52 protein-coding genes and 5 tRNA genes (1 of these 57 running past the window's edge) are annotated in these 57,671 nt (G+C 54.8%); 43 read left to right on the top strand and 14 right to left on the bottom strand.

Annotation, left to right across the window (positions count from 1 at the left end):
- The 12 genes from rffA to KCR01S_RS16185 form a co-directional block, all read left to right on the top strand.
- Nucleotides 1-668 carry the 3' portion of a dTDP-4-amino-4,6-dideoxygalactose transaminase gene (gene rffA / locus KCR01S_RS16240; protein ID WP_061283910.1) on the top strand. 463 nt of this gene lie to the left of the window's left edge, so 668 of the gene's 1,131 nt are visible here — the last part of the coding sequence; its start codon lies off the left edge, out of view; its stop codon occupies nucleotides 666-668.
- Nucleotide 669: 1 nt separating this feature from the next.
- The gene (gene wzxE / locus KCR01S_RS16235; RefSeq protein ID WP_061283908.1) at nucleotides 670-1,920 is read left to right on the top strand and encodes a lipid III flippase WzxE; all 1,251 of its coding nucleotides are present in this window, start codon (nucleotides 670-672) and stop codon (nucleotides 1,918-1,920) included.
- Nucleotides 1,917-2,996, top strand: a complete 1,080-nt coding sequence (locus tag KCR01S_RS16230; RefSeq protein ID WP_061283906.1) for a TDP-N-acetylfucosamine:lipid II N-acetylfucosaminyltransferase — start codon at nucleotides 1,917-1,919, stop codon at nucleotides 2,994-2,996. Before wzxE ends, KCR01S_RS16230 begins: the two co-directional genes overlap by 4 nt.
- Nucleotides 2,993-4,342, top strand: a complete 1,350-nt coding sequence (gene wzyE / locus KCR01S_RS16225) for an ECA oligosaccharide polymerase (RefSeq protein ID WP_061283903.1) — start codon at nucleotides 2,993-2,995, stop codon at nucleotides 4,340-4,342. Before KCR01S_RS16230 ends, wzyE begins: the two co-directional genes overlap by 4 nt.
- Before the next feature lies 1 nt (nucleotide 4,343).
- Nucleotides 4,344-5,084 (top strand): lipopolysaccharide N-acetylmannosaminouronosyltransferase, encoded by a 741-nt coding sequence (gene wecG, locus KCR01S_RS16220; protein WP_061283901.1) that lies wholly within the window; start codon nucleotides 4,344-4,346, stop codon nucleotides 5,082-5,084.
- 230 nt (nucleotides 5,085-5,314) lie between these two features.
- Nucleotides 5,315-6,700, top strand: coding sequence for a bifunctional threonine/serine APC transporter ThrP (thrP, locus tag KCR01S_RS16215; protein ID WP_061283899.1), 1,386 nt, complete (start codon nucleotides 5,315-5,317; stop codon nucleotides 6,698-6,700).
- 102 nt (nucleotides 6,701-6,802) lie between these two features.
- Nucleotides 6,803-6,879: transfer RNA gene (locus tag KCR01S_RS16210), tRNA-Arg, on the top strand.
- A 57-nt stretch (nucleotides 6,880-6,936) separates the two neighbouring features.
- Nucleotides 6,937-7,012 (top strand) — tRNA-His (locus KCR01S_RS16205).
- A 23-nt stretch (nucleotides 7,013-7,035) separates the two neighbouring features.
- A tRNA-Leu gene (locus tag KCR01S_RS16200) sits at nucleotides 7,036-7,122 on the top strand.
- A 45-nt stretch (nucleotides 7,123-7,167) separates the two neighbouring features.
- Nucleotides 7,168-7,244 (top strand) — tRNA-Pro (locus KCR01S_RS16195).
- Nucleotides 7,245-7,342: 98 nt separating this feature from the next.
- A tRNA-Pro gene (locus KCR01S_RS16190) sits at nucleotides 7,343-7,419 on the top strand.
- A 142-nt stretch (nucleotides 7,420-7,561) separates the two neighbouring features.
- Complete coding sequence (locus KCR01S_RS16185) at nucleotides 7,562-8,797, top strand: anaerobic sulfatase maturase (RefSeq protein ID WP_061283898.1); 1,236 nt, start codon at nucleotides 7,562-7,564, stop codon at nucleotides 8,795-8,797.
- 37 nt (nucleotides 8,798-8,834) lie between these two features.
- On the opposite strand, the gene KCR01S_RS16180 is transcribed toward KCR01S_RS16185, so the two are convergent.
- From KCR01S_RS16180 to hemC, 5 genes are all read right to left on the bottom strand, one after another.
- A complete protein-coding gene (locus KCR01S_RS16180) occupies nucleotides 8,835-10,487 on the bottom strand; it encodes a sulfatase-like hydrolase/transferase (RefSeq protein WP_061283896.1) in 1,653 nt (550 codons plus the stop codon).
- Between the two features lie 696 nt (nucleotides 10,488-11,183).
- On the bottom strand, nucleotides 11,184-12,380 hold the full coding sequence (gene hemY / locus KCR01S_RS16175; RefSeq protein WP_052285512.1) for a protoheme IX biogenesis protein HemY: 1,197 nt from the start codon (nucleotides 12,378-12,380) through the stop codon (nucleotides 11,184-11,186).
- A 3-nt stretch (nucleotides 12,381-12,383) separates the two neighbouring features.
- On the bottom strand, nucleotides 12,384-13,592 hold the full coding sequence (hemX, locus tag KCR01S_RS16170; protein ID WP_061283894.1) for a uroporphyrinogen-III C-methyltransferase: 1,209 nt from the start codon (nucleotides 13,590-13,592) through the stop codon (nucleotides 12,384-12,386).
- A gap of 21 nt (nucleotides 13,593-13,613) precedes the next feature.
- On the bottom strand, nucleotides 13,614-14,354 hold the full coding sequence (gene hemD, locus KCR01S_RS16165) for a uroporphyrinogen-III synthase (protein ID WP_061283892.1): 741 nt from the start codon (nucleotides 14,352-14,354) through the stop codon (nucleotides 13,614-13,616).
- The gene (gene hemC / locus KCR01S_RS16160; RefSeq protein WP_061283890.1) at nucleotides 14,351-15,292 is read right to left on the bottom strand and encodes a hydroxymethylbilane synthase; all 942 of its coding nucleotides are present in this window, start codon (nucleotides 15,290-15,292) and stop codon (nucleotides 14,351-14,353) included. The genes hemD and hemC overlap by 4 nt, the downstream gene beginning before the upstream one ends.
- Nucleotides 15,293-15,700: 408 nt before the next feature.
- Between hemC and cyaA the strand changes: the two genes are divergently transcribed.
- Entirely contained in the window at nucleotides 15,701-18,247 is a 2,547-nt protein-coding gene (cyaA, locus tag KCR01S_RS16155; RefSeq protein ID WP_061283888.1) for a class I adenylate cyclase, read from the top strand.
- A 44-nt stretch (nucleotides 18,248-18,291) separates the two neighbouring features.
- Here the strand turns inward: cyaA and cyaY are convergent, their stop codons facing one another.
- Entirely contained in the window at nucleotides 18,292-18,612 is a 321-nt protein-coding gene (gene cyaY / locus KCR01S_RS16150) for an iron donor protein CyaY (protein WP_052285507.1), read from the bottom strand.
- 138 nt (nucleotides 18,613-18,750) lie between these two features.
- On the opposite strand from cyaY, the gene lptM reads away from it, so the two are divergent.
- From lptM to corA, 8 genes are all read left to right on the top strand, one after another.
- Nucleotides 18,751-18,954: an LPS translocon maturation chaperone LptM gene (lptM, locus tag KCR01S_RS16145; RefSeq protein WP_061283886.1), complete on the top strand. Its 204-nt coding sequence runs from the start codon at nucleotides 18,751-18,753 to the stop codon at nucleotides 18,952-18,954.
- 35 nt (nucleotides 18,955-18,989) lie between these two features.
- Nucleotides 18,990-19,814, top strand: coding sequence for a diaminopimelate epimerase (dapF, locus tag KCR01S_RS16140; protein ID WP_061283884.1), 825 nt, complete (start codon nucleotides 18,990-18,992; stop codon nucleotides 19,812-19,814).
- A complete protein-coding gene (locus KCR01S_RS16135; protein ID WP_061283882.1) occupies nucleotides 19,811-20,518 on the top strand; it encodes a DUF484 domain-containing protein in 708 nt (235 codons plus the stop codon). The genes dapF and KCR01S_RS16135 overlap by 4 nt, the downstream gene beginning before the upstream one ends.
- A complete protein-coding gene (xerC, locus tag KCR01S_RS16130) occupies nucleotides 20,515-21,417 on the top strand; it encodes a tyrosine recombinase XerC (RefSeq protein WP_061283880.1) in 903 nt (300 codons plus the stop codon). The genes KCR01S_RS16135 and xerC overlap by 4 nt, the downstream gene beginning before the upstream one ends.
- Nucleotides 21,417-22,133, top strand: a complete 717-nt coding sequence (gene yigB / locus KCR01S_RS16125) for a 5-amino-6-(5-phospho-D-ribitylamino)uracil phosphatase YigB (RefSeq protein WP_061283878.1) — start codon at nucleotides 21,417-21,419, stop codon at nucleotides 22,131-22,133. Before xerC ends, yigB begins: the two co-directional genes overlap by 1 nt.
- 64 nt (nucleotides 22,134-22,197) lie before the next feature.
- Nucleotides 22,198-24,360 carry a DNA helicase II gene (gene uvrD / locus KCR01S_RS16120; RefSeq protein ID WP_061283876.1) on the top strand — a complete coding sequence of 721 codons (2,163 nt, stop codon included), beginning with the start codon at nucleotides 22,198-22,200 and terminating at the stop codon, nucleotides 24,358-24,360.
- A 147-nt stretch (nucleotides 24,361-24,507) separates the two neighbouring features.
- A complete protein-coding gene (gene ysgD, locus KCR01S_RS25480) occupies nucleotides 24,508-24,564 on the top strand; it encodes a YsgD/CorL family protein (protein WP_218007475.1) in 57 nt (18 codons plus the stop codon).
- Between the two features lie 151 nt (nucleotides 24,565-24,715).
- The gene (gene corA / locus KCR01S_RS16115; protein WP_061283874.1) at nucleotides 24,716-25,666 is read left to right on the top strand and encodes a magnesium/cobalt transporter CorA; all 951 of its coding nucleotides are present in this window, start codon (nucleotides 24,716-24,718) and stop codon (nucleotides 25,664-25,666) included.
- Between the two features lie 75 nt (nucleotides 25,667-25,741).
- On the opposite strand, the gene rarD is transcribed toward corA, so the two are convergent.
- The gene (gene rarD, locus KCR01S_RS16110; protein ID WP_061283872.1) at nucleotides 25,742-26,635 is read right to left on the bottom strand and encodes an EamA family transporter RarD; all 894 of its coding nucleotides are present in this window, start codon (nucleotides 26,633-26,635) and stop codon (nucleotides 25,742-25,744) included.
- Between the two features lie 50 nt (nucleotides 26,636-26,685).
- Entirely contained in the window at nucleotides 26,686-27,153 is a 468-nt protein-coding gene (yigI, locus tag KCR01S_RS16105; RefSeq protein WP_052285498.1) for an acyl-CoA thioesterase YigI, read from the bottom strand.
- 159 nt (nucleotides 27,154-27,312) lie between these two features.
- On the opposite strand from yigI, the gene pldA reads away from it, so the two are divergent.
- From pldA to rhtC, 3 genes are all read left to right on the top strand, one after another.
- Entirely contained in the window at nucleotides 27,313-28,179 is an 867-nt protein-coding gene (gene pldA / locus KCR01S_RS16100; RefSeq protein WP_061283871.1) for a phospholipase A, read from the top strand.
- 118 nt (nucleotides 28,180-28,297) lie between these two features.
- On the top strand, nucleotides 28,298-30,127 hold the full coding sequence (recQ, locus tag KCR01S_RS16095) for an ATP-dependent DNA helicase RecQ (protein ID WP_061283869.1): 1,830 nt from the start codon (nucleotides 28,298-28,300) through the stop codon (nucleotides 30,125-30,127).
- A 207-nt stretch (nucleotides 30,128-30,334) separates the two neighbouring features.
- Entirely contained in the window at nucleotides 30,335-30,958 is a 624-nt protein-coding gene (gene rhtC / locus KCR01S_RS16090; RefSeq protein ID WP_061283988.1) for a threonine export protein RhtC, read from the top strand.
- A 48-nt stretch (nucleotides 30,959-31,006) separates the two neighbouring features.
- Here the strand turns inward: rhtC and rhtB are convergent, their stop codons facing one another.
- On the bottom strand, nucleotides 31,007-31,627 hold the full coding sequence (rhtB, locus tag KCR01S_RS16085) for a homoserine/homoserine lactone efflux protein (protein ID WP_061283867.1): 621 nt from the start codon (nucleotides 31,625-31,627) through the stop codon (nucleotides 31,007-31,009).
- Between the two features lie 109 nt (nucleotides 31,628-31,736).
- Here rhtB and pldB point away from each other — a divergent pair, with 109 nt between their 5' ends.
- From pldB to KCR01S_RS24330, 3 genes are all read left to right on the top strand, one after another.
- Entirely contained in the window at nucleotides 31,737-32,729 is a 993-nt protein-coding gene (pldB, locus tag KCR01S_RS16080; RefSeq protein WP_061283865.1) for a lysophospholipase L2, read from the top strand.
- 41 nt (nucleotides 32,730-32,770) lie between these two features.
- Nucleotides 32,771-33,571 (top strand): sugar/pyridoxal phosphate phosphatase YigL, encoded by an 801-nt coding sequence (yigL, locus tag KCR01S_RS16075; protein WP_061283863.1) that lies wholly within the window; start codon nucleotides 32,771-32,773, stop codon nucleotides 33,569-33,571.
- A gap of 85 nt (nucleotides 33,572-33,656) precedes the next feature.
- Nucleotides 33,657-34,556, top strand: coding sequence for a carboxylate/amino acid/amine transporter (locus KCR01S_RS24330; RefSeq protein WP_072277167.1), 900 nt, complete (start codon nucleotides 33,657-33,659; stop codon nucleotides 34,554-34,556).
- On the opposite strand, the gene metR is transcribed toward KCR01S_RS24330, so the two are convergent.
- Nucleotides 34,444-35,397: an HTH-type transcriptional regulator MetR gene (metR, locus tag KCR01S_RS16065; RefSeq protein WP_061283861.1), complete on the bottom strand. Its 954-nt coding sequence runs from the start codon at nucleotides 35,395-35,397 to the stop codon at nucleotides 34,444-34,446. The two genes, KCR01S_RS24330 and metR, sit on opposite strands and share 113 nt — an antisense overlap.
- 234 nt (nucleotides 35,398-35,631) lie before the next feature.
- Here metR and metE point away from each other — a divergent pair, with 234 nt between their 5' ends.
- Nucleotides 35,632-37,893, top strand: coding sequence for a 5-methyltetrahydropteroyltriglutamate--homocysteine S-methyltransferase (gene metE, locus KCR01S_RS16060; RefSeq protein ID WP_061283859.1), 2,262 nt, complete (start codon nucleotides 35,632-35,634; stop codon nucleotides 37,891-37,893).
- 41 nt (nucleotides 37,894-37,934) lie between these two features.
- Here metE and KCR01S_RS16055 read toward each other — a convergent pair whose 3' ends face one another.
- A complete protein-coding gene (locus KCR01S_RS16055) occupies nucleotides 37,935-38,747 on the bottom strand; it encodes a dienelactone hydrolase family protein (RefSeq protein ID WP_061283857.1) in 813 nt (270 codons plus the stop codon).
- A 237-nt stretch (nucleotides 38,748-38,984) separates the two neighbouring features.
- Between KCR01S_RS16055 and udp the strand changes: the two genes are divergently transcribed.
- From udp to tatD, 9 genes are all read left to right on the top strand, one after another.
- A complete protein-coding gene (udp, locus tag KCR01S_RS16050) occupies nucleotides 38,985-39,746 on the top strand; it encodes a uridine phosphorylase (protein ID WP_052283963.1) in 762 nt (253 codons plus the stop codon).
- A gap of 141 nt (nucleotides 39,747-39,887) precedes the next feature.
- Nucleotides 39,888-41,297, top strand: coding sequence for a DNA recombination protein RmuC (gene rmuC / locus KCR01S_RS16045; protein ID WP_061283856.1), 1,410 nt, complete (start codon nucleotides 39,888-39,890; stop codon nucleotides 41,295-41,297).
- A gap of 100 nt (nucleotides 41,298-41,397) precedes the next feature.
- Entirely contained in the window at nucleotides 41,398-42,153 is a 756-nt protein-coding gene (gene ubiE / locus KCR01S_RS16040; RefSeq protein ID WP_061283854.1) for a bifunctional demethylmenaquinone methyltransferase/2-methoxy-6-polyprenyl-1,4-benzoquinol methylase UbiE, read from the top strand.
- Between the two features lie 13 nt (nucleotides 42,154-42,166).
- Complete coding sequence (gene ubiJ, locus KCR01S_RS16035) at nucleotides 42,167-42,772, top strand: ubiquinone biosynthesis protein UbiJ (RefSeq protein ID WP_061283852.1); 606 nt, start codon at nucleotides 42,167-42,169, stop codon at nucleotides 42,770-42,772.
- On the top strand, nucleotides 42,769-44,409 hold the full coding sequence (gene ubiB / locus KCR01S_RS16030; protein WP_061283849.1) for a ubiquinone biosynthesis regulatory protein kinase UbiB: 1,641 nt from the start codon (nucleotides 42,769-42,771) through the stop codon (nucleotides 44,407-44,409). The genes ubiJ and ubiB overlap by 4 nt, the downstream gene beginning before the upstream one ends.
- 76 nt (nucleotides 44,410-44,485) lie before the next feature.
- Nucleotides 44,486-44,740 (top strand): Sec-independent protein translocase subunit TatA, encoded by a 255-nt coding sequence (gene tatA, locus KCR01S_RS16025; RefSeq protein WP_061283847.1) that lies wholly within the window; start codon nucleotides 44,486-44,488, stop codon nucleotides 44,738-44,740.
- A 3-nt stretch (nucleotides 44,741-44,743) separates the two neighbouring features.
- The gene (gene tatB, locus KCR01S_RS16020) at nucleotides 44,744-45,280 is read left to right on the top strand and encodes a Sec-independent protein translocase protein TatB (RefSeq protein ID WP_061283845.1); all 537 of its coding nucleotides are present in this window, start codon (nucleotides 44,744-44,746) and stop codon (nucleotides 45,278-45,280) included.
- A complete protein-coding gene (gene tatC / locus KCR01S_RS16015) occupies nucleotides 45,277-46,041 on the top strand; it encodes a Sec-independent protein translocase subunit TatC (protein WP_061283843.1) in 765 nt (254 codons plus the stop codon). The genes tatB and tatC overlap by 4 nt, the downstream gene beginning before the upstream one ends.
- Before the next feature lie 27 nt (nucleotides 46,042-46,068).
- Nucleotides 46,069-46,863 (top strand): 3'-5' ssDNA/RNA exonuclease TatD, encoded by a 795-nt coding sequence (gene tatD / locus KCR01S_RS16010; RefSeq protein WP_167348834.1) that lies wholly within the window; start codon nucleotides 46,069-46,071, stop codon nucleotides 46,861-46,863.
- 1 nt (nucleotide 46,864) lies between these two features.
- Here the strand turns inward: tatD and rfaH are convergent, their stop codons facing one another.
- Nucleotides 46,865-47,353, bottom strand: coding sequence for a transcription/translation regulatory transformer protein RfaH (gene rfaH / locus KCR01S_RS16005; protein WP_061283838.1), 489 nt, complete (start codon nucleotides 47,351-47,353; stop codon nucleotides 46,865-46,867).
- Between the two features lie 163 nt (nucleotides 47,354-47,516).
- Here rfaH and ubiD point away from each other — a divergent pair, with 163 nt between their 5' ends.
- Entirely contained in the window at nucleotides 47,517-48,995 is a 1,479-nt protein-coding gene (gene ubiD / locus KCR01S_RS16000) for a 4-hydroxy-3-polyprenylbenzoate decarboxylase (protein ID WP_061283836.1), read from the top strand.
- Nucleotides 48,996-49,093: 98 nt separating this feature from the next.
- Complete coding sequence (gene fre / locus KCR01S_RS15995; RefSeq protein ID WP_061283834.1) at nucleotides 49,094-49,795, top strand: NAD(P)H-flavin reductase; 702 nt, start codon at nucleotides 49,094-49,096, stop codon at nucleotides 49,793-49,795.
- Between the two features lie 155 nt (nucleotides 49,796-49,950).
- Here the strand turns inward: fre and fadA are convergent, their stop codons facing one another.
- On the bottom strand, nucleotides 49,951-51,114 hold the full coding sequence (fadA, locus tag KCR01S_RS15990) for an acetyl-CoA C-acyltransferase FadA (RefSeq protein WP_061283832.1): 1,164 nt from the start codon (nucleotides 51,112-51,114) through the stop codon (nucleotides 49,951-49,953).
- 9 nt (nucleotides 51,115-51,123) lie between these two features.
- On the bottom strand, nucleotides 51,124-53,313 hold the full coding sequence (gene fadB, locus KCR01S_RS15985) for a fatty acid oxidation complex subunit alpha FadB (protein ID WP_061283831.1): 2,190 nt from the start codon (nucleotides 53,311-53,313) through the stop codon (nucleotides 51,124-51,126).
- 191 nt (nucleotides 53,314-53,504) lie between these two features.
- On the opposite strand from fadB, the gene pepQ reads away from it, so the two are divergent.
- The 4 genes from pepQ to hemG are packed head-to-tail and all read left to right on the top strand — an operon-like array spanning nucleotide 53,505 to nucleotide 57,490.
- Nucleotides 53,505-54,836, top strand: a complete 1,332-nt coding sequence (gene pepQ / locus KCR01S_RS15980) for a Xaa-Pro dipeptidase (protein WP_061283829.1) — start codon at nucleotides 53,505-53,507, stop codon at nucleotides 54,834-54,836.
- Entirely contained in the window at nucleotides 54,836-55,450 is a 615-nt protein-coding gene (locus tag KCR01S_RS15975; RefSeq protein WP_061283828.1) for an IMPACT family protein, read from the top strand. Before pepQ ends, KCR01S_RS15975 begins: the two co-directional genes overlap by 1 nt.
- A 42-nt stretch (nucleotides 55,451-55,492) precedes the next feature.
- Nucleotides 55,493-56,944 (top strand): Trk system potassium transporter TrkH, encoded by a 1,452-nt coding sequence (gene trkH, locus KCR01S_RS15970; RefSeq protein WP_052283979.1) that lies wholly within the window; start codon nucleotides 55,493-55,495, stop codon nucleotides 56,942-56,944.
- A gap of 12 nt (nucleotides 56,945-56,956) precedes the next feature.
- Nucleotides 56,957-57,490: a menaquinone-dependent protoporphyrinogen IX dehydrogenase gene (gene hemG, locus KCR01S_RS15965; protein WP_061283826.1), complete on the top strand. Its 534-nt coding sequence runs from the start codon at nucleotides 56,957-56,959 to the stop codon at nucleotides 57,488-57,490.
- The last annotated feature ends 181 nt before the right edge of the window (nucleotides 57,491-57,671 follow it).

The raw sequence follows: 57,671 nt of genomic DNA, 5'->3' as shown, positions 1-57,671 counted from the left end.
AGGGCGTGATGTCGACCTACAAAGGCCGTGCGCTGGGCTCGATTGGGCATATTGGCTGCTTTAGTTTCCATGAAACCAAAAATTATACCGCCGGCGGTGAAGGTGGCGCCACGCTGATTAACGATCGTGCGCTGGTTGAGCGGGCGGAAATTATCCGTGAAAAGGGCACTAACCGTAGCCAGTTCTTCCGTGGACTGGTGGACAAATACACCTGGCGCGATATTGGCTCCAGCTACCTGATGTCCGATCTGCAGGCGGCTTATCTGTGGGCACAGCTGGAAGCGGCGGAACGCATCAATAAACAGCGTCTGTCGCTGTGGCAGAGCTACTATGATGCCCTGCTGCCGCTGGCAAACGCCGGACGCATCGACCTGCCGGTGATCCCGGAAGGCTGCGGGCACAACGCGCATATGTTTTACATTAAACTGCGCGATGTTGAAGACCGGAGCGCCCTGATTAGCTGGCTGAAAGAGGCCGAAATTTTGGCAGTGTTCCACTATATCCCGCTGCATTCTTGCCCAGCAGGCGAGAAGTTTGGCGAATTCCGCGGCGAAGATCGTCACACTACTAAAGAAAGTGAGCGTTTACTTCGTCTGCCGCTGTTCTACAATTTATCGACGGTCGATCAGCGTACGGTTATCAATACGCTGTTGAGCTACTTCGCCTGATATGTCACTGGCTAAAGCTTCAGTGTGGACCGCCGCGTCCACGCTGGTAAAAATTGGCGTTGGGCTGCTGGTGGTTAAACTGCTGGCCGTCTCTTTTGGCCCCTCGGGCGTCGGCCAGGCGGGAAACTTCCGCCAGTTGGTGACGGTACTCGGTGTTTTGGCCGGGGCAGGTATCTTTAACGGAGTAACCAAGCTGGTTGCTCAGCACCACGACGACCCCGCGCATCTGCGTCAGGTTGTGGGCACCTCTTCGGCGATGGTGTTGGGTTTCTCGACGCTGCTGGCAGCGATTTTCCTGCTGGCGGCTGCCCCAATCAGCCAGGGGCTGTTTGGTCATACCCATTATCAGGGGCTGGTGCGTTTGGTGGCGCTGGTGCAAATGGGGATCGCCTGGGCGAACCTGCTGCTGGCGCTGATGAAAGGTTTCCGCGATGCGGCAGGCAATGCGCTGTCGCTGATTGCCGGTAGCTTGATTGGCGTGGTGGCCTATTACGCCTGTTACCTACTGGGCGGCTATGAAGGTGCGCTGCTTGGGCTGGCCTTAGTCCCCGCGCTGATTGTGATCCCGGCTGCGGTGATGCTTTCCCGCCGCGGCATGATCCCGTGGGCGTACCTGAAGCCGCGCTGGGATGCGGCGCTGGCGAGCCAGCTTGGCAAGTTCACGCTGATGGCGCTTATCACCTCTGTCACCATGCCGGTGGCTTACGTGATGATGCGAAATCTGATGGCCGCACACTACAGTTGGGATGAGGTGGGGATTTGGCAGGGCGTGAGCAGTATTTCCGACGCCTACCTACAGTTTATCACCGCCTCGTTTAGCGTCTATTTGCTGCCAACGCTGTCGCGGCTGACGGCGAAGCAGGATGTTTCCCGTGAGATTGGCCGCTCGCTGAAGTTTGTATTGCCAGCAGTAGCCGCCGCTAGCTTGACCGTCTGGCTGCTGCGCGACTTTGCTATCTGGCTGCTGTTTTCAGCGAAATTTACCGCCATGCGCGACCTGTTTGCTTGGCAGTTGGTGGGCGATGTACTGAAAGTAGGCGCTTACGTATTTGGTTATTTAGTGATTGCCAGAGCGTCGCTGCGTTTTTATATTCTGGCCGAGTTGAGCCAGTTTACGCTGCTGACGGCGTTTTCTCACTGGCTGATCCCGGCGCACGGCGCACTGGGCGCAGCGCAGGCCTATATGGCAACCTATATTGTTTATTTCACGCTGTGCTGCGGCGTTTTTTTCATTTGGCGTAAACGGCAATGACCGAACTGATACACATCCTGGGATCGGATATCCCTCATCATAACCAGACGGTGCTGCGGTTTTTTGCCGATGAGCTTGCCGTAGAGCATGCGCACGCCCGTCAGTTTATGGTGGTGAGCAAAGAAGACGGCCTGGCGGCAGCGTTTCCTGCGCTGGCAATTGACCGCTATACGGATAAATCGGCGCTGGCGAAAGCTGTCGTCACCAGGGCGAAAGCAAATCGCCAGCAGCGCTTCTTCTTCCACGGTCAGTTTAATACCGGGATTTGGCTGGCTCTGCTCAGCGGCGGCCTGAAACCTGCACAGGTGAGCTGGCATATCTGGGGCGCCGATCTGTATGAAGTTTCGCGAGGCCTCAAGTTCCGTCTGTTTTACCCGCTACGCCGTATGGCGCAAGGGCGCGTCGGGCGTGTGTTTGCCACTCGCGGCGATCTCAATTATTTTGCCGCCCTGCATCGTCAGGTGCCGGGCGAGCTGCTCTATTTTCCAACGCGCATGGATCCCGCGCTGAATGGGTTGGCGGATACCGCGCCGCGCGACGGTAAGCTAACCATCCTGGTGGGCAACTCCGGCGATCGCAGCAACGAACACGTCGCCGCGCTGAAGGCGGTACATCAGCAGTTTGGTAATACGGTCAATGTTATCGTCCCGATGGGGTATCCAGCGAATAATGACGCCTATATTGCTGAGGTCAGTCGTGCTGCACAGGCCCTATTCAGCGACGATAATGTGCAAATCCTGCGAGAAAAAATGGAGTTTGATGCCTATCTTGCATTATTGCGCCGCTGCGATCTGGGCTATTTTATTTTTGCCCGCCAGCAGGGGATTGGCACGCTCTGTTTATTGATTCAGGCGGGGATACCCTGTGTCCTGAATCGGCACAATCCGTTCTGGCAGGACATGGCCGAACAGCATATCCCGGTTCTGTTTACCGATGATGAACTGACCGTTCCGGTGGTACGTGAAGCGCAGCGACAGTTGGCGCTGGTCGATAAAAACGATATCGCCTTTTTCAAACCTAATTATCTGGTGCCATGGTATCGGGCGCTGGAACTGGCGGCGGGAGAGGCGGTATGAGCGAGATGCAATTTACCGGACTGTTCGTCGTCTGGCTGTTGTCGACGCTGTTCATCGGCACCTTAACGTGGTTTGAATTCCGCCGCGTGCGCTTTAACTTCAACGTTTTCTTCTCGCTGCTGTTTTTGCTGACCTTCTTCTTTGGTTTCCCGCTGACTTGCACGCTGGTCTTTCGCTTTGGCGTCGGCGTGTCGCCGCCGGATGTGTTGCTGCAAACGTTGCTGATCTCGGTCTGCTTCTACGCGGTGTACTACGTGACTTATAAAACCCGGTTACGCCCGGCGACCGCCAGCGCGCCGCGCCGTCCGCTGTTCACCATGAACCGGGTTGAAACGCACATTACCTGGATCCTGTTGATGGGCCTGGCGCTGTTTACCGTCGGCACCTTCTTCCTGCATAACGGTTTCCTGCTGTTTAAGCTGCATTCGTATAGCCAGATTTTCTCCAGCGAAGTGTCCGGAGTCGCACTGAAGCGCTTCTTCTACTTCTTTATTCCGGCCATGCTGGTGGTCTATTTCTTAAAGCCCAACTGGAAGGCGTGGATAGGTTTCCTGATTGCCACCGTCGCATTTGGTTTGCTGACCTACGCCATCGTTGGCGGTACGCGTGCGAATATCATTATTGCCTTCGCCATCTTCTTGTTTATCGGCATCATTCGCGGTTGGATTTCGCTGTGGATGCTGGTAGCAGCTGGCGTGATGGGGATTGTGGGCATGTTCTGGCTTGCGCTGAAGCGCTACGGTATGGATGTGAGCGGTGATGAAGCGTTTTATACCTTCCTTTATCTGACCCGCGATACCTTCTCGCCGTGGGAAAACCTGGCGCTGCTGCTGCAAAACTACGACAAGATTGAGTTCCAGGGGCTGGCACCGATGGTGCGCGACTTCTACGTCTTTATTCCCAGCTGGCTGTGGCCTTCGCGGCCAAGTATTGTGCTGAATACCGCCAACTATTTTACCTGGGAAGTCCTGAACAACCATTCTGGTCTGGCTATTTCTCCGACGCTGATTGGCTCGCTGGTCGTCATGGGCGGTATGTGGTTTGTGCCACTCGGTGCCGTCGCAGTAGGGCTGATTATTAAGTGGTTTGACTGGCTGTATATGCTGGGCAATCAAGAACCCAACCGCTATAAATCAGCGATTTTGCACAGTTTTTGTTTTGGCGCGATCTTTAACATGATTGTGTTAGCCCGCGAGGGGCTGGATTCCTTTGGCTCTCGCGTGGTCTTCTTTATGGTTATCTTTGGGGTCTGCTTGCTGGTGGCAAAATTGTTGTACTGGTTGTTTGAAAGTGCGGGGCTGATACATCAGCGGCTAAAACGCCCTACGCACGTAGGAGAAGTTTAACATGGCTGATTCACTGACCGCGCCAACCTACACTTTGCGTGGCCTACAGCTGATTGGCTGGCGCAACATGCAGCATGCGCTGGACTACCTGTACGCGGGCGGCAATCTCAAGCAGGGGACGCTGGTGGCGATTAACGCTGAGAAGATGCTGACGCTGGAAGACAATACCGAGGTCAGAACGCTGATTAACGCGGCAGAATTTAAATATGCCGACGGCATTAGCGTGGTGCGTTCGGTACGCAAAAAATACCCTGAGGCTAACGTTGCACGCGTGGCGGGAGCCGATTTGTGGGAAGCGCTGATGGCGCGGGCCGGCGCGGAAGGCACACCGGTATTTCTGATTGGCGGCAAGCCTGAAGTACTGGCCGAGACGGCTGCGAAACTGCGCCAGCAGTGGAACGTGAACCTGGTGGGGACGCAGGATGGCTATTTTACGGCGGATGAACGTCCCGCGCTGTTCGAGCGCATCCGCGACAGTGGGGCAAAAATTGTCACCGTCGCGATGGGCTCGCCAAAGCAAGAGATTCTGATGCGCGACTGCCGACAGATCCACCCTGATGCACTGTATATGGGCGTAGGCGGCACTTATGATGTCTTCACCGGGCATGTTAAGCGCGCGCCGAAAGTGTGGCAAAACCTGGGGCTCGAGTGGTTGTATCGTCTGCTTTCTCAGCCAAGCCGCATTACGCGCCAACTGCGCCTGCTGCGCTATTTACGCTGGCATTACACCAATAACCTCTGAATATCCTGCGCATTAGCCTGAATGTATCGCGCATTTTCTGCGTGATACATCCACATGTCCGATACTTTATTCCTCATTTATATTTGCCATTTATTCGAAATTGTTAAACCATTCGCATGCCCTGATGACTTATCCGTATTTTTACGGAGAGGTCCACATCCGACAGACATCTATTTTTCTATAAAAATAAAACCGGCAATGACCGGGAATACGCAAACACAAGAGGATTTATGGCAGAGAAAAAACCGGAGCTCCAGCGCGGTCTGGAAGCCCGACATATCGAACTAATTGCCCTTGGCGGCACCATCGGCGTTGGCCTGTTTATGGGGTCGGCAAGTACCCTGAAATGGGCCGGACCGTCGGTGCTGCTGGCCTATATCCTGGCGGGCATTTTTGTCTTCTTCATTATGCGTTCGATGGGCGAAATGCTCTTCATCGAACCGGTGACGGGGTCGTTCGCCGTCTACGCGCACCGTTATATGAGTCCGTTTTTCGGCTACCTCACCGCCTGGTCATACTGGTTTATGTGGATGGCGGTAGGCATCTCCGAAATCACCGCCATCGGAGTCTACGTTCAGTTCTGGTTCCCGGAAATGGCACAGTGGATACCCGCGTTGATTGCCGTTGGGCTGGTCGCGCTGGCGAACCTGGCCGCGGTACGTCTGTATGGTGAAATCGAATTCTGGTTCGCCATGATTAAAGTCACCACGATTATCGTGATGATTGTCATCGGCCTTGGGGTGATCTTCTTCGGCTTTGGCAACGGCGGCACATCGATTGGTTTTAGTAATTTGACCGAACATGGCGGCTTCTTTGCCGGCGGCTGGAAGGGCTTCCTGACGGCGCTGTGTATTGTTGTGGCATCCTATCAGGGCGTAGAGCTTATCGGTATGACCGCCGGTGAGGCAAAGAATCCACAAGTCACGCTGCGTAGCGCGGTCGGTAAAGTGCTGTGGCGTATCCTGATTTTTTATGTGGGGGCGATTTTCGTTATCGTCACTATCTTCCCGTGGAATGAGATTGGCACGAACGGCAGCCCATTTGTTCTTACCTTTGCCAAAATCGGTATCACCGCCGCGGCAGGAATTATCAACTTTGTGGTGCTGACGGCGGCGCTTTCTGGCTGTAACAGCGGCATGTACAGCTGCGGGCGTATGCTCTATGCGCTGGCGAAAAACCGTCAGCTTCCGGCAGCGATGGCCAAAGTGACGAAAAGCGGTGTACCGGCGGCAGGGGTCAGCGTATCGATTGTGATCCTGTTGATTGGCTCGTGCCTGAACTACATCATTCCGAATCCGCAGCGCGTGTTTGTCTATGTCTATAGCGCGAGCGTATTGCCGGGCATGGTGCCGTGGTTTGTTATCCTGATTAGCCAACTGCGTTTCCGTCGTGCGCATAAAGAAGCGATTGCCAGCCATCCGTTCCGCTCAATTTTGTTCCCATGGGCCAACTATGTGACCATGGCGTTCCTGGTATGCGTGTTGGTGGGGATGGGTTTCAATGACGATACCCGTATGTCGTTGTTTGTGGGTGCGCTCTTTTTAGCCATCGTGACGGTAGTCTATAAGGTCTTTGGCATGAGCCAGGGCCCAGAAGTGCGAAAAGTGCAGAAATAAGCGACAAAACGCGCAAAGCATGAGCAAACGATAATTTTCTTTAAAAAGGCACTAGACAGCGGGGTAGGAAGTCCGTAATATCCGACCCCGCAACGGCGCTAAGCGCCCGTAGCTCAGCTGGATAGAGCGCTGCCCTCCGGAGGCAGAGGTCTCAGGTTCGAATCCTGTCGGGCGCACCATTAACCCGGTGCTGGAGCTGCGGTGGTTTTGATAACCGCGTAGGTAGATTTGCAGTGGTGGCTATAGCTCAGTTGGTAGAGCCCTGGATTGTGATTCCAGTTGTCGTGGGTTCGAATCCCATTAGCCACCCCATTATTTGATAGAGTTGTGAACATGCGATGGTGGCGGAATTGGTAGACGCGCTAGCTTCAGGTGTTAGTGTTCTTACGGACGTGAGGGTTCAAGTCCCTCCCTTCGCACCACGACTTTAACGAATTGAACGAAAGTTCGCAGCAGTAACAGAATTTCGGCGAGTAGCGCAGCTTGGTAGCGCAACTGGTTTGGGACCAGTGGGTCGGAGGTTCGAATCCTCTCTCGCCGACCAATTTTGAGTCCTGCTTAGGCAGGGTTTTTTGTTTACGGGCATCCCGTTTACAAAAAAACGAATTGAACTAAAAATTCAAAAAGCAGTATGCAGTATTTCGGCGAGTAGCGCAGCTTGGTAGCGCAACTGGTTTGGGACCAGTGGGTCGGAGGTTCGAATCCTCTCTCGCCGACCAATTTTGAACCCCGCTTCGGCGGGGTTTTTTGTTTTCTATAATCCAGTCCATATTCCGCCGCAACAAACGCCCCTTTCGTTTTTCGTCATCGCAGTACTATCTTCTTCCCAATGGATATCGCTTTACTCAGGAAGGAGTGAACATGCTGCAACAGGTTCCGACGCGTGCGTTTCACGCGATGGCAAAACCGAGCGGTTCAGATTGCAATCTGAACTGTGACTACTGCTTTTATCTCGAGAAGCACGCCTTATACCCCTCTCAGTCTTTGCCGCGTATGGATGATGCGACGCTTGAGGCCTATGTTCGTCATTACATTGCCGCGAGCGAGCCGCAGAATGAAGTCGCTTTTACCTGGCAGGGAGGAGAGCCCACGCTGTTGGGGCTCGATTTTTATCGCCGGGCTATAGCACTACAGCAGCAATATGGCGCAGGGCGCACAATCAGCAATAGCTTTCAGACTAACGGCGTACTGCTGGATGAGGAATGGTGCCAGTTTCTGGCGCAGCATCACTTTCTGGTGGGATTATCGCTTGATGGCCCGGCAGCGATCCACAACCAGTATCGAGTGACGAAAGGCGGTCGCCCAACGCATAAGCTAGTGATGCGTGCGCTGGGGCTGCTACAAAAACATCGTGTGAACTACAACGTGTTGGCCTGCGTTAACCATACCAGCGTCCGTGAACCATTGCAGGTCTATGATTTCTTGTGCGAGGCGGGCGTAGAGTACATTCAGTTCATACCTGTCGTAGAGCGAATGGCCGATGAAACTGCCATGAAGACAGGGCTGACGCTTCATGCGCCGGGAGAAATGAAAGGCTCGCTGACGGCGTGGTCGGTTCCTCCAGAAGAATACGGTGATTTTCTGATCGCCGTGTTTAACCGCTGGATCCAACGCGATGTTGGGCGCGTTTTTGTGATGAATATCGAGTGGGCTCTTGCCAGCTTTGTTGGTGCGCCGGGCACGGTTTGTCATCACCAGCCGACCTGCGGGCGGTCACTGGCCGTAGAACATAATGGTGATATTTATGCCTGCGATCACTTTGTCTACCCGGAATTTCGGCTCGGTAATCTGCATAGCGATACCTTCGCGAGCATGGTGGACTCCTCCGCGCAGGAGCAGTTTGGTAAAGATAAATACACCCGTTTACCCACACAGTGTCGTGAATGCAAGGTGCTGAAAGCCTGTTGGGGCGGTTGTCCGAAACACCGCTTTTCACTGACGGAAACAGGTGAGCCTGGATTGAACTACCTGTGTGCTGGTTATCAGCGCTATTTTCGCCATTTGCCACCGTATCTGAAAGCAATGGCGGAGCTGCTGGCAAATGGTCGACCCGCCAGCGATATCATGCGAGCGAATCTGATTAAAGTGGGTCAATAAAAGAGGCCCACCTCCGGTAAGGAAGTGGGCCTATGATTTACGACTTAATTTGCGTTTTCGGTGGGTATTTCTGCAGGATTTTCTTATATTCTTCGATTTCAACGGTTAGCGGTACGCCCATCGGGGTGTGACGGATACCAATAGAATCGGTTTCCTGTGGATCAGCATACAGGTTAAAGAGCATTGCTCCCGCTGCTGGCATTACCGTTCCGGTGAAGCCGCCCTGATACCCGCTCTGGGTAAAGGCAAATGGCTGTTGAAGTAATGTATAGAATTTGAACTCATCAATACGTACGGCTGAAAGCTGTCCGTTCAGGAAGTAGTGCTCCGCTTTACGGTTCGATTGACCATCGGTTCCAATGAAGAATGAGGACTGATCAACGCCATCGATAAAGGTGGTACTTGGCACCAGCTTGGAAACTTCGGCACCTGGCTTACCGGCCAGCGCCAGCGCTGTTGGGAATAGATCCGCCAGATCGACAATACCTTCTGATTTACGCGGTTGGACCATGCCTTTCCAGTAAACAAATGTCGGGACACGTACGCCACCTTCCCAGGTGGATCCTTTCGCGCCGCGGAACGGCGTACGGCCATGCGGTGGAAGCTCAGCTTCTGGGCCGTTATCGGAAGTAAAGACAATAAGCGTATTATCAAGCTGGCCATTTTTCTCCAGCGTTTTATAGAGATTGGCGAAGATATCGTTCATCTCCACAATACAGTCGCTGTAGGTTGTGCGCGCCGGTGAGCTGCCCGCGTATTTCGCATTAGGGTAGTTATCGAAATGGCAGCCGCGAGTCCCGTAGTAGAGGAAGAATGGCTTATCGCTTTTGGTCATTTTATTGAGGAAGTCGACGCCGTACTGCATCCAGCGCTGATCGAGGTCCTCCATATATTTTGGCGTTATATCGGCAATGGCTTCTTCCTTACCACCGCGTACCGCGTGCACGTCATCTTTGCTGAACGGCATATTTTTCATGAACTCGGTGCGAGATGGGCTGAGGGCCACTTCCGGGTTCATATGAACATCGCGCCATTCGGTATACATATCGGAAACCGAGTTGAAGCCACGGAAGTCATCAAAACCCACGTTCTGCGGCTGTGAACCTTCGTTATCCCCCATATGCCATTTACCGATGGCCTGAGTCACATAGCCCTGATCGTGCAGCAGTTCTGGCAACGTCGTTAACCCTTCCAGGCCACCGGGCTGACCATACATTGGTGGGACCAGAATGCCATGGTGGACGGAGTACTGTCCGGTCATGATCGTGGCACGGGTAGGGGAGGAGCTTGGCTGGGAATAGGCGGAGGTGAGGATCAGGCCCTGGTTAGCAACGGCGTCAATATCTGGGGTTGGGTTACCGACCGCAACGCCACCACCATTGAAACCGACGTCCATCCAGCCCACGTCATCCAGAAGGAAGATAACAATGTTGGGTTTCTTGCCGGTTTTTTTCAATATCTCGGCCAGTTTAGCCTGAGTCTCTTTATTCTGTTCCGGATGCATCATCACCGGCATCATATTGTCGGCGATCGTGGTGGCTGTTTTGCCTAAATACTGGTTAGGGTGATCGTACCCTGGTGCACCTTGTTTTGCCGTCGCTGCTGCGGGGGTATCAGCGGCATGGGCAAGCACGGGCAATGCAGCAATCACCGTAATGGCGAATAGCTTTTTAGGAAATGATAAATCCATTATAGAGTCTCCATAATAAATATATATATTTCAATAAATAATGGCGTTTTTATTATTAAGGCTGCTCAATGATGAATGTTTTTTATAACACCATAGTATTTATGAATATATATGAAATGAGCAGCACCACGAAATCGTCGTAGTGGGGATCTTATACTCTCTATTTCCGTACTGTAAATATATGGAGGGTGGAGATGCGGATAGGGACATAATATAAATTGTTACTTGTTTTTTAAATATAAAAATAATAGATGTGCAATTCTAAAATATCTATTGTGATTATTTTATTCACTTTCTTTATTTAGCGAAGAGGAAATCGCTATAGCAGCAATCATTTCCCAGGGGAAACGTAATATTTTTATGTAACAGAAGGTTTTATCCCCCCGGATCCTGTGACATAATGCGCCGCGTAGATGCTCATTCCATCTCTTATGCTCGCCATATGGCTTCATAAACCCAGGAATGACGCAGAGCCGTTTACGGTGCTTATCGTCCACTGACAGATGTCGCTTTAGCCTCATCAGACACCATGGACATAACGTTGAGTGAAGCACCCATTATGTTGTCGAATTAAACCTGTTTAACGCCTGCTCCTCATACGAGCAGGCGTTTTTTTATGGGGCAAAGCGCGCCGCTAGCGCGACTCGCGGGCAACAAAAAGGGGACCTTTCGGTCCCCTTCGCGTATCGCATCGGTTTATGCTGGCGGGTTGTTTTGCAGCGTTAGCATTAGCCCGTCACGGCGCATGGTCGCGGCTTCCTCCGGCTGTTTCAGTCGGTCGAGCACATCGGCCAGCCAGGCGTAATCGAACGCGTCCGGGCGCTGTTTGAGCGCGGCGCGGAAGGCCAGGCTTGCCTCCTGCCACTCACCGTGTTTCATCAGTGACTGGCCCAGCGTACTCCACAGCAGAGGACGATCGCCCACCGTTTTAATCTGCTGGCGCAACAGTTTTTCCATCTGCTCCGGATTGTTGGTGTGCAGACGCGGGATCAACATCACCAGACGGTCGTCATACTGCCGCTTCAAACCATCAATAATGATCTGCTGGGCGGTGTCATGATCATCACATTCAATCAAGTGATCGGCCATGGCAACCTGCAGAGCGACCTGATGGCGCGTTTTACGGCTCTGATTTTTCCACCAGTTACGTAACCCTTCGCTGCCCTGATCGGCGCGAGCCTGATCCATCAGGCCAATCCACGCCTGTTGCTCCAGTGCGGCGCGATGAGCATCGTCGCCAACGTGGGCTTTGGCCATCGATGGGATGATGTCCAGCAGCGAACTCCATGCACCGGTCTGAATATAAGCCTGCTCGGCCAGACGCAATACTTCAGGGTGACGTGGCGCGATCTCCAGCAGTTTATCGACACCGTGGCGTGCGGCGTGGGTTTCGCCACGCGCAAGCTGCAGGCGAACGCGGGTGATTTCAACTGGGATAAGATCGTTGCCAGCGTTTTCCGCCGCGCGCTGTAGATGCTGATTGGCACGCGCTTCGTCACCGCGCTGCTGCGCAGCTTCCGCTGCCAGCAAATAGTTCACTACCGGCTGTTCCGCGTGATCGGCATTTTTCGACATCAGCTTTTCAACCTGCTGATAATCGCCTTCCGCCAGCTTCAGAAGCGCCTGTTCCGTTTGCTTACGCGCGCGGCGGCGTTTACGCCCGACAAACCAGCCACGGGTATGGGCGCCCGTGCGGAATATGCGTCGCAGTATCCACTCCAGCGCAAACAGCACGACCATCACCAGAATCATGATGATGACCAGCCCGGTCACGCTAGTCTCAATGTTGTAATTGTCCGTCTGAATCAGTACGTAACCCTGATGGCCAGCGATCATCGGACCAACAACAATGCCCGCAATCAACAGGGCGAAGAGTAAGAGAACTTTCAGCATCGATTATTCTCCTTGCGGCGCGGCGGCGGCTGGCTGCGCGGGTGCAGGCTCCGTCACGGCAGGTTGTTGGTCAGCAGGCTGCGCAGCGGATGGTTGGGCCATCAGGTTACGTACGCGGGTCTGCATCAGTTTTTCCAGTATCGGCTGGCTTTGCAGGGTTTCCGGCACATCCATGCTGATGCTCTGCTGGCTGAGTTTTTCGATATCATCGAGGAACGCTTTGGTGGTGGCGTCATCGGTATCGTAGTAGGCGCGAACCCAGGTTGATACATTATCCAGCGCCTGTTTGTAAGTCTCATCCTGATGACGAGGGACCGCTTGTACGGCGGCTAGCAGCTGAGAGCGGATGTTTTCGCGTAGGTAAATATCCTGATTTGGCGCCAGCAGAGGAACGGCGGTTTCATCGCGGCGGCGGACAGTGATAAAACTGTCCATAAAGCTCTGCCAGCTTTTCTGTAGGTTCACTCGCCATTCGCTGAGCGATGCCGACAGCTCGCCATCGTCGTTGTCCATCGGGGAATCATCGTTGTTGTTATCAGCCAGACGCAGGTTATCGACCTGGTTGGCCAGCTGATTCACCTTCAGAATGATACCGTCGTAGTCGACCTGAGAAACCGCAGCCAGACTGGCGATATCTTCAGTAAGCGCCCGGCGAGCGGTAATTAAGCTCGGATCGTTCATGTCGGCAAGGCTGGCGTCAGCGCTTTTTAACAGCGCCGCCGCGGTGGTCACGTCCTGGTCACTCCAGAGTTTGCGACCGGCCAGCTTAACGAGGAAGTCGGATTGGGAAAGCAGCCAGGTTTTGGCATCGGTGCCGGAAATTGCCGCCACTTTTTGCTGCACTTCATCCAGCTGTTTGGCCATTTCGCCCTGTTGGGCTTTCGCCTCATCCAACTGAGCTGCCTGCTGTTTGATGGTTGTTTCCAGCGCCTCTTTTTGTGCATCCTGCGCTTTTTGCAGCGCAATGAGCTGATTGGCGAGGGTATCGCTGGTGGTGGTTTGGTTGACGGCCTGCTGTTTGCCCCAGCCGTATAGGCCAACGCCTGCTGCTAGCGCGATGGCAATGGCGACCGCGCTCAGAACGAGGCTGGTTTTTCCGCTGTTATTTTTTTTCTCAGCGGTTGCGGGCTGATTAGATTCGGGCTGCGGCGTGATGTTCACGGCTTCCCCGGACTCTTCAACCACGGCGGAGTTCTCTTTTTGTTCCGTCATTATGGCTTCCAATTTTGAGAGTTATTGTAGTGCGCGCAGCAGCGCATCGTTGTCTGCGCTATCGGCAACCTGAATATCCTGCCAGCCCATCTCCTGGGCCAGTTTTGCAATACGCTCACTCACGACCAGCAATCGGCACTGAAGCAGCCAGCGCTCCCGGTACCAGAGGGGAATAAGCGTCCAAAGTTGTTGCAGCATCTCGCCGCTGGTGACGACAAGCGTGGTGACTTCCCGCGTTTGCCAGCGCATGGCCTCTTCGGCGCCATCGTAGTGCACAGGGCAGCGTTGATAGCATTCACACAGCGTCACTATCGCCCCGCGCTCGGTGAGCGTCTCGGCCAGCAGTTCCCGGCCGCCGTTACCGCGAAGAATGAGCGCTTTCTTACCGGCAATAGTTTGCAATTCAGGTAATTGTAGCAACACTTCGCTGATTTCCCGATCTAATGGATAGCGAACGTCAAACCCGCTGACCTGATGCAGTGCTAATGCCGTGGTGCGGCCAATAGCAAAATAGCGTGGCGTGGTCGGCCAGAGAAGGTGTTGCTGTTGGAGCTGAGCGTGGGCGAAGCTCACGGCGTGCTGCGATAGCGCAAAGACCAAATCGCCATCACCTAATGCGTTAAGTGAGCGACTGAGCGTGCTCAGTTCCCGCCCGGGGGAAAACTCAATGAGCGGGAAACTCCAGGCAACCTGCCCCAGCGCGCGCAAACGGCTGACTAATTCTTCACCTTGCGGAGAGGGGCGGGTTACCAGAATGGTCATAAGGAGGCATCTCCATCGTAAACGGCCGCGAGGATTTCACGAGCGCCGTTATCGAGCAGTTCATCGGCCAATTCAATGCCCATCTTTTCCGCATCTTCCGGCTTACCGCGGCGTTCGCCGCGAACCGTTTCGCGCCCATCCGGCGAGCCGACCAGCGCACGCAGCCAGAGTTCGCCATCGACCAGTTCAGCGTAGCTGCCGATAGGGACCTGGCAGCCACCTTCCAGACGCGTGTTCATAGCGCGCTCAGCGCAAACGCGGATGGCGGTTTCATCGTGATTCAGCGGTGCAAGCAGCGCACGCGTTTGTTCATCGTCCAGGCGGCATTCAATGCCGACGGCGCCCTGACCGACGGCCGGAAGTGACTCTTCGGGTGGCATCGGCTGGCGGATACGCGCATCCAGCTCAAGGCGTTTTAAGCCGGCGACGGCCAGGATAATGGCATCGTAATCGCCATTATCGAGTTTGCCGAGGCGCGTGCCGACGTTGCCGCGCAGCGAGCGGATCACCAGATCCGGGCGGCGCTGGGCAATCTGGCACTGGCGACGCAGGCTGGAGGTGCCGACGATGCTGCCTGCCGGGAGGTCATCCATGCAGGCGTAATGATTGGATACGAAGGCGTCGCGCGGATCATCACGCTCGCAGATAGTGACGAGGCCGAGCCCCTGTGGGAACTCAACTGGAACGTCTTTCATGGAGTGCACGGCGATATCGGCACGGCCCTCAAGTAATGCCAGCTCAAGCTCTTTGACAAAAAGCCCTTTGCCGCCCACTTTAGCCAGCGGAGTATCAAGGATAATATCGCCGCGGGTCACCATCGGCACGAGCGTCACCGTCAGCCCTGGATGGCAGGCCATCAGGCGTTCTTTTACATAGTGCGCTTGCCAGAGAGCGAGCGGACTTTGGCGTGTGGCAATTCTCAAAACTTTGTCTAACATGCTTGTTACCGTCATTATCGTCCGTTGTTCATCCTAACATTGTTGCCTTAATGATGTTAGTTTTCAGGGTTTCATACTCGGAACAAATCGCAATGCAGGAAACGTGCCTGTAGCGTAAATGATGGCAGGTATAAACGGGTTGTGTTTACCGTTTATTACTGGCACTGTCTTGATCGTATGCCGGGGTTTACAGCAGCATTCAATGCTACACTTGTTGTAGTGCAACATTCTTTACGGTCAACCGGCAAGGTGTTAAATTGATCACGTTTTAAACCGATTTTTACCCGAATTTTGATAATCACAACGGCGGGCGAGAAACGGTAACGGTTCTTCTTGTTGAAATATTAAAAATCTCCGTATCCGCACTTTTCACGATACGTCGAGGTTTTGAACATCAGGCGATATGTCTTGTACCTCTATATTGAGACGCTAAAACAGAGACTGGATGCCATCAACCAACTGCGCGTGGATCGCGCGCTTGCAGCCATGGGCCCTGCTTTCCAGCAGGTATACAGTCTACTGCCGACATTATTACATTATCATCATCCGCTGATGCCGGGTTACCTCGACGGTAACGTTCCCAAGGGCATCTGCCTCTACACGCCTGATGAAACCCAACGTCATTATCTCGATGAACTCGAGCTGCATCGCGGCATGCCGCCGCAGACCTCTGCGAAGGGCGAACTGCCGATCACCGGCATCTATTCGATGGGCAGTACTTCGTCCGTCGGCCAGAGCTGTTCTTCCGATCTCGATATCTGGGTCTGCCACCAGTCGTGGCTCGATAATGACGAACGCCAATTACTGCAGCGTAAATGCAGCCTGCTGGAAAGCTGGGCGGCATCGCTGGGTGTTGAAGTCAGCTTCTTCCTTATTGATGAAAACCGCTTCCGTCATAACGAAAGCGGCAGCCTCGGTGGGGAAGACTGTGGTTCAACGCAGCATATTTTACTGCTTGATGAATTTTACCGTACTGCGGTACGCCTGGCGGGCAAACGTATTCTGTGGAATATGGTGCCTTGCGAGGAAGAAGAGCATTACGACGATTACGTCATGACGCTCTACGCGCAGGGTGTACTGACGCCAAACGAATGGCTCGACCTCGGTGGATTGAGCTCGCTCTCCGCCGAAGAGTACTTTGGCGCCAGCCTGTGGCAGCTCTATAAGAGTATCGACTCACCGTACAAAGCGGTGTTGAAAACCCTGCTGCTGGAAGCCTACTCCTGGGAATACCCCAACACGCATCTGTTGGCGAAAGACATTAAACAGCGCCTGCATGACGGCGAGATCGTCTCCTTTGGTCTCGATGCTTACTGCATGATGCTGGAGCGCGTCACCGAATATCTCAAAGCGATTGAAGACGAAACGCGCCTCGATCTGGTTCGCCGCTGCTTCTACCTGAAAGTGTGCGAAAAGCTCAGCCGTGAGCGCGCCTGCGTTGGCTGGCGTCGTGAAGTGGTGGGGCAATTGGTGAAAGAGTGGGGCTGGAGCGAAGAGCGTCTGGCGATGCTCGACAATCGCGCTAACTGGAAAATCGATCAGGTGCGCGAAGCGCATAACGAACTGCTCGATGCGATGATGCAGAGCTATCGTAACCTGATCCGTTTCGTGCGTCGCAACAACCTGAGCGTTTCGGCCAGCCCGCAGGATATCGGCGTGCTGACGCGTAAACTGTACGCGGCGTTTGAAGCGCTGCCGGGCAAGGTGACGCTGGTTAACCCGCAAATTTCCCCGGATCTTTCCGAACCGAATCTGACCTTTATCTATGTTCCGCCGGGACGTGCCAACCGTACGGGTTGGTATCTCTACAACCGCGCACCGAACATGGAATCCATCATCAGCCATCAGCCGCTGGAATATAACCGCTATCTCAATAAGCTGGTGGCCTGGGCGTGGTTCAACGGCCTGCTGACGTCACGTACGCGCCTGTTTATTAAAGGCAATGAGATTGTTGACCTGGCGAAGCTGCAGGAGATGGTGGCCGATGTGTCGCACCACTTCCCGCTGCGCTTGCCGGCACCGACGCCGAAAGCCTTGTACAGCCCATGTGAAATTCGCCATCTGGCGATTATCGTCAACCTGGAATACGACCCGACGGCGGCCTTCCGCAATCAGGTGGTGCATTTTGATTTCCGTAAGCTGGACACGTTCAGCTTCGGCGAAGATCAGAAATGCCTGGTGGGCAGCGTTGACCTGCTGTATCGCAACTCGTGGAACGAGGTGCGTACGCTGCACTTCAACGGCGAGCAGGCGATGATCGAAGCGTTAAAAACTATTCTTGGCAAAATGCACCAGGATGCGGCGCCGCCGGACAGCGTCGAAGTGTTCTGTTATAGCCAGCATCTGCGCGGTTTAATCCGTACCCGCGTACAGCAACTGGTTTCTGAGTGCATTGAGCTGCGTCTTTCGAGTACTCGTCAGGAGACCGGTCGCTTCAAAGCGCTGCGCGTTTCCGGGCAAACGTGGGGGCTGTTCTTTGAACGCCTGAACGTTTCGGTGCAGAAGCTGGAAAACGCCATTGAATTCTACGGCGCTATCTCGCACAACAAGCTGCACGGCCTGTCCGTGCAGGTTGAGACCAACCATGTTGAATTGCCGCAGGTAGTTGATGGCTTTGCCAGCGAAGGGATTATCCAGTTCTTCTTTGAAGAGTCCGGTGAAGAGCAGGGCTTTAATATCTATATTCTGGATGAGAGCAACCGCGCGGAGGTGTATCACCACTGTGAAGGCAGCAAAGAAGAGCTGGTGCGCGATGTCAGCCGGTTCTACTCGTCATCACACGATCGTTTCACCTACGGCTCCAGCTTTATCAACTTCAACCTGCCGCAGTTCTATCAGATTGTGAAGGTTGATGGCCGTGCGCAGGTGATTCCATTCCGCAGCCAGGCGCTGACGCCGCCGCCGTCTCATCACGACAACGATAATACGCCGCTGCTACAGCAATATTTCTCGTAAATAAAGCCGGATACGGTACATAAACCGTTCTCCGGCCTTCCATCTTAACGGAAGCTGACCGTTTCGCCCGACTGCTGCGTCGCCGCCTGTTCCAGCAAATCCCAGAAGCTTTCGCCGCTGCGGTCGCAGATCCACTCATCGCCTTTCAGGTCAAAGTGATAGCCGCCCTGTTTTGTCGCCAGCCACACCTGGTGCAGTGGCTCCTGACGGTTAATAATAATTTTGCTGCCGTTTTCAAAGCTAATGGTCAGTACGCCACCGTTGATTTCGCAGTCGATATCGCTGTCGCCGTCCCAGTCATCCAGGCGTTCTTCAATGGTGAGCCAAAGGGTGTCGGCCAGGCGATGAAATTCACTGTCGTTCATTGTCGTTTCCCGTTTTTTAGTGATTCGGCAGTATAGCGTGAAACAAATCACGTTGCAGTCAGGCGCTTAACGCTTGCTTTTGCGCCTCCTCCTGCGATGATAGAAAATAGAAAGCATTGAACTACAGGCATCCTGAGAATGAATAAGATTTTCCGACCGCTGGCGGTGTTACTTGCATTGTTTAGCCTTGCTGGCTGTGGCCTGAAAGGCCCACTCTATTTTCCTCCGGCTGATAAAACGGCGCCAACGCCGACCAAATCCGTCACACCTCCGGTGCAAAGCGATACTCCGGATCGCAATGACCGTGGTGATAACGGCGGCCCGACGCAGGTTAATTACTAATTAATACGTTCTGTTCCGCGCAACTGGAGTAGATGATGCAGTTTTCTAAAATGCATGGCCTCGGCAACGATTTCATGGTTGTCGACGCGGTAACGCAGAATGTTTTTTTCTCGCCAGAGCTGATTCGTCGCCTGGCGGATAGGCATCAGGGCGTGGGTTTTGACCAGCTATTGGTCGTCGAACCGCCTTACGATCCCGATCTGGATTTTCACTACCGCATCTTCAACGCCGATGGCAGCGAAGTCTCGCAGTGTGGCAACGGCGCGCGCTGCTTCGCGCGTTTTGTACGCCTGAAAGGTTTAACGAATAAACGTGAGATCCGCGTCAGTACGGCGAATGGCCGTATGGTATTAACCGTCACGGATGATGAACTGGTCCGGGTGAACATGGGGGAGCCCAATTTTGAGCCCTCGCAGGTCCCGTTTCGCGCTAACAAAGCGGAAAAGACCTATATTATGCGTGTAGCCGAACAGACAGTATTGTGCGGCGTGGTCTCCATGGGGAACCCGCACTGCGTGATTCAGGTTGATGACGTCGACACGGCGGCGGTAGAAACGCTGGGCCCGTTGATGGAAAGCCATGAACGTTTCCCTGAGCGCGCCAATATTGGTTTTATGCAGATTGTGAAGCGCGAACACATCCGCCTGCGCGTTTATGAACGCGGTGCGGGCGAAACGCAGGCCTGCGGAAGCGGAGCCTGTGCGGCGGTCGCCGTCGGTATTCAGCAAGGTTTGCTGGCGGAAGAGGTGCGCGTGGAATTACCGGGCGGACGTCTTGATATCGCCTGGAAGGGCCCGGGCCAACCGTTGTTTATGACTGGCCCGGCGGCACATGTCTATGACGGATTTATTCACCTATGAAACAAGTCGGGGAAGAACAACAGGATGCAGCCACTGCGCTAAATGACCGCGCGGTGGCGGACTATCTGTTGCAACATCCTGAATTTTTTATTCGTAATGCCGCCGTTGTTGAGCAAATGCGTGTCCCGCATCCGGTGCGGGGCATGGTGTCACTGGTTGAGTGGCATATGGCGCGTTCGCGCAACTACATCGCGATGCTGGAAGAGAACATGGATCAGCTGGTGGATCAGGCGGCGGCTAACGAAGGGCTGTTTTACCGTCTGCTGCATCTGCAAAATCGGCTGGCCTGTGCTGAAAGTCTTGACGATCTGCTGCTGCGTTTCCACCGCTGGGCTCGTGAACTGGGGCTCGCGGGCGCATCGCTGCGTCTGTTTTCCGATCGCTGGCGACTCGGTGCGCCTTCAAAATATACCCATCTCGTCCTCTCTCGGCAGGCTTTTGAACCGCTGCGGATACAGCGCCTGGGTCAGGAAAACCACTACCTTGGCACGCTGAATGGCCCTGAACTCCTGCTGCTGCTACCTGAAGCGAAAGCGGTGGGTTCGGTGGCGGTATCGATGATGGGCAGCGAGGGCGATCTGGGGGTCATTTTGTTCAGCAGTCGCGATCCGCACCACTATCAAGCCGGGCAGGGAACGCAGCTGCTACAGGAAATTGCCCTGATGCTACCAGGCCTGCTGGAACGATGGATTGAACGCGTATGACCGATACCTCGCTGACGCCCGCCGTGACGCGTTTCTTACGATATCTCGGCGTGGAGCGGCAGCTTAGCCCGATTACCTTATTGAATTATCAGCGTCAGCTTGATGCCGTTATTGAAATGGCCTGTGCGATGGGTCTGCAGAATTGGCAACAATGTGATGCTGCGATGGTGCGCAGTTTTTCCACCCGCAGCCGCCGTAAGGGGCTAGGGGCGGCAAGCCTGGCGCTACGACTTTCCGCGCTGCGCAGTTTCTTTGACTGGATGGTGAGTCAGGGCGAACTACCGGCAAACCCGGCGAAAGGCGTTGCGGCGCCGAAAGCCCCGCGCCATCTGCCAAAGAATATCGACGTTGATGATGTGAACCGGCTGCTGGATATCGATCTCAACGATCCGCTGGCGGTACGCGATCGCGCGATGCTGGAAGTGATGTACGGGGCCGGCCTGCGTTTGTCTGAACTGGTTGGGCTGGATATCAAACATCTGGATCTCGATACCGGTGAAGTGTGGGTGCTCGGCAAAGGGAGCAAAGAGCGCCGTCTGCCGATTGGCCGCAACGCCGTGTTGTGGATTGAACATTGGCTCGATCTGCGCGGTCTGTTCGGCGGCGATGATGACGCGCTGTTTTTGTCCAAACTGGGCAAGCGTATTTCAGCGCGCAACGTCCAAAAGCGCTTTGCCGAATGGGGCATCAAGCAGGGGCTGAACAGTCACGTCAATCCGCACAAGCTGCGCCACTCTTTTGCCACCCATATGCTGGAGTCGAGCGGCGATTTGCGCGGCGTACAGGAACTGCTGGGCCACGCCAATCTATCGACCACCCAAATCTATACCCATCTTGATTTTCAACACCTTGCTACGGTGTACGATGCGGCGCATCCACGCGCCAAACGGGAGAAATAATGCGTTTTTATCGACCGCTGGGCACCATTGCCGCGTTGACGTTTGACCTTGACGATACCCTTTATGATAACCGCCCGGTGATTGACCGGACGATGCAGGAGTCGCTGAATTTTGTGCGCGGCTACCATCCGGCGCTGGCAAACTTTGATGCACAAATGCTGCAACGCTGGCGTGATGAATTGTTGCAAAATGAACCGGAAATCTACCACGACGTCACCGAATGGCGCTGGCGGGCGCTGGAGCACGGCCTGCGTAAAGCGGGGCTGACGGCGCAAGAGGCGACGGCGGGCGCGGATGCGGCGATGGCCAATTTTGCCCAGTGGCGCAGCCGAATTGATGTGCCACAGGAAACCCACGATACCCTAACCAAGCTGGCACAGAAATGGCCGCTGGTGGCGATCACCAACGGTAACGCCCAGCCGGAGCTGTTTGGGCTAAGCGGCTATTTCGAGTTTGTGCTGCGCGCGGGCCCGGATGGGCGTTCGAAACCGTATGCTGATATGTATCATCTGGCGGCGGAAAAGCTCAACGTCCCGCTCGGCCAGATCCTGCACGTGGGCGATGACCTGACGACAGACGTCGCCGGTGCGATTCGCTGCGGCATGCAGGCCTGCTGGATCAAGCCGGAAAATGCCGACCTGATGCAGACCACCGACAGCCGTTTGTTGCCCCATGTTGAGATTTCGCGGTTGGCATCTCTGACCTCGCTGATATAATCGTCAATAACTCTGTATAAATTCCCAGTGTATCACTGGGTTCTCATTCTTTCCGGCGGTGCCAATGGACGTTTCTTACCTGCTCGACAGCCTCAACGATAAACAGCGCGAAGCCGTCGCGGCAAAGCGTACCAATATGCTGGTGCTCGCCGGGGCAGGCAGTGGTAAGACGCGCGTGCTGGTACACCGTATCGCCTGGCTGCAAAGTGTGGAAAACTGCTCGCCGTACTCAATTATGGCGGTGACCTTCACCAACAAAGCGGCGGCAGAAATGCGCCACCGTATCGCGCAGCTGATGGGCACGTCTCAGGGCGGCATGTGGGTTGGTACGTTCCACGGGCTGGCGCACCGGCTGCTGCGCGCGCACCATTTGGATGCCAATCTGCCGCAGGATTTTCAGATCCTCGATAGCGAAGACCAACTGCGTTTACTGAAGCGTCTGATCAAGGCGATGAACCTTGATGAGAAGCAGTGGCCGCCGCGTCAAGCCATGTGGTTTATCAACAGCCAGAAAGACGAAGGGCTGCGTCCGCATCATTTGCAGAGCTATGGCAACCCGGTTGAGCAGACCTGGCAGAAGGTCTATCAGGCCTACCTGGAGGCTTGCGACCGCGCCGGGCTGGTGGATTTCGCCGAGCTGCTGCTGCGCGCCCACGAGCTGTGGCTCAACAAACCGCATATTCTTCAGCACTATCGTGAACGCTTCACCAATATTCTGGTGGACGAATTCCAGGATACCAACAACATCCAATACGCGTGGATCCGTCTGTTGGCGGGGGATACCGGCAAGGTGATGATCGTCGGGGATGATGACCAGTCGATCTACGGCTGGCGCGGAGCGCAGGTGGAAAACATCCAGCGCTTCCTGAACGATTTCCCTGGTGCCGAAACCATCCGCCTTGAGCAGAACTACCGTTCGACCAGCAATATCCTGAGTGCAGCCAACGCCTTGATTGAAAACAACAACGGGCGTCTGGGCAAAAAACTGTGGACCGATGGCGTCGACGGCGAACCGATCTCGCTCTATTGCGCTTTTAACGAACTCGACGAAGCTCGCTTCGTGGTTAACCGTATCAAAACCTGGCAGGACAACGGCGGTGCGCTGGAACAATGCGCGATTCTCTATCGCAGCAACGCCCAGTCGCGCGTGCTGGAAGAGGCGCTGTTGCAGGTCAGTATGCCGTACCGTATTTACGGCGGTATGCGCTTCTTCGAGCGTCAGGAAATTAAAGATGCGCTCTCTTACCTGCGTCTTATCTCCAACCGCAACGACGACGCGGCCTTTGAGCGCGTGGTGAATACACCAACGCGTGGGATTGGCGATCGCACGCTGGACGTCGTCCGCCAGACATCGCGCGACCGTCAGCTCACGCTGTGGCAGGCCTGCCGGGAGCTGCTGCAAGAGAAAGCGCTCGCCGGGCGCGCTGCCAGCGCATTACAGCGTTTTATGGAGCTGATTGACGCTCTGGCGCAGGAAACGGCCGATATGCCGCTGCACGTGCAGACTGACCGGGTGGTGAAAGATTCCGGCCTGCGCATGATGTACGAGCAGGAAAAAGGTGAGAAAGGCCAGACGCGTATTGAGAACTTAGACGAACTGGTAACGGCAACGCGCCAGTTCAGCTACAACGAAGAAGAAGAGGATTTACTGCCGCTGCAGGCATTCCTCTCCCACGCGGCGCTGGAAGCGGGCGAAGGACAGGCCGATACCTGGCAGGATGCGGTACAGCTGATGACCCTTCACTCGGCCAAAGGTCTGGAGTTCCCGCAGGTGTTTATCGTCGGGATGGAAGAGGGGATGTTCCCAAGCCAGATGTCGCTGGATGAAGGTGGACGTTTGGAAGAAGAGCGTCGTCTTGCCTACGTTGGCGTGACCCGCGCCATGCAGAAGCTGACGCTAACCTATGCGGAAACGCGTCGTCTGTACGGCAAAGAGGTTTACCATCGCCCATCGCGCTTTATCGGCGAACTGCCTGAGCAGTGCGTAGAAGAAGTGCGTCTGCGTGCGACGGTAAGTCGCCCGGTTAACCATCAGCGGATGGGGACGCCGATGGCGGAGAACGACACCGGCTATAAGCTTGGCCAACGCGTTCGCCACGCCAAGTTTGGCGAAGGTACCATTGTCAATCTGGAAGGCAGCGGCGAGCATAGCCGCCTGCAGGTCGCGTTCCAGGGGCAGGGGATTAAATGGCTGGTGGCAGCCTATGCCAGATTGGAAACTGTATAACTTTCAGAAAAATATCATTATTTTGTCACGTTCTGCTAGCCTTACTGAACAGAAGGTAATTAATGCCGGTTAGCGTTTCGTTGCGTGTTGACGCCGTTTTTTTGCTGGCGTAACATGCGCGCACGATTACGCTAAGAGGACAAAGCCTTGGACACACCCAGTAGATGCTGGCTCACCTTCCTGTCATCCAGGAACAACTCCTAAGGCTATCCTCTTATGCTGATAGCCTTAGCGGTTGTCAGCGACCCGTATTTATCCCGTCGCATTGAGTCAGGCTGTTTAATGGTCTGAAACCCCTGTAGTTTCTGTGTGCCCACCGGCTGTCCGATAATTTTTTGCATTGGGAGTCCCGGTCATGCTGAGCGCATTTCAACTGGAAAATAATCGTTTAACGCGTCTTGAGGCGGACGAGATTGATCACCTGGCCAGTTCGGTCTGGGTTGATTTAGTCGAGCCGGATGACGATGAACGAAACCGTGTGCAAAAGGATTTGGGCCAGAACCTGGCCACGCGCCCTGAACTGGAAGACATCGAAGCATCCGCACGTTTTTTTGAAGACGAAGACGGCCTGCATATTCACTCCTTCTTCTTCTATGAAGATGCGGACGATCATGCCGGCAACTCAACCGTGGCATTTACTATCCGCGAAGGGCGCCTGTTTACCCTGCGCGAGCGTGAATTGCCTGCTTTCCGTCTGTATCGTATGCGTGCGCGCAGCCAATTGATGGTTGATGGCAACGCCTACGAACTGCTGCTCGATCTGTTCGAAACCAAAATTGAACAGCTGGCGGATGAAATTGAAAACATCTACAGCGACCTGGAAAAGCTCAGCCGTGTGATTATGGAAGGGCGTCAGGGCGATGAATATGATGAAGCGCTCTCCACGCTGGCAGAGCTGGAAGATATCGGCTGGAAGGTTCGCCTGTGTCTGATGGATACCCAGCGTGCGCTGAACTTTCTGGTGCGCAAGGCGCGCTTACCGGCGAGCCAGCTGGAACAGGCGCGTGAGATTCTGCGAGATATCGAATCTCTGCTGCCGCACAACGAATCATTGTTCCAGAAGGTGAACTTCCTGATGCAGGCGGCGATGGGCTTTATCAACATCGAACAGAACCGCATCATCAAGATCTTCTCGGTGGTTTCGGTGGTATTCCTGCCGCCGACGCTGGTGGCGTCCAGCTATGGGATGAACTTTGAGTTTATGCCGGAGCTGCGCTGGAGCTTTGGCTACCCGGGCGCAATCATCTTTATGATTCTGGCGGGGCTTGCGCCGTACCTCTACTTTAAGCGCAAGAACTGGCTGTAAGATCTGTGCCGGATAGCGCAACGCTTATTCGACCTACGCGTAGGTCGGATAAGCGCGGCGCCCTCCGGCGTCTTTCTACCCGCGACGGCTCCGTCGCTGGGTATAAATCGCATCCATCACGAAAATCGCCAGCGCGACCCAGATAAACGCGAAGGTGACCATCTTGTCCGCCCCCGGCACTTCACCGTAGAACGTCACCGCCAGCAGGAACATCAGCGTAGGCCCGATATACTGGAAGAAGCCCAGCGTCGACAGGCGCAGACGCGTTGCGGCGCCGGTGAAGCACAGCAAAGGAATGGTGGTGACGATGCCTGCGGCAATCAGTAGCAGGTTCAGCGACCAAGCGTTTTGCCCCATATGGCTGGTGGCGCTATCGGCGATGCCGAACAGATAAATTGCCGCCACCGGCAGCAGCCAGAGGGTTTCAAACAGCATACCGGTCTGCGCATCGACGGCAATTTTCTTACGCACCAGGCCGTAGAAGGCAAAACTGAAGGCCAGACCCAGGGCGATAATCGGCAGTGACCCGAAGGTCCATAGCTGCACCAGTACCCCGCAAATTGCCAAAAATACCGCCAGCCACTGCATGCGGCGGAAGCGCTCGCCGAGGAAAATCATCCCCAGCACAATATTCACCAGCGGGTTTACAAAGTAACCCAGGCTGGCTTCCAGCATATGGTGATTATTGACCGACCAGATAAATAGCAGCCAGTTACCGCCAATCAGGACCGCCGAAAGCGCCAGCAAGAATACCTTCTTTGGCGTCTTGAGCAGCGTTCTGACCTTTGACCACTGGCGGCTGATGCTCACCAGTGCGACCATAAAGAAAAACGACCAGATGACGCGGTGGGTCAGGATTTCATCGGCGGGAACGTAGTAAATCAGCTTGAAGTAGGCTGGAGCGATGCCCCAGATAAAATAGGCGGCGAGGGCCAGAAGTACGCCCTGACGCGTCTGTTTGGGATCCATGAGAAATATCCATTTCGAAAAAGTAACGCAATTTTACGCGATTATGGCGGTTAACCCACCATATAAGTCGCCGTGGCGCTGGCGATATGCGTCTGTTCTTCGTTGTGTAGCTCAACGCGGGCAACGGCAACTTTATTGCCGGCGCGCAGCAGCGAACTGGTGGCGGTAAAACGCGTGCCGCGGCCAGGGCGCAGATAATCGACGCGCAAATCAATGGTGCCCATCCGCGATAACCGTTGGCGCAGCTCGTCTTCATTGATGGTGTCATGACGCGCCAGCGTACTGCCTACGCAAACCAGCCCAGCGGCGACATCCAGCGCCGAGGCAATCACTCCGCCGTGCAAAATGCTTTGCGCCCAGTTGCCGACCATCATCGGCTGGTTGTTAAAACTTAGCTGTGCAAAAGCCTTTTCGTAGACCTCCAGCTCCAGATTCAGCGCCCGGTTAAACGGCATATGGTAGACAAAAATTTCGCCAACCAGCTTAAGAGCCGCTTCGGCGGTGAGTTGTGCAGACATAATCACCTTGCTTTTATGTTAATGAAATGTTGATTTTATGACGATTGCGTGTTGATTACTACTTTCAGAAAGGTTTGATGAGCAAGAACAGTGCAAACAGGTAAAATGCGTGTCATTTTGCTATTCATTATTTTTATATATCTCAGGGGAAAGTGACTGATGCGGTTCTCACGGAGTGGATTACTGGCGCTACTGCTGCCTGTCTCTGCGTTTGCGCAGGAAGCAACGATTAAAGAAGTTCACGATGTGCCCGCGGTGCGCGGCAGTATTATCGCCAACCTGCTGCAAGAGCATGATAATCCGTTCACGCTCTATCCTTATGAGAGCAACTATCTGCTATACACCTGGACCAGCGACCTCAATAAAGAGGCGATCCGCTCCTACGATTGGGCGGAGAATGCGCGCAAGGATGAAGTGAAATTCCAGTTGAGCCTGGCATTCCCGCTGTGGCGCGGGATCCTTGGCGATAACTCGGTGCTGGCGGCCTCTTATACGCAGCGTTCCTGGTGGCAGCTCTCCAACAGCGGTGAGTCGGCGCCGTTCCGCGAAACCAACTATGAACCGCAGCTGTTCCTTGGTTTTGCCACCGATTACCAGTTTGCCGGTTGGACGCTGCGCGACATCGAAATGGGCTATAACCATGATTCCAACGGTCGCTCCGATCCCACCTCGCGTAGCTGGAACCGTTTGTATGCCCGCCTGATGGCGCAAAATGGCAATTGGCTGGTGGAAGTGAAGCCCTGGTATGTGGTGGGCGAAACCGATGACAACCCGGATATCACTAAATATATGGGCTATTACCGGTTGAAAATTGGCTACCAACTGGGTGATGCAGTATTGAGCGCGCAGGGGCAGTACAACTGGAATACCGGCTACGGCGGCGCTGAGCTGGGCGTGAGCTATCCGCTAACCAAACACGTGCGCGTTTATACCCAGGTTTACAGCGGTTACGGCGAGTCGCTTATCGACTATAACTTTAATCAGACGCGCGTTGGCGTCGGTGTGATGCTTAACGACTTGTTTTAACAGCGTAACCGCAGGGTTGTTGCGAGTAGGGTTGAAGGAATTCGTCTAAAACATTGCAGTTTGGCACGCAGGCGCTGAAAATAGCGCCTGCTTTTATTTTACGGTGAATGGGGTCAATGTGGCACAGGCGGAAGTTTTGAATCAGGGAGCGCTGGCTAAACAGGTTTTGCAGGAGACCTTTGGCTATCAGCAGTTCCGCCCAGGCCAGGAAACCATCATTGATACCGTGCTGGAAGGGCGCGACTGCTTAGTCGTGATGCCAACCGGCGGCGGCAAGTCGCTGTGTTATCAGATCCCCGCGTTGGTGCTTGATGGCCTGACGGTCGTGGTTTCACCATTGATTTCCCTGATGAAAGACCAGGTCGACCAGCTACTGGCGAACGGTGTTGCGGCGGCTTGCATTAACTCCACCCAGACTCGCGAACAGCAGCAGGAAGTCATGGCCGGGTGTCGTACTGGGCAGATTCGTCTGCTCTATATTGCCCCGGAACGCCTGATGCTGGATAACTTCCTCGAACATCTGGCTCACTGGAACCCAGTGATGCTGGCGGTGGATGAAGCGCACTGTATTTCCCAGTGGGGCCACGATTTCCGCCCGGAATATGCGGCGCTTGGCCACCTGCGCCAGCGCTTCCCGGCGCTGCCGTTTATGGCGTTGACCGCCACTGCGGATGACACTACCCGTAATGATATCGTGCGCCTGCTCGGGCTCAACGACCCCTATATCCAGATCAGCAGCTTCGATCGCCCGAACATTCGCTACATGCTGATGGAGAAGTTTAAGCCTCTCGACCAGCTGATGCGCTACGTGCAGGAACAAAAAGGCAAGTCGGGCATTATCTACTGCAACAGCCGCTCGAAGGTGGAAGACACGGCTGCCCGTCTGCAAAGCCGTGGCATTAGCGCGGGAGCCTATCACGCCGGGCTTGAGAATGAGGTTCGCGCGGATGTTCAGGAGAAGTTTCAGCGTGACGATTTGCAGATTGTGGTCGCCACCGTGGCGTTTGGCATGGGCATTAACAAGCCAAACGTGCGCTTTGTCGTGCACTTTGATATCCCTCGCAATATCGAATCTTATTATCAGGAGACCGGTCGCGCCGGGCGCGATGGTCTGCCTGCGGAAGCGATGCTGTTTTACGACCCGGCCGATATGGCCTGGCTGCGCCGCTGCCTCGAAGAGAAACCGGCGGGTATGCTGCTGGATATTGAACGCCATAAGCTCAATGCGATGGGAGCCTTTGCCGAAGCGCAGACCTGCCGTCGTCTGGTGCTGCTGAACTATTTTGGTGAAGGGCGTCAGGAGCCGTGCGGCAACTGCGATATCTGTCTCGATCCGCCAAAACAGTATGATGGCGCACAGGATGCGCAAATTGCGCTCTCTACCATCGGGCGCGTTAACCAGCGCTTCGGTATGGGCTACGTGGTGGAAGTGATTCGCGGTGCGAACAGCCAGCGTATTCGCGAGTTTGGCCATGACAAACTGAAAGTGTATGGCATGGGCCGTGAAAAGAGTCACGAGCACTGGGTGAGCGTGATCCGCCAACTGATTCATCTCGGTTTTGTCACCCAGAATATCGCCCAACATTCGGCATTACAGTTGACCGATGCCGCTCGTCCGGTGCTGCGTGGTGAAGTGCCGCTCCAGCTTGCGGTGCCGCGTATCGTGGCACTAAAACCGCGCGTGATGCAAAAAGCGGCGGTAGGCAACTATGACCGTCAGCTGTTCTCCAAATTGCGCAAATTGCGGAAAGCCATTGCTGATGAAGAAAATATCCCACCATATGTCGTCTTCAACGACGCGACGCTTATCGAAATGGCTGAACAAATGCCGGTATCGCCGGGCGATATGCTCAGCGTGAACGGCGTTGGGACGCGTAAACTGGAACGCTTTGGACGCGAATTCCTGGCGCTGATCCGCGCCCATGTCGATGGAGACGATGAAGAGTAGTCAGTGGGTGGAAAAAGTGTCAGGATGTAGACTGCATCCTTCAAACGGCCACCGCGTTGGCCGCGGTCGTTAATCCCAGCGATGTACTGATGTACTCGTGCGGGGGAATCGCTCCCTTATCGCCTTGATACCGCTTGAATGATTTTGCGTACCGCTTTTGCCGTACAATTTTTCCGCAAATTTATCGTCTTGTTTGGTAGGTCTATCATGATAACGCTGTTCCTTACCGTGGCGCTGGTGCACATCATTGCGTTGATGAGCCCTGGGCCGGACTTCTTTTTTGTTTCTCAGACTGCCGTCAGCCGTTCGCGCAAAGAAGCGATGATGGGCGTGCTGGGTATTACCTGCGGCGTAATGGTCTGGGCGGGCGTTGCGCTGCTCGGGCTACACCTGATTATCGAAAAAATGGCCTGGCTGCATACCATTATCATGGTTGGCGGCGGCCTGTATCTGTGCTGGATGGGCTACCAGATGCTGCGTGGGGCGCTGAAGAAAGAAAAATCGGCGCAGGGTGCTGAGCCGCAGGTGGAACTGGCGCAAAGGGGACGCAGCTTTATGAAAGGCCTGCTGACTAACCTCGCTAACCCAAAGGCGATTATCTATTTTGGCTCCGTATTCTCGCTGTTTGTTGGCGATAGCGTGGGTGCCGGTGAACGCTGGGGCATTTTCGTGCTCATTATCGTGGAAACGCTGGCCTGGTTTACCGTGGTGGCAAGTCTGTTTGCGCTGCCGACGATGCGTCGTGGCTATCAGCGTGCGGCGAAGTGGATTGACGGTGTGGCGGGAACGCTGTTCGCCGGTTTCGGGATTCACCTGATTATTTCACGCTAATTTTTAGCCCACGCCGTTGATGGGTGGGCTCCCTTCTTTCTTATCTCATTACGCGTGACGTGCCGACGCCAGCAGCGCACCGACCAGCATAAACAACGAACCGAATACTTTATTCAATGCCTTCATCTGTTTTGGCCCTTTGATCCATACCGCAATCCGCTGTGCCAGGGTAGCGTAGCCAATCATCACGATGATATCGACGACAATCGTGGTTACGCCAAGAATGAGGTACTGCATAACCTGCGGCTGGTCAGGGACAATGAACTGCGGGAAGAGGGCGGCGAGAAAGACGATGCTTTTTGGGTTCGTCAGGTTCACAAACACCGCTCGCTGAAACAGTTTGCCGCGGCTCTGGGTTTTCGCCAGCGTATTGAGGTCGATAGCCCCCGCTGCCCGCCACTGCTGAATGCCCAGCCAGATAAGATAGGCTACACCGGCCCATTTCAGGATTTCAAACGCCAGTAGCGAACGGGAAAACAGTGTCCCGAGCCCTACGCCGACCAAAACGATATGGATGCCAAGCCCGGTCTGCAAACCGGCGATCGACGCCGCCGCCCCGCGATAGCCATGGTTGATTGAAGTGGTCATGGTATTGATCGCCCCTGAGCCTGGCGACAGGCTGAGTATGATGGATGTGAGCAGGTAGGCGAACCACCATTCAAAGGTCATGAGAATCTCCCTGATTGTCTGTTTTTATGCCACAATACGCTATTGTATGGGCGCTGTGTCAGGCGTCACGAAAAAACGATTTTCAGCGGTTAACTGGGGTGGAAGCCCGATGTTTCAACAGCAAAAGGATTGGAATACAAGAGAAAACGCGTTCGCTGCGTTTACGACCGGCCGCTTAATGGATTTCTGGCACGGTCGGGAAGAAGCCGCATTTATCGGCGTGGATAGCGTTCCGGTATGGTTTGTTCGTTTCAGTTCGCCTGCGCATGACCGGGTAATCGTCGTGTGCCCTGGGCGCATTGAAAGCTACGTGAAGTATGCCGAGCTGGCGTACGATCTCTTCCACAGTGGGTTTGATGTGTTAATCATCGACCACCGGGGCCAGGGGCGTTCCGGACGTATGCTTTCGGACTCGCATCGTGGTCATGTGGCGAAATTCAGCGATTATGTGGATGATCTTGAGGCCTTCTGGCAGCAAGAGGTATTACCGGGTCGCTGGCGCCAGCGGTTTATTCTCGCGCATTCCATGGGTGGGGCGATTGCGACGCAGTTTCTGCAACGTAAACCACAGGGCTGTGATGCTATCGCGCTTTGCGCGCCGATGTTCGGTATTATCATGCGCTTGCCGGAGTGGGTTGTCCGGCCGCTTCTCGATTGGGCTGAGGGCCATCAGCGTCTTCGGGAAGGGTATGCGATGGGGACCGGACGATGGCACGCGCTGCCATTCAGCGTTAATGTGTTGACCCACAGCCGCGAGCGCTATCGGCGGAATGTTCGTTTTTATGCTGATGAACCGCAGCTTCGCGTCGGCGGTCCCACCTATCATTGGGTGCGGGAAGGGATTCTGGCGGGGGAGAACATCCTTGCAAACGCCGCACAAGATACTTTCCCGGTCCTGCTGATTCAGGCGGAAGAAGAGCGGGTTGTTGATAACCGCATGCACGACCGCTACTGTACTATTCGCGCCGAAGCGGGCCATCCTTGTGATGGCGGTAAGCCGCTTGTCATACAAGGCGCCTATCATGAGATCCTTTTTGAAAAGGACGCTATGCGATCGGTCGCACTCACTGCCATTGTCGATTTTTTCCATCGACATCATTAATTCGGCGCCAGCGCCGCACTGTTTAGAGGTTAAATTCGTTTATGTACCAGGTCGTTGCGTCTGATTTAGATGGCACCTTACTCTCCCCTGACCACCACTTAACGCCGTATGCGAAAGAGACGTTGAAGCTGCTGACCGCACGCGGCCTGAACTTCGTCTTCGCCACCGGACGTCACTACATTGATGTTGGGCAGATCCGCGATAACCTCGGGATCAAATCGTATATGATCACCTCCAATGGCGCGCGCGTGCACGATGCCGAGGGAAAACAGGTCTTCGCCCATAACCTGGATAGCGACATTGCTGCCGATCTCTTCGGGATCGTGCATGCAAACCCGGACATCGTCACCAACGTTTACCGTGAAGACGAGTGGTTCATGAACCGTCACCGTCCGGAAGAGATGCGTTTCTTCAAAGAAGCGGTCTTCAACTACACGCTCTACGAACCGGGCCTGCTGGAAGCCGAAGGCGTCAGCAAAGTGTTCTTTACCTGCAATAGCCATGAAACGCTGCTCCCGCTAGAGCAGGCGATTAACGCGCGCTGGGGCGATCGTGTGAACGTTAGTTTCTCCACGTTGACCTGTCTGGAAGTGATGGCGGGTGGTGTGTCGAAAGGCCATGCGCTGGAAGCGGTTGCTAAAGCGATGGGTTACACGCTCAAAGACTGTATTGCTTTTGGCGACGGGATGAACGATGCCGAGATGCTGTCGATGGCAGGTAAAGGCTGCATTATGGAAGGTGCGCATCAGCGCCTGAAAGATCTGCACCCAGAACTCGAAGTGATTGGCTCTAACGCCGATGACGCGGTACCACACTACCTGCGTCAGCTGTACCTGGATTAAACATTGACGACTGGCTATTAAGTGGTCAGTTGTCAACTAACATCTCCGCTACAATGAATGCTCATCTTCCTATGAGACATTCATTGTGGCGCTCCTGATTATTACCACGATCCTGTGGGCCTTCTCGTTTAGCTTTTACGGCGAGTATCTTGCCGGACACATTGACAGCTATTTTGCCGTGCTGGTGCGCGTCGGCCTTGCTGCGCTGGTGTTTTTGCCGTTTCTGCGTACGCGCGGACACAGCCTGAAAACTATCGGCCTGTATATGTTGGTGGGCGCGATGCAGCTGGGCATCATGTATATGCTGAGCTTCCGGGCCTATCTGTACCTGACCGTTTCGGAGCTGCTGCTGTTTACCGTGCTGACGCCGCTCTACATCACCTTGATTTACGACCTGATGAGCGGGCGTCGCCTGCGCTGGAGCTATGCTTTCAGCGCGCTGCTGGCGGTGATTGGCGCAGGGATTATTCGCTATGATCACGTGACCAGCCATTTCTGGATGGGACTTCTGCTGGTTCAGCTCTCCAATATTACGTTTGCTATCGGGATGGTGGGCTACAAGCGCCTGATGGAAACCCGCCCTATGCCGCAGCACAACGCCTTTGCCTGGTTCTATCTGGGGGCGTTTGCGGTGGCGGTGGTGGCCTGGTCGCTTCTCGGGAATGCGCAGAAAATGCCGGAAACGATGCCGCAGTGGGGCATTCTGGTATTTCTTGGCGTGGTGGCTTCGGGGATTGGTTACTTTATGTGGAACTACGGTGCCACTCAGGTGGACGCCGGTACGCTAGGCATCATGAACAACATGCATGTGCCTGCGGGGCTGCTGGTTAACCTGGCCATTTGGCACCAACAGCCTCACTGGCCGACCTTCCTTACAGGGGCTGCGGTGATCCTGGCCTCACTGTGGGTACATCGGCGTTGGGTCGCTCCGCATTCTTCACAAACGGCAGATGATCGCAAGCGTGGTTCCGCGCTGAGCGAATAAACGCATCCATCACCGGCTGACGCTGCTCGCCATCGCGCACGGCGGCGTACAGCCGGCTCCACAGGCCTTCGCCCAGGGTTTTGGTCACAATAAGGCCCTGGCGCTCAAAACTCTCCACCACCCAGTGCGGCAGCGCGGCAATGCCCATGCGCGCTGACACCATCTGAATCAGCAGCAGAGTGTTATCCACGCTTTTAAGCTGTGGGCTGATACCGGCTGGCAGCAGGAAGTGACGCCAGATATCCAGACGCTGGCGCTGCACCGGGTAAATTAGCAGCGTTTCTGCCGCTAAATCTTCTGGCGTAATGCGGGCTTTGGCCGCCAGCGGGTGATCCGGCGACAGCACCAGACGCACTTCAAAATCAAACATTGGTGAGTAGTGCAGACCGCTGCGCGGCAGGATGTCGGAGGTCAGTACGATATCCAGTTCGCTTTGCTGTAGAGCTGGCTGTGGGTCGAAGGTGACGCCGGACTTAAAGTCCATCTCGACCTGCGGCCACTGCTTATGGAAATTCTCCAGCGCGGGCGTCAGCCACTGAATACAGCTGTGGCATTCAATCGCGATGCGCAGCGTCGCCTGCTGCGGTTCATTACAGGCCTGCAGCGCCTGACCAATCTGCGGCAGCACCTGGTTTGCCAACTGCAGCAGGATCTCGCCTTGTGGCGTAAAGCGTAATGGCTGGCTCTTACGCACAAATAGCCGAAAGCCAAGGCGCTGTTCCAGATCGCTGAACTGGTGAGAAAGGGCGGATTGGGTCTGGTGCAGCGTCGCAGCGGCGGCCGCTAGCGAACCACTATTCCGCAACGCCTGGAGCGTTTTCAGGTGTTTAATCTCGATCATGAAAGTCCTTCACTTCGGCATGAACAATTTGCGCTTGAGGAATATACAGTACCTGTCGATTATGGATGTGTAAACATCTGGACGTCTAAAATCCATGGTCTTTTAAATTTATGGTGCGTTGGCTGCGTTCATGCGCTCAGTGACTGGCTCAAATCAGTGTCTGAATATTCATGAATATGCCGCCTTCCATAAATTGAAAATCCATAAGATTTAAATACTTATGAGAGGCATATCATGACTATTCAAAACCACACCCTCGGTTTCCCTCGCGTCGGCCTGCGTCGTGAGCTGAAAAAAGCGCAAGAGAGCTATTGGGCGGGTAACGCCTCCCGTGAAGAGTTACTGGCGACAGGACGCGAGCTGCGCGCCCGTCACTGGGATCAGCAGAAACAAGCCGGTATCGATCTCCTGCCGGTGGGGGACTTCGCCTGGTACGATCACGTTCTGGCGACCAGTCTGCTGCTGGGCAACGTACCTGCTCGCCACCAGAACCAGGACGGCACCGTCGATATTGACACCCTGTTCCGTATTGGCCGTGGCCGCGCGCCAACCGGTGAGCCTGCGGCGGCGGCAGAAATGACCAAATGGTTTAACACCAACTATCACTACATGGTGCCGGAGTTCGTTAAAGGCCAGCAGTTTACGCTGACCTGGACCCAACTGCTGGATGAAGTGGACGAGGCGCTGGCACTGGGCCACAAGATCAAACCCGTTCTCCTGGGGCCCGTCACCTATCTGTGGCTTGGTAAAGTGAAAGGCGAAGCCTTTGACCGTCTGAGTCTGCTGAACGATATTCTGCCGGTTTACCAACAGGTACTGGCCGAGCTGGCGAAACGCGGCATCGAGTGGGTACAAATCGATGAACCGGCGCTGGTGCTGGAGCTGCCAAAAGAGTGGCTGGATGCGTTCAAACCAACATACGATGCGCTGGCCGGGCAGCTCAAACTGCTGCTAACCACCTATTTTGAAGGCGTGACGCCAAACCTGGATACCATCACCACGCTGCCGGTACAGGGCCTGCACGTTGACCTGGTCCACGGCAAAGATGATGTCGCAGAGCTGCACAAACGTCTGCCGGCTGACTGGCTGCTGTCTGCCGGGCTGGTGAATGGTCGTAACGTCTGGCGCGCCGATCTCACGGAAAAATACGCGCAAATTAAAGAGATCGCCGGCAAACGCACGCTGTGGGTGGCCTCTTCTTGTTCGCTGCTGCATAGCCCAATCGATCTCAGCGTGGAAACGCGTCTCGATGCGGAGGTGAAGAGCTGGTTTGCCTTCGCACTGCAAAAATGCGCTGAGCTGGCGCTGCTGCGCGATGCGCTAAACAGCGGTGATACCAAGGCTATCACCGAATGGAGCGCGCCGATTCAGGCCCGTCGTCACTCTACCCGCGTACACAATGCGGCAGTAGAAAAACGTCTGGCGGCGATTACCGCACGCGACAGCCAGCGTGATAGCGCCTATCCGGTACGCGCTGAAGCCCAGCGTGCGCGTTTTAATTTACCGGCATGGCCAACCACGACCATCGGTTCATTCCCGCAAACCACCGAGATCCGCGGCCTGCGCCTGGATTTCAAAAAGGGAAATCTTGATGCCGGCAACTATCGCACCGGTATTGCCGAGCACATCAAGCAGGCGATTATTGAGCAGGAGCGTCTGGGGCTCGATGTGTTGGTCCACGGGGAAGCGGAACGTAACGACATGGTGGAGTATTTCGGCGAACATCTGGACGGTTTTGTCTTTACCCAGAATGGCTGGGTGCAGAGCTATGGTTCTCGCTGCGTGAAGCCACCGGTGGTGATTGGCGACGTCAGCCGTCCGGAAGCAATTACCGTGGAGTGGGCGAAGTACGCGCAGTCGCTGACTGACAAACCGGTGAAAGGCATGCTGACCGGGCCAGTGACCATTCTTTGCTGGTCGTTCCCACGTGAAGATGTGAGCCGTGAAACCATTGCCAAACAGATTGCGCTGGCGCTACGTGATGAAGTAGCGGATTTAGAGGCGGCCGGTATCGGTATCATTCAAATCGATGAGCCGGCACTGCGCGAAGGTTTACCGCTGCGCCGCAGCGATTGGGCGGCCTATCTCGAATGGGGCGTGGAGGCCTTCCGCATTAATGCTGCGGTGGCGAAGGACGAAACGCAGATCCATACCCACATGTGTTACTGCGAGTTCAATGACATCATGGATTCCATTGCGGCGCTGGATGCTGACGTGATTACCATTGAAACCTCGCGTTCCGATATGGAGCTGCTGGAGTCATTCGAAGAGTTCGATTACCCGAATGAAATCGGGCCGGGCGTATATGATATTCACTCTCCAAACGTCCCGAGCGTCGAGTGGATTGAAGCCCTGCTGAAGAAAGCGGAGCAGCGGATCCCGGCGGAACGTCTGTGGGTTAACCCTGACTGCGGTCTGAAGACCCGCGGTTGGCCAGAAACCCGTGCGGCGCTGGCGAATATGGTGAAGGCCGCGCAAAATCTGCGTCAGGCGTAACAATAAACGGAGGCGAAAGCCTCCGTTTTACGTTTCAGTGGTTAACTCTTTTTCCCGGCATACTGCGCAAACCACGCCAGCATTCTCTGCCAGCCGTCTTTGGCCGACTCCTCATGATAGCTCGGGCGGTAGTCCGCGTTAAACGCGTGGCCGGCCTCCGGATAAACGACAATTTCTGCTTTTGCATTGGCCGCACGCAGCGCCTGGCGCATGGTCTCCACCGATTCGAGAGAGATTCCGCTATCCTGACCGCCGTACAGTCCTAGTACTGGCGCACTCAAATCGACCGCAACATCGACCGGATTCTTCGGGCTGTTCAACGTTTTATCGCCGGTCAGACGGCCGTACCAGGCTACCGCCGCTTTGAGCTGTGGGTTATGCGCCGCATACAGCCATGCTATACGCCCACCCCAGCAAAAGCCGGTCACCGACAGACGGTTAGCGTCGCCGCCGTGACGCGCAGCCCAACTGGCGACGTGGTCGAGATCGCCCAGCACCTGTGCGTCAGGCACTTTCGTCACCAGGCTACTGAATAGCGTCGGGATATCATCGTAATCATCGGGGTCGCCCTGGCGGAAGTAGAGTTCCGGTGCGATAGCCAGGTAGCCCTCCAGCGCCAGACGACGACAGATATCGCGGATGTGTTCGTGGACGCCAAAAATCTCCTGCACTACGATGATTACCGGGAGAGGCGCATCGCTATGTTTGGGACGGGCGTGATAAGCCGGCAGCGTATCCCCCTGTGAGGGAATGGAGGTTTCTCCCGCCGTGATGGCCTCTTCGGGCGTATGGACGGTGGTTGAGGCATGAGGTGAAGCAGCAGGTGCAAATCCAGGTTGTTTGTTGATTGTCATGGCATTCTCCGTACCCTTGAAATGAACTCATAGCAGAATCACAGTGCCTCAATACGGCGTAATTTTGTGCAGCAGACGATCACAATAACTTGTTAGTGTGATGTTAATCACTAATTGCGTGGAATTTAATGTAATAATTTTAGTCCTTAGTGATGGTAGTCACGAAAAAGAGTCGTGGTCTTCTATAAAGTACATTTTTGCTTCTTCTGACAAAACTGAACCACAGAGGAGTTCTTTATGTCCAAGTCTGATGTTTTTCATCTCGGCCTCACTAAAAACGATTTACAAGGGGCTACGCTGGCTATCGTCCCCGGTGACCCGGAGCGTGTGGAAAAGATCGCCGCGCTGATGGAAAAGCCGGTAAAACTGGCATCTCATCGTGAATTTACCTCCTGGCGCGCTGAACTTGATGGCAAGTCAGTGATCGTCTGCTCAACCGGTATTGGTGGCCCATCCACCTCGATCGCCGTGGAAGAACTGGCGCAGCTGGGTATTCGCACCTTCCTGCGTGTTGGTACCACCGGTGCCATTCAGCCGCATATCAACGTTGGTGACGTGCTGGTGACCACCGCGTCCGTGCGTCTTGATGGCGCGAGCCTGCACTTTGCACCAATGGAATATCCAGCGGTAGCCGACTTTGCCTGTACCACCGCGCTGGTGGAAGCGGCGAAAGCCGTTGGCGCAACGACCCACGTGGGCGTCACCGCCTCTTCTGACACCTTCTACCCGGGCCAGGAGCGCTATGACACCTTCTCCGGCCGCGTCGTGCGTAACTTCAAAGGCTCGATGGAAGAGTGGCAGTCAATGGGTGTGATGAACTACGAAATGGAATCGGCCACCCTGCTGACCATGTGCTCGAGCCAGGGTCTGCGTGCGGGTATGGTCGCTGGCGTTATCGTCAACCGTACCCAGCAGGAAATTCCTAACGCTGAAACCATGAAGCAAACCGAAAGTCATGCGGTGAAAATCGTGGTAGAAGCCGCGCGTCGCCTGCTGTAGTTTCTCCTTCCTTGATAAAAGGCCGACTCGTTCGGCCTTTTTCTTTTTGCATCGCGCTTCGCAGGAAACTGCTTTAAAACTGGACGTTTATACAGCACAATTCTATTTTTGTGCAGATAACGGATTCAATCAGGGGGCGTTGTGGATATTGCCGTGGTGATTTATGCGTTGGTGGCGCTGGCAGGCATGGCGATTGGCTGGCTGGCAGCGAGCTATCGCGTGGCGCAGCAGCGGGCCGAACAGCTTGCGGAAGAACGCGATGTGTACGGTGAACTGAGTGCGGCGAAACAGCAAATCGCCCAGAATGCCCACTGGCGAGAAGAGTGTGAACTGCTCAATAACGAGCTACGCAGCCTGCGGGAGCTCAACTCTTCGCTGGAGGTCGATCTCCGGGAGGTGACGACGCTGTTGGAAACCACCCGCCAGCACGGTGACGAAAAATATCGACTGATGCTCAACAGCGAGCAGCGTTTGAGTGAGCAGTTTGAAAATCTGGCTAATCGTATCTTTGAACAGAGTAACCGCCGCGTTGATGAGCAAAATCGCCAGAGCTTGCAGGGCCTGCTGACGCCGCTGCGTGAGCAGTTGGATGGCTTCCGCCGCCAGGTTCAGGATAGCTTCGGCCAGGAGGCGCGCGAACGCCATACATTGGCGCATGAAATTCGTAACCTGCAGCAGCTGAATGCCCAGATGGCACAAGAAGCCGTGAACCTGACCCGGGCGCTGAAAGGTGATAATAAAACCCAGGGCAACTGGGGTGAAGTGGTGCTGACTCGCGTGCTGGAGGCTTCCGGGCTACGTGAAGGGCATGAGTATGAAACCCAGGTCAGCATCAATACGGATGCCAACGCCCGTATGCAGCCGGATGTGATCGTCCGTTTGCCGCATCGCAAGGATGTGGTGGTCGATGCCAAAATGACGCTGGTGGCCTACGAGCGCTATTTCAATGCTGAAGATGACTATACCCGCGAAGTCGCGCTGCAGGAGCACATTGCGGCGGTGCGTAACCATATCCGTCTGCTGGGGCGCAAAGACTACCAGCAGTTGCCGGGGCTGCGATCGCTGGACTACGTGCTGATGTTTATTCCCGTTGAGCCGGCGTTTTTACTGGCGCTGGATAGGCAACCAGAGCTAATTAGCGAAGCGCTAAAAAATAATATTATGCTGGTGAGCCCAACGACGCTGCTGGTGGCGCTGCGCACGATTGCTAACCTGTGGCGCTATGAGCATCAAAGCCGAAATGCGCAACATATTGCTGAACGTGCCAGCCGCTTATATGACAAAATGCGCCTGTTCGTTGATGATATGTCGTCCATCGGGCAAAGCCTCGATAAGGCTCAGGACAACTACCGCCAGGCGATGAAAAAGCTCACCTCCGGCCGCGGCAATCTGTTGGCTCAGGCAGAAGCGTTCCGCCATCTTGGTGTTGAGGTGAAGCGCGAGATAAATCCGGATCTGGTCGAGCAGGCGACATCGCAGGATGATGAGTTCCGGCTGCGCGACGACGAACCGTTGAATGAGGGTAATCCGTTAGCGGAACAGCGTCGCTAATGCAGCGACAAGACGGATTTCGTAACGGGGTGGAATCGTAGGGCAATCGGGCCCAATCTGTTACACTCCATGAACATTTTCTTGATAAGCAGGCATAGAGATGGTTGAGGATTCACAAGAAACGACGCACTTTGGCTTTCAAACAATTGCCAAAGATCAGAAGGTAGACATGGTGGCGCATGTATTCCATTCTGTCGCCGCAAAATACGATGTTATGAATGACCTGATGTCATTCGGTATTCATCGTCTCTGGAAGCGTTTTACCATTGATTGCAGCGGCGTGCGCCGTGGACAGACAGTTCTCGATCTGGCGGGCGGCACGGGCGACCTGACGGCGAAATTCTCGCGTATGGTGGGCGAAACCGGGCGCGTAGTTCTGGCCGATATTAACGACTCCATGCTGAAGATGGGGCGCGAAAAACTGCGTAACATCGGCGTCGTTGGCAACGTCGAATACGTACAGGCGAATGCGGAAGCGCTGCCGTTCCCGGACAATACCTTCGACTGCATCACCATCTCCTTTGGCCTGCGTAACGTCACCGATAAAGATAAAGCGCTGCGTTCCATGTACCGCGTGCTGAAGCCGGGTGGTCGCCTGCTGGTTCTTGAGTTCTCCAAACCGATTATCGACCCGCTGAGCAAAGCCTACGACGCCTATTCGTTCCACATTCTGCCGCGCATTGGTGAAATGGTGGCGAACGACGCGGACAGCTACCGCTATCTGGCCGAGTCCATCCGTATGCACCCAAATCAGGAAACGCTCAAAGAGATGATGCAGGATGCGGGCCTGGAAAACGTGGATTACTACAACCTGACCGCCGGGATTGTTGCGCTGCATCGTGGTTATAAATTCTGATTGAGGTGCTGCTATGCCTTTAAAACCCTTAGTGACCGGCAGCATTGAGACCGCCATAAATACGCTGCTTTGGCGGGAAAAGGCCTTAAAGCCTGCTCGCCAGCGTCTGATTGGCAAAGTGCTGCGCATTGAGCTCAAAGAGTTCTCATCGCCGCTGGTGCTCGTCTTTAGCGAGCGTCAGGTTGATGTGCTGGGCGCGTGGGAAGGTGAGGCAGATTGCACGGTGATCACTCGCGTCAGCGTATTACCGCAGCTGCGAAACCGTCAGCAGCTGACTGCGCTGATCCGCAATAACGATCTTGAAGTGCAGGGCGACCTCCAGGTGGTACAAAACCTGGTCTCGCTGGCCGATCTGGCTGAGTTTGATCCCGCAGAACTGCTGGCGCCCTATACCGGCGATATTGCCGCCGAGGGAGTGAGTAAATTTCTGCGCGGCGGGGCAAAATTTTTACAGCAGGGGCTGGCACGTCAGCAGCGCTACGTTGCAGAAACGCTGACTGAAGAGTGGCGCCTTGCACCGGGTGCGCTGGAAATCGCCTGGTTTGCTGAAGAAACGATGGCCGTTGAGCGCGAGCTTGCCGCCCTGACCAAACGGTTGGAAAAACTGGAGGGGAAATGACGCCAGGAGAATTACGGCGCCTGTATTTTATCATCCACACCTTTTTGAGCTACGGGCTTGATGAGCTCATTCCCAAAATGCGTATCACGCTGCCGCTGCGCATCGGGCGTCGGCTGCTGTTTTGGATGCCAAATCGCCACAAAAATAAACCCCTCGGAGAACGTCTGCGTTTGGCGCTGCAGGAGCTTGGTCCAGTGTGGATCAAGTTTGGTCAGATGTTGTCTACCCGTCGTGACCTTTTCCCGCCTAATATCGCAGATCAACTGGTGATGTTGCAGGATCGCGTCGCGCCGTTCGATGGCAGGTTAGCAAAACAGCAAATTGAAAAGTCGATGGGGGATATTCCCGTCGAAAGTTGGTTTGACGATTTTGACATCGAACCGCTGGCTTCGGCGTCAATTGCCCAGGTACACACTGCGCGCTTAAAAGAGAATGGCCGGGAAGTGGTTATCAAGGTGATCCGCCCGGACATCCTGCCTATCATCAAGGCGGACATGAAGCTTATCTACCGTTTGGCGCGCTGGGTGCCTCGCCTGCTGCCGGATGGACGCCGTCTACGCCCTGTAGAGGTTGTTCGCGACTATGAAAAAACGCTGCTCGATGAACTGAACCTGCTGCGTGAAGCGGCGAATGCCATCCAGCTGCGTCGTAACTTCGAAAATAGCCCGATGCTGTATGTACCGGAAGTGTATTCCGACTACTGCCGCGTCGATATGCTGGTGATGGAGCGCATTTACGGTATTCCGGTGTCGGATATTGAGACGCTTGAAAAGCAGAATACCAACATGCAGCTGCTGGCAGAGCGCGGCGTACAGGTGTTCTTTACTCAGGTATTCCGCGACAGTTTTTTCCATGCCGACATGCACCCCGGCAATATTTTTGTGAGCTACGAGCACCCTGAAGACCCACAGTATATCGGCATTGACTGCGGTATCGTTGGCTCTCTGAATAAAGACGATAAGCGCTATCTGGCAGAGAACTTCATCGCTTTCTTCAACCGTGACTATCGCAAAGTCGCCGAGCTGCACGTTGACTCCGGCTGGGTGCCTGCGGATACCAACGTCGAAGAGTTTGAGTTTGCTATCCGTACCGTGTGCGAACCTATCTTCGAAAAACCGCTGGCCGAAATCTCGTTTGGCCACGTGCTGCTGAATCTGTTTAACACCGCGCGGCGCTTCAATATGGAAGTCCAGCCACAGCTGGTGTTACTGCAAAAGACATTACTTTACGTAGAAGGGGTAGGACGTCAGCTCTATCCTCAGTTAGATTTATGGAAGACGGCAAAACCATTCCTCGAATCCTGGATTAAGGATCAGGTCGGTATTCCGGCGCTGTTCCGCGCGTTGAAAGATAAAGCGCCGTTCTGGATCGAAAAAATGCCGGAATTACCGGAGCTGGTGTATGACAGTCTGCGCCAGAGCAAGCAAATGCAGGCCAGTCTTGCGAAAATTTCGCAGGATATGGCAACGCATCATACCCGACAGGGGCAGTCGCGTTATCTCTTTGGTATAGGCGCGGTTTTACTCCTGAGCGGTACAGTATTACTGGTTTACCGCCCGGAATGGGGCCTGACACCCGCATGGCTTATGGCCGGAGGATTGGTGGTATGGCTTGCAGGCTGGCGAAAGACGCGCTGATTTTTGCGTCGCTAACAGGGCGCTGCATAACGTATAATGCGCGCTGATTATTTCATCATCTATCAGAGGAACATGTATGGGTGGTATTAGTATTTGGCAGTTGCTGATTATCGTCGTTATCGTGGTTCTGCTTTTTGGGACTAAAAAGCTGAGCTCACTGGGGTCGGATTTAGGCGCGTCCATCAAAGGCTTTAAGAAAGCCATGGGTGATGAAGACGACAAAAAAGAGAAGCCGAGCCAAGATGCAGATTTCACTGCGCAATCAATTACTGATAAGCAGGAAAGTGCGAAGAAAGACGAAGCGAAACGCCACGACAACGAGCAGGTGTAATTCGTGTTTGATATTGGTTTCAGTGAACTGCTGCTGGTGTTTGTTATTGGCCTCGTGGTATTGGGGCCAAAACGTCTGCCGGTTGCAGTGAAGACGGTTGTTGGCTGGATCCGGGCGCTGCGCTCGCTGGCAACAACCGTACAAAATGAGCTGACGCAGGAGCTTAAACTCCAGGAATTTCAGGATAGCCTGAAGAAAGTGGAGAAAGCGAGTCTGGATAGCCTGACGCCTGAGCTGAAGGCTTCGATGGATGAGCTGCGTGAAGCGGCTGAGTCGATGAAGCGTTCTTACTCTGCGCACGATCCTGAAAAGGCGAGTGATGAGGCCAATACTATCCATAACCCTGTGGTGAAGGATAAGGACGCCGCGCAGCCGGCCGCGACAGAGCCGCAGCCGGCGCACGCTGACGAGCCGGTTTCGTCACCGGCAGAAGCCCCGGCACCCGCCGCGGAAGCGGCCAAACCGGTCGAGAAAGAGAAAGTTTCTGCGGCTGCCGTTCCTGATTCATCCCCCGCATCGAGTGATAAATCGTCAACATGAGCGTAGAAGATACTCAACCCTTGATCGCTCATTTAATTGAGCTGCGTAAGCGTCTGCTGAACAGCATCATTGCGGTCATCGTTATTTTTCTGGCGTTGGTTTACTTCGCCAACGACATTTATCAGCTGGTGTCAGCACCGCTGATTAAACAGCTGCCGCACGGGGCGACAATGATCGCCACCGACGTCGCATCGCCGTTTTTCACGCCGATCAAGCTGACGTTTATGGTTTCGCTGATCCTCTCCGCGCCGGTGATTTTGTATCAGGTATGGGCGTTTGTCGCCCCCGCGCTGTACAAGCACGAACGCCGGCTGGTGATGCCATTACTGGTCTCCAGTACTCTGCTGTTTTATATCGGCATGGCGTTTGCCTACTTCGTGGTGTTCCCGCTAGCGTTTGGATTCCTGACGCACGCGGCACCGGTTGGGGTACTGGTATCCACGGATATCAAGAGCTATCTCGATTTCGTGATGTCGCTGTTTATCGCGTTTGGCGTGTCATTTGAAGTACCGGTAGCGATTGTGCTGCTGTGCTGGGTTGGCGTGACCACGCCGGACGATCTGCGTAAAAAGCGTCCGTACGTGCTGGTTGGTGCCTTCGTGGTTGGCATGCTGCTGACGCCGCCGGATGTGTTCTCGCAGACGTTGTTAGCCATCCCGATGTACTGTCTGTTTGAAGTGGGGCTGTTTTTCTCCCGCTTCTACGCCGGGAAGCGAGCGACGCGTGATGAAGACGCCGAAGCAGAAGAAACAGAAGAATAACCAACCGCCCGTTAGGGCGGTTGTCATATGGGAGCCCTGATGTTTGATATCGGTGTTAATCTAACCAGTTCACAGTTTTCTCGCGATCGCGACGAGGTTGTCGCACGTGCCCACGCGGCAGGCGTACACGGCATGCTGTTGACCGGCACCAATCGTCATGAAAGCGAGGAAGCGCAGCGACTGGCAGAACGTTTTGAACGCTGCTGGTCTACCGCAGGTGTTCACCCGCACGATAGCAGCAGTTGGTCACCGGATGTGGCCGATGCAATCTATACGTTGGTGAACAAACCGGAAGTGGTGGCGGTGGGTGAATGCGGCCTCGACTTTAACCGTAATTTCTCAACGCCTGCGGAGCAGGAAACAGCGTTTAGCGCCCAGTTAGCGATAGCCGCCGAGCTGGGAATGCCGGTATTCCTGCACTGTCGCGATGCGCACGATCGTTTTTTTGCGCTGCTGGAGCCCTGGCTTGATCATCTGCCGGGCGCCGTGCTGCACTGCTTTACCGGCTCGCGGGATGAGCTACAGGCGTGTCTCGACCATGGGATGTTTATCGGTATCACCGGCTGGGTCTGCGATGAGCGCCGAGGGCTGGAACTCCGGGAGCTGCTGCCGATGATACCGGCAGATCGTCTGTTGCTGGAAACCGATGCTCCGTACTTGTTACCGCGCGATATGAGACCGAAACCGGCATCGCGTCGTAATGAACCGGCGTTCGTGCCGCATATTCTGGCGCGCGTTGCCGAATGGCGAGGCGAAGAGGCACAATGGCTGGAAGGCGTCACAGACAGCAACGCCAGACAGTTGTTTAATATCGAATTTTAACTCAGGATTTACGGAAGTCGGTGTTTTTAACGCTCTGTTTGATCTGCTTGTTGAGCAGATTGAGCAGCAGCATTGAACGGGCTTCCCCATCGGGTTCAGCAAAGATAGCCTGCAATCCTTCGAACGCGCCTTCGGTGATGACGACGCTGTCGCCGGGGTAAGGCGTTTGTGGATCGGTGATGTCATCCGGCTGGTAGATAGAGAGCTGGTGAATCACAGAAGAGGGGACCGTTGCCGGGTGGATACCGAAACGGACAAAATGGCTCACGCCGCGGGTCGCGCTGATGGTCGTGGTGTGAATCACTTCCGGGTCAAATTCCACAAACAGGTAGTTCGGGAACAGCGGCTCGCTAACGGTGGTACGCTTGCCGCGCACCATTTTTTCCAGGGTGATCATCGGCGTCAGGCAATTCACCGCCTGCCGTTCAAGATGTTCCTGGGCGCGCTGAAGTTGCCCACGTTTGCAGTACAGTAAATACCAGGCTTGCATAATGACTCGTTTCCGCTATTTAGCGCGAAAGCATAACAAAAGTGCCGTCAAATCGCGATGTTGATTATCGCGGCTTTAATTTACGCTAATTTAACAAAATTACAGCATCACGGAACCATTCGCCGTATAATGAGGCGCTTACCAGGAGGCCAATAATTACCCTATGAAATACCAAGACCTACGCGACTTTCTGACACAGCTTGAGCAGCAGGGTGAACTCAAGCGTATTAGCCTCCCGGTTGATCCCCATCTGGAAATTACCGAAATTGCCGACCGCACCTTACGTGCCGGTGGACCTGCGTTACTCTTTGAAAATCCTATTGGTTACTCCATGCCGGTGTTGTGCAATCTGTTCGGTACGCCGAAACGTGTTGCGATGGGGATGGGGCAGGAAGATGTCAGCGCGCTGCGAGAGGTGGGTAAATTATTAGCCTTTTTGAAAGAGCCTGAGCCGCCAAAGGGGTTCCGCGATCTGTTCGATAAGCTGCCGCAGTTCAAGCAAGTATTGAATATGCCGACAAAACGCCTGCGTGGAGCACCTTGTCAGCAAAAAATCATTTCTGGGGATGACGTTGATTTGTCCCGCATCCCGGTGATGACCTGCTGGCCAGAAGACGCGGCGCCGCTCATTACCTGGGGGCTGACGGTGACCCGTGGGCCGCACAAAGAGCGGCAGAACCTGGGGATTTATCGCCAGCAGGTGATTGGTAAAAACAAATTGATTATGCGCTGGCTGTCGCATCGCGGCGGCGCGCTTGATTTTCAGGAGTGGTGCGCGGCGCATCCGGGAGAGCGGTTCCCGGTCTCAGTTGCGCTCGGCGCCGATCCCGCCACTATTCTGGGGGCGGTAACGCCGGTGCCGGACACGCTGTCTGAGTATGCCTTCGCGGGCCTGCTGCGCGGGACCAAAACGGAAGTGGTGAAGTGTCTTTCGAACGACCTGGAAGTACCTGCGAGCGCTGAGATTGTCCTTGAGGGCTATATTGAGCCCGGAGAGATGGCGCCGGAAGGCCCGTATGGTGACCATACCGGCTACTACAACGAAGTGGATAGCTTCCCGGTCTTTACCGTCACCCACATTACCCAGCGTGAAGACGCTATCTATCACTCGACCTATACCGGTCGCCCACCGGATGAACCGGCGGTGCTGGGCGTAGCGCTGAACGAAGTGTTCGTGCCGATTCTGCAAAAACAGTTCCCTGAAATTGTTGATTTCTATCTGCCGCCGGAAGGGTGTTCATATCGCCTGGCCGTCGTCACCATGAAAAAACAGTACGCGGGGCATGCAAAACGCGTGATGATGGGTGTATGGTCGTTTTTACGGCAATTTATGTACACAAAGTTCGTGATTGTCTGCGATGATGACGTGAACGCACGTGACTGGAACGATGTGATATGGGCGATTACGACCCGCATGGATCCTGCGAGGGATACTGTGCTGGTAGAAAACACGCCGATTGATTATCTTGATTTCGCCTCGCCGGTTTCCGGTTTGGGGTCGAAAATGGGGCTGGATGCCACCAATAAGTGGCCTGGGGAAACCCAGCGCGAGTGGGGCCGCCCGATTAAGAAAGATCCCGCCGTTACGGCGCGTATCGATGAAATCTGGGATGAACTGGCCATTTTTTCCGACGATAAATGATAAATACACCCCCTAAATCATTGGCGGAGCGGGAGGCGGTAAATGCCTGTGCCGCGTCAATGATGATGATGGGGGAGAAGACCCGACAGAGGGAGCGCATGACAACCTTAAGCTGTAAAGTGACCTCGGTGGATGCGATTACCGATACGGTATATCGCGTTCGTTTAGTACCCGAAGCTGCCTTCTCATTTCGTGCCGGCCAGTATCTGATGGTGGTGATGGATGAGCGCGATAAACGCCCGTTCTCCATGGCTTCTACGCCGGATGAAAAAGCCTTTATCGAGCTTCACATCGGCGCCTCAGAGCTGAACCTGTACGCTATGGCGGTAATGGACCGAATTCTCAAAGAGCGCGAAGTCGAAGTAGATATTCCACACGGCGAGGCCTGGCTGCGCGATGAGGACGAACGTCCTCTGGTGCTGATTGCCGGCGGCACGGGCTTCTCCTATGTGCGTTCTATTCTGCTGACCGCGCTGGCGCGTAACCCGAATCGTGATGTCGCGATTTACTGGGGGGGCCGCGAAGAGAAGCATCTGTACGATCTTTCTGAGCTGGAAGCGCTGTCGGTGAATCACCCGAATCTGCGCGTTGAGCCGGTGGTTGAGCAGCCGGAAGAGGGTTGGCGCGGTCGTTCTGGCACCGTACTGACGGCGGTTCTGCAGGATTACGGTACGCTGGCTAACCACGATATCTACATTGCGGGTCGCTTTGAAATGGCGAAAATTGCCCGTGACCTGTTCTGTAACGAACGTCAGGCGCGTGAAGACCGTCTATTTGGTGATGCGTTCGCATTCATCTGATAAGCCAATAAAAAGCCCGCCCCTGACAGGCGGGAAGAACGGCAACTAAACTTTTTTGTAATAAGGTTGCTTGCCGGATAGCGGCGCTAGCACGTCTTATCCGGACGATCACATTGCTCGCCCCGGTCCCGTTATGCGGTACCGGGGCGTGTTTTTTATACCCGCTCGATAACTGTCGCGATGCCCTGGCCTAAACCGATACACATGGTTGCCAGACCAAACTGAGCGTCTTTGCGTTCCATCAGATTCAGCAGGGTGGTGGTGATACGCGTTCCGGAACACCCAAGTGGATGACCCAGTGCGATCGCCCCGCCGTTGAGGTTGATCTTCTCGTCAATCTGCTCCATCAGCCCCAGATCTTTGATGCACGGCAGGATCTGCGCGGCAAATGCTTCATTCATCTCAAACAGGTCGATATCGCTCGCCGACAGACCCGCTTTCTTCAGCGCCAGCTTTGACGCGGGAACCGGGCCATAACCCATAATCGAAGGGTCGCAGCCGACAACCGCCATCGAACGAATGCGGGCACGCGGCGTCAAGCCCAACGCGCGGGCGCGGCTTTCGCTCATCACCAGCATCGCGGACGCGCCGTCGGAAAGTGCAGAAGAGGATCCTGCTGTGACGGTACCGGTAACCGGATCGAATGCTGGGCGCAGAGTGGACAGCGCTTCAACGGTGGTCTCCGGGCGGATAACCTCGTCGTAGTTAAACTGTTTTAGCACGCCGTCCGCGTCATGGCCGCCGGTAGGAATGATTTCATTCTTAAAGGCCCCGGACTGAGTCGCGGCCCAGGCACGCGCATGGGAGCGGGCGGCGAATGCGTCCTGCATTTCACGGCTGATACCGTGCATGCGGGAGAGCATTTCTGCCGTGAGGCCCATCATGCCTGCCGCCTTGGCGACGGTACGGCTCATACCCGGGTGGAAATCGACGCCATGGCTCATCGGCACGTGGCCCATATGTTCAACGCCGCCGACCATACAAACCTGCGCATCGCCGGTCATGATCATACGCGCCGCGTCGTGCAGAGCTTGCATGGAAGAACCACACAGACGGTTGACGGTATTCGCCGGAACCGAATGAGGAATTTCCGCCAGCAGCGAGGCGTTACGGGCAATATTGAAGCCCTGCTCCAGCGTCTGCTGCACGCAACCCCAATAGATGTCGTCGATAGCCGCGGCTTCCAGCGCCGGATTACGCGACAGCAGGCTACGCATCAGATGAGCGGAGAGATCCTCCGCGCGCACGTTGCGGAACGCGCCGCCCTTTGAACGGCCCATTGGGGTACGAATTGCATCAACAATAACAACCTGTTCCATCGTGACTCCTTAAGCCGTTTTCAGCTCACCAGCCGGGCGGGCTGGCTCAACCGGGGGATAGTACGCTTCGTTGTGGCGGGCTTTGTCGCGCAGACCGGCCGGGACTTCATACAACGGGCCGAGATGCTGATACTGCTGCGCCATATCGAGGTACTTCGCGCTACCGAGCGTATCCAGCCAGCGGAATGCGCCGCCGTGGAACGGAGGGAAGCCGAGACCGTAAACCAGCGCCATATCCGCTTCCGCAGGGCTGGCGATAATGCCTTCTTCCAGGCAGCGCACCACTTCGTTGACCATCGGGATCATCATACGGGCGATAATCTCTTCTTCGCTGAAGTCGCGTTTTGGTTGGCTGACGTCAGCCAGCAGGCCGTCCACCGCCGGATCTTCTTCTTTCTTCGGCTTACCTTTGCTGTCTGCTTTATAGCGCCAGAAGCCCAGACCATTTTTCTGCCCGTAGCGGCTGGCATCAAACAGCGCGTCGATAGCATCGCGGTAATCTTTGTGCATCCGCTGTGGGAAGCCTGCAGCCATGACGGCCTGTGCATGGTGCGCGGTATCAATCCCGACCACATCCAGCAGATAGGCAGGACCCATTGGCCAACCGAAGACTTTTTCCATCACTTTATCGACTTTGCGGAAGTCGGCACCGTCGCGCAGTAGCTGGCTGAAACCGGCAAAGTAAGGGAACAGCACGCGGTTGACGAAAAAGCCCGGGCAGTCGTTCACCACAATTGGGGTTTTCCCCATTTTGCTGGCCCAACTAACCACTTTTGCAATGGTGCTGTCGGAGGTCTTCTTACCGCGGATGATTTCAACCAGCGGCATACGGTGTACGGGGTTGAAGAAGTGCATCCCGCAGAAGTTTTCCGGGCGTTCAAGCGCATCGGCCAACTCACCAATAGGAATGGTCGAGGTATTGGAGGCGAGGACGGTATCCGGGCGAACCTTTTGTTCGGTCTCGGCCAGCACCGCCTTTTTCACTTTCGGGTTTTCGACAACCGCTTCAACGACAACGTCAACGCGGTCAAAACCTGCATAGTCGAGGGTCGGTTGAATGGTCGAGATCACGCCCGCCAGCTTCAGACCGTCAATTTTGCCGCGCTCCAACTGCTTGTTGAGCAGCTTACTGGCCTCATTCATACCGAGGGTCAGCGATTTCTCGTTAATATCCTTCATGATAACCGGCACGCCCTTCCAGGCGGACTGGTAAGCGATACCGCCGCCCATGATGCCAGCACCCAGTACGGCAGCATGTTTTGGTGGTTCGGTGTTTTTGGTCAGTTTCTTTGCCTGACCTTTGACAAATTGGTCGTTCAGGAAAATGCCGACCAGCGCACGGGCTTCATTAGAATGGGCCAGTGGAACAAAGCTTTTGTTTTCGAGATTCAGCGCTTCTTCACGGCCAAAACGAGCCGCGGCTTCGATGGTCTTCACCGCCGTGATTGGTGCCGGGTAATGTTTGCCCGCCGTCTGCATCACCATGCCTTTAGCGATAGTGAAGCTCATGGTGGCTTCAATCTTGCTGAGCTTCAGCGGCTCCAGTTTTGGCTGGCGCTTGGCTTTCCAATCGAGATCGCCGTTAATCGCCTGGCGCAGTACGGCCAGCGCGCCATCGAACAATTTCTCCGGTTTCACCACGCCGTCGACCAGACCGATTTTCAGCGCCTGTTCGGCTCCCACATCTTTACCCGCGGCGATAATCTCCAGTGCGCTATCCGCACCCAGCAGACGCGGCAAACGAACGGAACCGCCAAAGCCCGGCATAATGCCGAGTTTGGTTTCCGGCAGGCCGATACGCAGGTCCGGCGTAGCCAGACGGAAGTCGGTGGCTAGCACGCATTCGCAGCCGCCGCCCAGCGCGTAACCATTAATGGCCGAAAGGGTGGGAACCGGTAAATCTTCCAGGCGGTTAAAGACGCTATTGGCGAAGTGCAGCCACTGGCTGAACTGTTCTTCAGGGACGAGGAACAGTGAAAGAAATTCGGTGATATCCGCGCCGACAATAAAGGCCGCCTTTTCAGAGCGCAGCAGCAGCCCTTTCAGCTCTTTTTGTTTTTCGAGGACCTCGAGCGCCTGGCCGAGGCTGGCGACGGTCGCAGTATCAAGTTTGTTAACGGAACCGGGGGCATCGAACACCAGTTCGGCAATGCCATCTTCCAGCCAGTTGAGGTATAGGGTGTCGCCTTTGTAGAGCATGTCAGTCTCCTGAATCCAGCAAGGTGATCTGGTCGTACCAGATAAAGTCGAGTGTGTATTTTGTGTTAAATAAATGCAAATGACTCTTTAAATATTTGCTGGTCGGATCACGTCCGGTGGAAATCACGCAGGGTGAGTGAGGTGTGCTAATATGCGGGGACTTGAGGGCAAAATATTCAGAAGGGTAAATAATGGAATCACTGGCCGCACTCTATAAAAATCATATTCTTACCTTACAAGAGCGGGCGCGTAACGCACTCGAGCGTTTTAAGCTTGATGCGCTGCTTATCCACTCTGGCGAGCTGATGAATGTTTTTCTGGATGACCACGCGTACCCGTTCAAGGTCAACCCACAGTTTAAAGCGTGGGTGCCGGTCACTCAGGTGCCAAACTGCTGGCTGCTGGTTGACGGGGTGAACAAACCGAAACTGTGGTTCTATCTGCCGGTGGACTACTGGCATAACGTTGAACCGCTGCCGACTTCGTTCTGGACGGAAGATGTTGAAGTGATCGCCTTGCCAAAGGCTGACGGTATTGGCAGTCTGCTGCCCGCCGATCGCGCCAATATCGGTTATATCGGTCCGGTTCCGGAGCGTGCGCTGGGCTTAGGCATCGCTGCGAACAATATCAACCCGAAAGGGGTGATTGATTACCTGCACTACTACCGTGCCTATAAGACCGACTACGAGCTGGCGTGTATGCGGGAAGCGCAGAAGATGGCGGTTAATGGCCATCGCGCGGCAGAAGAAGCCTTCCGTTCCGGGATGAGTGAGTTTGATATCAACCTTGCTTACCTGACGGCCACCGGCCACCGTGATACCGATGTGCCTTACGGCAACATCGTGGCGCTGAACGAACACGCTTCCGTGCTGCACTACACCAAACTCGATCATCGCGCGCCGTCTGAAATCCGCAGTTTCCTGCTCGATGCCGGGGCCGAGTACAACGGCTATGCTGCCGATCTCACCCGTACCTGGGCGGCGCACAGCGATAACGACTATGCGCATCTGGTTAAAGACGTAAACACCGAGCAGCTGGCGCTGATCGCGACCATGAAGGCCGGCACCAGCTATGTGGACTACCACATTCAGTTCCATCAGCGAATTGCCAAACTGCTGCGTAAGCATCAGATCGTGACCGACATGAGTGAAGAGGCGATGGTGGAAAACGACCTGACCGGTCCGTTTATGCCGCATGGTATTGGCCATCCGCTGGGTCTGCAGGTTCATGATGTTGCGGGCTTTATGCAGGATGATACCGGCACGCATTTGGCAGCGCCGTCGAAGTATCCGTACCTGCGCTGTACCCGTATGCTGGAGCCGCGTATGGTGCTGACCATCGAACCGGGCATCTACTTTATTGAGTCCCTGCTCGCGCCGTGGCGTGAAGGTCAATTCAGCAAACACTTCAACTGGCAGAAAATTGAAGCGCTGAAGCCGTTCGGCGGTATTCGTATTGAGGATAACGTGGTGATCCACGAGAACAATATCGAAAACATGACGCGCGACCTGAAACTGGCCTAATGGACAGTTGGCGAATACCGGCCGCGCCGGTCACCTTCGTTGAAGAGATCAAGAAAAGCCGTTTTATCACCCTGTTGGCGCATACCGATGGGGTTGAGGCGGCAAAGGCGTTTGTCGAATCGGTCCGTGCCGAACACCCGGATGCCCGTCACCACTGTGTGGCGTGGGTGGCGGGAAAGCCTGATGATTCGCAGCAGCTCGGATTCTCGGATGATGGTGAACCGGCGGGTACGGCCGGAAAACCGATGCTTGCCCAACTGATGGGGAGCGGTATCGGTGAAATTACCGCCGTCGTGGTGCGCTACTACGGCGGTATCCTGTTGGGGACCGGTGGTTTGGTAAAGGCCTACGGCGGTGGAGTGCAGCAGGCACTCAATCTACTGACCACACAGGTTAAGACGCCGCTAACCGAATATACTCTGTCATGCGAATACGGACAGCTCGCGGGTGTCGAAATGCTGGTTGAACAGCATGCTGGGCAAATCGTCGCCAGTGACTATCAGGCTGCGGTGCAGCTTCGCCTGGCTCTTCCTCAGGCTAAAGTGGCTGATTTTTCCGCAAGGCTGGCTGATTTTAGTCGTGGTTCATTGCAATTGTTAGCGATTGACGAATAATCCCCCTCCAGACTTTATTGAATATCAAAGGACGCGCCGGAAATGCATTTTCGTGCCATTACTCGAATTGTTGGACTTCTGGTCATCTTATTCTCGGGGACAATGATCCTGCCGGGGTTGGTGGCTTTGATTTACCGCGATGGCGCCGGGCGCGCATTTACCCAGACCTTTTTTGTCGCACTGGCGATTGGTTCGCTGCTGTGGTGGCCGAACCGTCGGGAAAAGGGCGAGCTGAAATCACGTGAAGGGTTCCTGATTGTTGTCCTGTTCTGGACGGTGCTGGGGAGCGTGGGTGCGTTGCCGTTTATCTTCTCCGAACAGCCGAACCTGACGGTGACCGATGCGTTCTTTGAATCGTTTTCGGGGTTGACTACTACCGGCGCGACAACGCTGGTGGGGTTGGATTCGCTACCGCATGCGATCCTCTTTTATAGACAAATGCTGCAATGGTTTGGCGGCATGGGGATCATCGTACTGGCGGTCGCTATCTTGCCTATCCTCGGCGTCGGTGGGATGCAGCTTTATCGGGCAGAGATGCCAGGGCCGCTGAAAGATAACAAAATGCGCCCACGTATTGCTGAAACGGCTAAAACCCTGTGGCTAATCTATGTGTTACTGACGGTGGCCTGTGCTCTCGCATTATGGTTTGCCGGGATGCCGGCGTTTGACGCCATCGGTCATAGCTTCGCAACCATCGCTATCGGCGGTTTCTCGACACACGATGCCAGCGTCGGCTTCTTTAATAGCCCGACCATCAACACCATTATTGCTATCTTCCTGCTGATCTCCGGCTGTAACTACGGCCTGCACTTCTCTTTATTAAGCGGGAGAAGTCTGAAGGTTTACTGGCGTGACCCGGAATTTCGCATGTTTATTGGCGTCCAGTTAACGCTGGTGGTGATCTGTACGCTGGTTCTGTGGTTCCACAATATCTACGCGTCGGCAGTGACGACGCTAAACCAGGCTTTCTTCCAGGTTGTCTCGATGGCAACCACGGCGGGCTTTACGACTGACAGTATTGCGCGCTGGCCGCTATTCCTGCCGGTACTGCTATTGTGCTCGGCGTTTATCGGCGGCTGTGCAGGGTCAACGGGTGGTGGTCTGAAGGTGATTCGTATTCTGCTGCTGTTCAAGCAGGGGAACCGTGAGCTAAAACGCCTCGTCCACCCGAATGCGGTCTATAGCATTAAGCTGGGCAGCCGCGCGCTGCCGGAACGTATTCTTGAAGCCGTGTGGGGATTTTTCTCTGCTTACGCACTGGTCTTTATTATTAGTATGTTGGCGATCATCGCCACCGGGGTGGATGACTTCTCGGCGTTTGCTTCCGTTGTCGCCACGCTCAATAACCTTGGGCCGGGTCTTGGCGTGGTGGCGGACAACTTTGCCAGCATGAACCCGGTGGCGAAGTGGATCCTGATTGCGAATATGCTATTTGGTCGTCTTGAGGTCTTTACGCTGCTGGTGTTGTTTACCCCAACATTCTGGCGCGAATAACAGGAGTCCGCGTTGAAAACATTAATGCTCTTTTCTACCCGTGATGGGCAGACGCGCGAAATTGCTGCCTACCTTTGTTCCCAGCTTAATGAGTTGGGAACGGATACCGCGATGATCGACCTGAATCGTACCGACGATATCGAATGGCAGCTGTATGACCGGGTTATTATTGGTGCCTCTATTCGTTACGGCCATTTCCATCCCGCGCTGGATCGTTTTGTGAAAAAACACGCCGCGGTATTGCAGTCGATGCCCAGTGCGTTCTTCTCAGTAAACCTCGTTGCCCGTAAACCGGAAAAACGTTCACCGCAGACCAATAGCTATACGCGCAAGTTCCTGTTGCGTTCACCCTGGCAGCCGGATAGCTGCGCGGTGTTTGCTGGTGCGCTACGTTACCCACGCTATGGGTGGTTCGACCGCTTTATGATCCGACTGATAATGAAGATGACCGGCGGCGAAACGGATACCCGTAAAGAAGTGGTTTATACCGATTGGGAACAGGTCGCAGGTTTTGCCCGAGAAATTGTGCAACTTTCACGCAAATAGGGCGCTAATTCGGCGCATTGCCTGGAAAATGAGCGAACGAAAACATTTTTCAGATTTATGCTTGCGGGATCTCAATTTGCCCCTATAATGCGACCCCACTGAGACGGAACAACGGCAAACAAGCCGCCGGGTCAGCGAGGTTCTCCTGAGAACTTCGGCAGAGAAAAGCGAAATTAAACGC

The sequence above is a fragment of the Kluyvera cryocrescens NBRC 102467 genome (genome assembly GCF_001571285.1).
Classification (GTDB): Bacteria; Pseudomonadota; Gammaproteobacteria; order Enterobacterales; family Enterobacteriaceae; genus Kluyvera; species Kluyvera cryocrescens.
Note: the sequence above shows the minus strand (reverse complement) of the source record. Positions and strands in the feature narration are given on the sequence as shown.

Bases quoted from the DNA above. Each gene is read 5' to 3' on its own strand.
- wzxE (WP_061283908.1), top strand. From the start codon at position 670: ATGTCACTGGCTAAAGCTTCAGTGTGGACCGCCGCGTCCACGCTGGTA.
- KCR01S_RS16230 (WP_061283906.1), top strand. From the start codon at position 1,917: ATGACCGAACTGATACACATCCTGGGATCGGATATCCCTCATCATAAC.
- wzyE (WP_061283903.1), top strand. From the start codon at position 2,993: ATGAGCGAGATGCAATTTACCGGACTGTTCGTCGTCTGGCTGTTGTCG.
- wecG (WP_061283901.1), top strand. From the start codon at position 4,344: ATGGCTGATTCACTGACCGCGCCAACCTACACTTTGCGTGGCCTACAG.
- thrP (WP_061283899.1), top strand. From the start codon at position 5,315: ATGGCAGAGAAAAAACCGGAGCTCCAGCGCGGTCTGGAAGCCCGACAT.
- KCR01S_RS16185 (WP_061283898.1), top strand. From the start codon at position 7,562: ATGCTGCAACAGGTTCCGACGCGTGCGTTTCACGCGATGGCAAAACCG.
- KCR01S_RS16180 (WP_061283896.1), bottom strand. From the start codon at position 10,487: ATGGATTTATCATTTCCTAAAAAGCTATTCGCCATTACGGTGATTGCT.
- hemY (WP_052285512.1), bottom strand. From the start codon at position 12,380: ATGCTGAAAGTTCTCTTACTCTTCGCCCTGTTGATTGCGGGCATTGTT.
- hemX (WP_061283894.1), bottom strand. From the start codon at position 13,592: ATGACGGAACAAAAAGAGAACTCCGCCGTGGTTGAAGAGTCCGGGGAA.
- hemD (WP_061283892.1), bottom strand. From the start codon at position 14,354: ATGACCATTCTGGTAACCCGCCCCTCTCCGCAAGGTGAAGAATTAGTC.
- hemC (WP_061283890.1), bottom strand. From the start codon at position 15,292: ATGTTAGACAAAGTTTTGAGAATTGCCACACGCCAAAGTCCGCTCGCT.
- cyaY (WP_052285507.1), bottom strand. From the start codon at position 18,612: ATGAACGACAGTGAATTTCATCGCCTGGCCGACACCCTTTGGCTCACC.
- lptM (WP_061283886.1), top strand. From the start codon at position 18,751: ATGAATAAGATTTTCCGACCGCTGGCGGTGTTACTTGCATTGTTTAGC.
- dapF (WP_061283884.1), top strand. From the start codon at position 18,990: ATGCAGTTTTCTAAAATGCATGGCCTCGGCAACGATTTCATGGTTGTC.
- KCR01S_RS16135 (WP_061283882.1), top strand. From the start codon at position 19,811: ATGAAACAAGTCGGGGAAGAACAACAGGATGCAGCCACTGCGCTAAAT.
- xerC (WP_061283880.1), top strand. From the start codon at position 20,515: ATGACCGATACCTCGCTGACGCCCGCCGTGACGCGTTTCTTACGATAT.
- yigB (WP_061283878.1), top strand. From the start codon at position 21,417: ATGCGTTTTTATCGACCGCTGGGCACCATTGCCGCGTTGACGTTTGAC.
- uvrD (WP_061283876.1), top strand. From the start codon at position 22,198: ATGGACGTTTCTTACCTGCTCGACAGCCTCAACGATAAACAGCGCGAA.
- corA (WP_061283874.1), top strand. From the start codon at position 24,716: ATGCTGAGCGCATTTCAACTGGAAAATAATCGTTTAACGCGTCTTGAG.
- rarD (WP_061283872.1), bottom strand. From the start codon at position 26,635: ATGGATCCCAAACAGACGCGTCAGGGCGTACTTCTGGCCCTCGCCGCC.
- yigI (WP_052285498.1), bottom strand. From the start codon at position 27,153: ATGTCTGCACAACTCACCGCCGAAGCGGCTCTTAAGCTGGTTGGCGAA.
- pldA (WP_061283871.1), top strand. From the start codon at position 27,313: ATGCGGTTCTCACGGAGTGGATTACTGGCGCTACTGCTGCCTGTCTCT.
- rhtC (WP_061283988.1), top strand. From the start codon at position 30,335: ATGATAACGCTGTTCCTTACCGTGGCGCTGGTGCACATCATTGCGTTG.
- rhtB (WP_061283867.1), bottom strand. From the start codon at position 31,627: ATGACCTTTGAATGGTGGTTCGCCTACCTGCTCACATCCATCATACTC.
- pldB (WP_061283865.1), top strand. From the start codon at position 31,737: ATGTTTCAACAGCAAAAGGATTGGAATACAAGAGAAAACGCGTTCGCT.
- yigL (WP_061283863.1), top strand. From the start codon at position 32,771: ATGTACCAGGTCGTTGCGTCTGATTTAGATGGCACCTTACTCTCCCCT.
- metR (WP_061283861.1), bottom strand. From the start codon at position 35,397: ATGATCGAGATTAAACACCTGAAAACGCTCCAGGCGTTGCGGAATAGT.
- metE (WP_061283859.1), top strand. From the start codon at position 35,632: ATGACTATTCAAAACCACACCCTCGGTTTCCCTCGCGTCGGCCTGCGT.
- KCR01S_RS16055 (WP_061283857.1), bottom strand. From the start codon at position 38,747: ATGACAATCAACAAACAACCTGGATTTGCACCTGCTGCTTCACCTCAT.
- udp (WP_052283963.1), top strand. From the start codon at position 38,985: ATGTCCAAGTCTGATGTTTTTCATCTCGGCCTCACTAAAAACGATTTA.
- ubiE (WP_061283854.1), top strand. From the start codon at position 41,398: ATGGTTGAGGATTCACAAGAAACGACGCACTTTGGCTTTCAAACAATT.
- ubiJ (WP_061283852.1), top strand. From the start codon at position 42,167: ATGCCTTTAAAACCCTTAGTGACCGGCAGCATTGAGACCGCCATAAAT.
- ubiB (WP_061283849.1), top strand. From the start codon at position 42,769: ATGACGCCAGGAGAATTACGGCGCCTGTATTTTATCATCCACACCTTT.
- tatA (WP_061283847.1), top strand. From the start codon at position 44,486: ATGGGTGGTATTAGTATTTGGCAGTTGCTGATTATCGTCGTTATCGTG.
- tatC (WP_061283843.1), top strand. From the start codon at position 45,277: ATGAGCGTAGAAGATACTCAACCCTTGATCGCTCATTTAATTGAGCTG.
- tatD (WP_167348834.1), top strand. From the start codon at position 46,069: ATGGGAGCCCTGATGTTTGATATCGGTGTTAATCTAACCAGTTCACAG.
- rfaH (WP_061283838.1), bottom strand. From the start codon at position 47,353: ATGCAAGCCTGGTATTTACTGTACTGCAAACGTGGGCAACTTCAGCGC.
- ubiD (WP_061283836.1), top strand. From the start codon at position 47,517: ATGAAATACCAAGACCTACGCGACTTTCTGACACAGCTTGAGCAGCAG.
- fre (WP_061283834.1), top strand. From the start codon at position 49,094: ATGACAACCTTAAGCTGTAAAGTGACCTCGGTGGATGCGATTACCGAT.
- fadA (WP_061283832.1), bottom strand. From the start codon at position 51,114: ATGGAACAGGTTGTTATTGTTGATGCAATTCGTACCCCAATGGGCCGT.
- fadB (WP_061283831.1), bottom strand. From the start codon at position 53,313: ATGCTCTACAAAGGCGACACCCTATACCTCAACTGGCTGGAAGATGGC.
- pepQ (WP_061283829.1), top strand. From the start codon at position 53,505: ATGGAATCACTGGCCGCACTCTATAAAAATCATATTCTTACCTTACAA.
- KCR01S_RS15975 (WP_061283828.1), top strand. From the start codon at position 54,836: ATGGACAGTTGGCGAATACCGGCCGCGCCGGTCACCTTCGTTGAAGAG.
- trkH (WP_052283979.1), top strand. From the start codon at position 55,493: ATGCATTTTCGTGCCATTACTCGAATTGTTGGACTTCTGGTCATCTTA.